Here is a 57,271-nt window from a genome sequence, read left to right as displayed (position 1 = left end):
GGCCATCGCGGTCGCGCTGTCGACACTGCTCGGGCGCAGCGAGCGCGCGTCGTCGGGCACCTACAACCCGCAGGCGCTGTCGGTGATCGGCAGCGCCCTGCTGTCCTCGTTCATCCTGGTGACCGCGTTCCTGATCGCCGGGACCTGGTCCACCTACAACACCGACCGCCAGCACACCTACGACGAGGCGCGCGCCGCCACCACCGCGTACTGGCTGGCCGGGAAGCTGCCGCCGACCGACCGGGACCGGGTGCGCGGCGAGCTGACCACGTACGTGCACCAGGTGATCAGCAAGGACTGGCCGGCGATGGGCGACCATCAGACTTCTGATCAGGCCTACGCCACCCTGGACGGCCTGCGCGCCGACGTCGCGGCCATACACTCCGCCGACGCGACCGCGGAGAAGAAGCGCTCGGACCTGGCCGCGTCGCTGGACGACATCTACTCCAAACGACTGATCCGCGCCGCCGACGTCAACTACGACATGCCCAAACTGCTGTATGTCGCGCTCATCATCGCCGCGCTCCTGCTGATCGCCTACCCGCCGCTGGTCGGGCTGACCGCCAACGGCCGCAATGTAGTGCTGCTGTCCGGTCTCGGCGCGATGGTGGGGCTGGGGATCTTCATCGTCGTCGCGCTCTCCCATCCCTACAGCGAGCCGCTGACCATTCAGCCGAGCGCTTTTCGACACGCCCTGGAGCGCTTCGGACAGATCGATGGATGAGCCGCGTACCATCCGTTACCGAGTCGTTGTTAATTAACCCGTGATCGGAAACGTCCCTGGCGACTAGATTGCGCCGCAGTTTCCATACGTAAACGGGAGGAGTCTCGTCTCATGTCAGAGCACGAGCACAGTACTAGGGCGCCGGTGGTGACACCGGCCCGGGTCATCGCGGCGGTCTGCGTCATCGCACCCTTCGTCGCGACGCTCTACGTCCCGATATACGACAAGGACAAGCCGGAGGTCGCGGGGTTCCCCTTCTTCTTCTGGTGGCAACTGCTGTGGGTGGCGGTCACGGCCGGGCTCATGGGCCTGGCGTATTTCGTCATACGGCGCGAGGAGCTGGCGCGCAAGGCGGCGGCGGCCCAGCCGCAGAGCGCTGATGGTGGCGGAGATGCCGAAAACGTTGCCGACTCGGGCGCGGACACCGCCGCCGACTCGGCCGATTCCGACGACGCTGATGGCTCTGGCGGCTCCGCCGATTCCGCTGATTCCGCTGATTCCGCCGAGGAAGGGGACGCCAAGTGAGCACCATCCTCGCGGACGCCGCACCGGGCGCGCCGACCGACATCCCCACCCCGACGGTCGGCGCGCACGGCATCAACCAGACCGAGCTGGCCATCGTCATCTTCTTCTTCCTGCTGGTCTCGGTCCTGGGCTTCCTGGCCGCGCGGTGGCGCCAGGCCCGGCAGGCCAACCACTTGGAGGAATGGGGCCTGGGCGGCCGCAGTTTCGGCGGCTGGATCACCTGGTTCCTGCTCGGCGGCGACCTGTACACCGCCTACACCTTCATCGCGGTCCCGGCGGCGATGGTCAGCGGGGCCTTCGGCTTCTTCGCCGTGCCCTACACCATCATCGTGTGGCCGCTGGTCTTCCTGTTCCTGCCCCGGCTGTGGTCGGTGTCCCGCAAGCACGGCTACGTCACACCCTCGGACTTCGTCCGCGGCCGGTACGGCTCCAAGAGCCTGGGGCTGGCGGTGGCCGTCGTCGGCGTGGTGGCGACCATGCCCTACATCGCGTTGCAGCTCGTCGGCATCCAGGCCTGCCTGGACGTGATCGGCATCGGCGGCAAGGGCACCTCGACGTTCGCCAAGGACCTGCCGCTGTTCATCGCGTTCGCGGTGCTGGCGGCCTTCACCTACACCTCGGGCCTGCGCGCCCCGGCGGTGATCGCATTCGTCAAGGACTTCCTGATCTACCTGGTCATCATCGTCGCGGTGATCTACATCCCGACCCGCTTCGTCGGCGGCTGGCACAGCATCTTCCACTTGGCCAGCACCGGCGGTAAGCCGAACGGCACAGTGCGACCGGGCTTCCTGTCGCTCAATGACGCGTCAGGCAAGACCAACGCCTTCCCCTACGCGACCCTTGCACTGGGCTCGGCGTTGGCGCTGTTCATGTACCCGCACGCGCAGATCGGCGTGCTGTCGACGAAGTCGCGGAACACGGTGCGCAAGAACCTGGCGGGGCTGTCGATCTACTCCATGGTGCTGGGCCTGATCGCGCTGCTCGGCTACATGGCGGTGGCGGCCGGCTTCGGCATCCGCAACAAGGACGGCTCCCTCGGCGGCAACCTGGCGGGCAACCCCCAGCACGCCGTCCCGGCCTTGTTCGACGCGGTGTTCCCGTCCTGGTTCGCCGGCGTGGCCTTCGCCGCGGTGGCGGTCGGCGCGCTGGTCCCGGCGGCCATCATGTCGATCGCGGCGGCGAACCTGTTCACCCGCAACATCTACGTGGACTTCATCAAGCCGGACGCCACGCCGCATCAGCAGGCGAAGATGTCCAAGATGGTGTCGCTGCTGGTGAAGTTCGGCGCGCTGGTGTTTGTGCTGGGGCTCGACGCGACGAGCGCGATCAACTTCCAGCTATTGGGTGGCGTGCTGATCGTGCAGACGTTGCCGGCGATAGTGTTCGGGCTGTTCAAACGCTGGTTCCACCGGTGGGCGCTGCTCATCGGGCTGGTGGTCGGCGTGGGCTACGGACTGCTGACGGCGTACCAGCAGGACAAGATCGACCCGGTGACGCACAAGGTCACGCAGGACCACTTCGGCAACCAGATCGCGCATGTGCCGGGTACGCATCTGTCGGCGTACATCGGGATGACGGCGTTGGTGCTGAACCTGGTCGTGGCTGTGGTGCTGACGTTCGTGTTCCGGGCGTTGAAGGTCGCCGACGGTGTCGACGAGACACAGCCGCACGATTACACGGCTGATGAGGGTGACAAGGATCTGCCGGAGTTGGTTCAGGCGGAGCCGGCGCTGGCTGAGATTTAGCCGTCGTTTTGGTGGGATGGTGCGTGGCCCCGGGTCTTGTGTCTTCGACCCGGGGCCTTTTGGCGCTTCAGGCAGCTCTTATTCCGACGGCTTCGGCGTAGCGTCGGCGGTGCCAGGACGGAGTGCCGAAGAGGTGCGCGGTGGAGTGTGCGCGTTTGAAGTAGAGGTGGATGGGGTGTTCCCAGGTGATGCCGATGCCGCCGTGGAGCTGGATGGCTTCGCCGGTGATGGTGGTGAAGGCTTCGGAGCAGCAGGCCTTGGCTCGGGAGGCGGCTGTGTGGAGCTCTGTGTCTGTGTCTGTGTCTGTGTCTGCGGTTGCGGTTGCGGTCGCGGCAGTAGCGGTAGCAGCGGCGAAGGCTGCTGCGTAGGAGGCCGAGCGGGCTGATTCGAGCAGCGTGTACAGGTCGGCCAGCCGGTGCTTCACGGCTTGGAACGAGCCGATCGGACGCCCGAACTGGACGCGTTGTTTGGCGTAGGCGAGGGTCAGGTCGAAGGCCCGCTGCGCGCCGCCGAGTTGTTCTGCTGAGATGGCGACGGCGGCCAGGTCCAGGATCCGTTCCAGGGCGTCGGCTGCGTCTTCGCTCAGCACCTGCGCGGGGGAGCGGTCGAAGCGGACAGTTGCCTGAGGGCGGTTCGGATCCACTGTTTCGAGTGATGTGACCTTGGCTGCGGATGCGTTTACCGCCAACAGGCCCAGCCGCCGCCCGCTACTGCCGTCATTTGTGGCCGTCCGCGCCGGTACAACGAACAGGTCCGCTTCGGCGCCATCCGTGACGTGCTCCTTGGTCCCGCTCAGAACCCAGCTGTCGCCAACTTGTTCCGCAGAGGCCTGAATCATCCCTGCGTCCCAGGACCCGGATTCGCTCCATGCCAGCGTCGCGTGCGTCCGCCCCTCCGCGATGCCTGGCAGCAACGCGCTTTTGGCCTCCGTCGAATCAGTGGCCAGAATCGCCTGCGCCGCCAGCGCCGTACTCAGAAACCCGGACGCCGCTAGCGCCGCGCCGAGTTCTTCCAGCACCACATGGGTCTCCAGCACCGAGAAGCCCGCGCCGCCGTACTCCTCCGGAATCGCGAGTGAGTGCGCTCCGACCTGGTCAGCAAGCAGCCGCCAGACGTCGTCGCCGACGGCTCGCTCCAGCAGCGTCCGCACCGTCCGCCGAAGCTCTTGCTGTTCCGGGTCGAAGCGCATGCGGCGGACCGTAGCGGGCCCGGCGTCAACTCGCCAGAGCGATCTACCTCGCGGCAGAGTTCGCGCCGGAGTTCGCGCCGGCGTCCGCACCGCGCAGCGTCTCCGCGGGCACCGCCGGCAACCCGTCGATGCTGATCGCGTTCTTGCGCGCCACGTAGTCGACGTGGAACTCCTCATCCCGCCGCCCGAAGTACTCGGCCAACAACCGCCGCTCGCCCTTGTACTCCATGAACGGCACTGCGTACCCGCACGAATCACTCACCCGCGAAGCCGTCACCAGCACAATCGCCCGCGGCGCCCCCGGATCCTCCGCCGCCGGGAACAACCCGATGTACTCGCCCCACCGCGGATCGTCCTTGAACAACACCTCACCGCGCCCATGCACCCGCACAATATTCGGCGGCCCATGAAAAGCGGCCCACATCAACGTGATCCGCCCATTCTCCCGCAGATGCGCCAAACTCTCAGCCCCACTACCGGTCAGATCCAGATACGCCACCCGATCCGGCCCCAACACCACCAACGACCCAACCGTCCCCTTCGGCGAGAGATTCACGTGCCCCTCCGCCGCCAACGGCGCGGTCGCCACAAAGAACAAAGGCTGCGCCTCGATGAACTTCCGCAGCTTGTCATCGATGACTTCGTGCACATTCACCATACCCCGAGTGTGGAACAGTGACCGCATAGTGAGCAACCACGTTTTGAATAGCGAGATGTCCCTACCTCAAACGAAGCCCCTGGAGCCTTGTTGACCTTCCGGGCTGTAGCTAGGTTGTAGGCGCTCGATTACCGTTGGCGATGCGAGCTTCGGGGGGCTGCATCTTGTCTGGATCGCGCTGGGCCGATGGTGACGCGAACACGGTGAACACAGTGGGCCCGCTCGGCGGCCTCAACCCGATCGTCGGCAACCCCGACCACGTCGCGGCGTTGGGGGCGTGGTGCTACGAACTGGCGGCCGAGCTGGACGGTTTGAGTGCCGCGTTGGCGAACATCTTGGTCGACGAGTTCTGGAGTTCCGACGCCGGCGTGGAGTTCGGGACGCTGGTGACGTCCATATCGAGCCGCGCGCGTCAGGCCTCGTATCGCTTCCAGCACGCCGCTGACGTCTACGGCCGCGACGTCTACCACGGCTACGCGTCGGACCTCGACACCGCTCAGCGCGAAGCCAAGACCCAGGTGTCCGCCCTCACCGACCCGGCCTTGATGTTCAACAATCCGCCGGGCTGGACCGCGGAGCCCGCGTCGGATGCCGGCAAACAGCTGAACCTGATCGTCGAGCGGCTTGAGGCCCAAGGCGCCGCAGCCGCCGCCAAACTGACCTGGTTCGCCACCAACGACGGACTCGCCGACGGCAGCACGCCGCTACCGCTCGGGGAGAGCGAGGACGAGCACTTCGCGGCCACGACCGACGCCGCACTGTTGCGGGTGCTGCTGAACGGCGGCGACCCGACCTCGATCCCCGGCGCGCCCGACCTCAGCGGCGCACCCGACCTCAACGCCAAGCTGGCGATCATCGCCAAGGAACTGGCGAACCGGCAGAAGGATCCTGCGTTCCTCCAGGACTTCATGGACCAGGCAGCTGACAGCCTGCCCGGCATAGCGCGAGCGCTGTCGACCTCGGACCACGGGACGCTCGTCCCATTCGACCCGAACGCCCAGTCCACCCTGCGCTTGTTCGCGTCAGCTCTGGCCGCTGCCGCCACCGGCACGAACCTGACCCCCTCCGCACTGGCGAAGCTCGAAGCCCCGGCCGACCCCTGGTCGATGGCGATGCTCCTCAAGTACGGACCCTCAGGAGCCGCCTACGGCACAGGCCAAGGCGCCCTGCTGCTGGCCAAGCTCACGCAGAACGCGGAACACCAACTCCAACCAACAGGCCTGACACCGAGCCCCGAATGGCCCCCGGAACTGGAACCACTCAACGCGATACTGCGCCGAGCGGCCGAGAACGGCGAAGCAGCACGCATCGCCCTCGGCGACGGCACACCCCTGGCCGCCGAACTCGCACGCCACCTCCTGATCACCCAGTCCCTCGTCCACGTCACCGAGAGCAGAACCCTCGTCGACCAAGAGAAATGGGTCCGCTCCGACCACGGCACCACAGACGGCAACGCCGAAGCCGCCTTCCTCCTCGCCGCCGGAATCCCCCCGAGCCGCGACGGCAGCGACCCATACGCCATCGCCGCAGTCCTCAACGTCTTCAGCACGGCATCGGACCTGCACATCGAACACCAGTCGAGCACGCTGATCGGCCCGGTGAAGACTGCGCTGCAGGCTTATACCGCGGTGTATGTGGATGACCTGGCGATGTCGACGTCGAACTACGGGCGCCGGCAACTGGGCCACGGGCCCCCACCCTGGGTGGCGACTAATGGCGGGGATGTTACAAATATTCTCGAGCTTGCCTACGGTAGTGACAGCCATGAATGGCAACAGTTTCGATCGGGTATCCTGAACCAGGCTGTTGACAGTATTGCGGCCGGCAGTGATAAGCACATGGCGGATGCGCCGTTTTCCGACTACATCCGCCTCGGTAAACTCAACGGAATCGCCAACGATATTGAGAGTGGTTGGAGTCGGGCAGGTGCTATGTCGGCGGATCAGGCGGCGAGTACTCGCTTGATGCTGGCGAACGCCGCGCTCGGGGCATTTGGGAACCTCTCGCTCGACTCAGTCTCGCACCCGTCTTCACTCTACTCACAGCCGATTGCGGGCGGAGGTGCGCCTCTGCTCGAGAAGCTCGTTCCTTCCTGGTTCGGTACCCACCACCTCGATACGGTGAACGATCAGATCAATGCTGATAACAAGGGATCTGATACCAACCTTCAGGTTCTCGTGGCCCGCGCCCTGTTGAAGTCGGGGACCATGGATCCTGCGGCTGCCAATGAGTTGAGATCGGCTATGCCCGAGACAAATGGTGGCGATGTCGTACCGTTCATCGGCTGGAGCAGTAAGCATTTCACCGACTCTGCCTACAGTCTCTATGGCGACAAGCTGTCGACCATCTACACCAACCTCCAAACGCAGTTTGACCGTGAGCAGGACTGAGCTTGTGAGAGGGAAAGTGACCGAGAGATCGCTGTGTCGCGGCGTGAGCCAGGTGCTGGTGCTGCTGGTAGCAGTCCTGACAGCGGCCGTCGGCTGTGGCGCGGACAGCTCGAAGCCGCAGGCGATTGCAGGCTGTGACGCGGGGCCTGCTAGCCCGGACGTCGGTCTGCGCTTTATCACCCGGGAGCTGCGAGCCCTGAACCTGGTGACTGGTGAGCCGCGCCTGGCTCAGTTTCATGCGTTGTTCGATGGTGAAAAGGTCATAGCTGAGAGCGTCCCGATGATTGAGTGGTACAGCAAGTACGGCACTGACCACGATATTTCCATCTATGGAATGGTGCCGGAGGCGTGGGACACAGTCCTCGACCGACACTTCGCGAACCCCATGGACGAGTACCGCGCCTACTGCACCGGCTGGTCCTTCGACGCTTTCGCTCGCGCGCACGCGGTCAATCCCAATGGGTGACAACCTCCGCGCCGACCTCGGCCGCATCCATGACCTCGTCCATCAGCTCAGCCAGCTTCGCTCGAACCTGGTCGATGCGCCGTCGCGGTTTGACGAATCCGCTGCGGACATGGGCAACAAGGCGATGAGTGCTGCGACGACGGTCTTTGGCGATGACTGGGGTGTTTTCCGTACTCAACTCGTCGATGACATCACCAAGCTCGGTGTCTTCGCGGATACCGCTGCCAAGACTTACGCCGGGCTGGACGCCGATCTGGCCCGTCAGATTCACGGGGTTCTCGATGCGCCCCCGCCCAGTCACAGAATGCTGCCGACTACTGACTAGCCCTGCCCGCGAGCAACTACCCCTCCCCCCGCCCCCGATGCGCGCGCGGCGCCCCCGTAGGCGCCCCCGCCGGCAGCGGCTCCGGCGACGTGGCCCGCCCCGACCCCTCCAAATCGTCCAGGTCGCGCAGCATCTGTTCTGCCAGGTCGCGTTCGGCGGCGTGGTAGCGTTCGGCCCATTTCAGGGCGATTTCGGGGTAGGCCCAGGCGGTTTCGTTGTGGGCGGCTTGGGCGTCGACGGCGGCTTCGGTGCGGCGGCGTTCGGAGTTGTCGCGGTGTTCGGTGACGATTTCGCGGAGGCGGGTGGGGTCGGTGAGGTGGCCGAGCCAGACGCGGAGGAGGACGCCGTGTTTGAGGACCGGGACTTCCACCGGGGCGGTGCGGGCCCAGGTGCGGACGGCTTCGCGGCCGGTGGGGGTGATGGCGTAGACGCGTTTGCCGCGGACCTCGTCCTGCATCACGGTGCGGGAGGTGACGTAGCCGTGGCGTTCCAGGCGTTTGAGTTCGCCGTAGATCTGGCTGAAGGACGGCGACCAGTAGAACGCCTTCAGTGACCAGTCGGCCCACTTCTTGATGTCGTAGCCGGACAGCTCCTGCTCGAACGACAGCATGCCGAGCACCGCCCAGCTGGTCGCCGGCAGGCGCGGGTCGTCGTCCTCGGTGCTGGGGTCCGCCGCTTCGTCACGTGATTGAGGGGCCACGGTAGTAAGCGTAACGGCTTTGGTTGCTCACTCCGTGTGGCGTTGGAGGGCCTTGGTGGGTATGGATGGGCCGCAGGCCCGATCCTGGTCCGGTATGGAAACCATCGAATCCGCTGTCTGATACGACCCTCGAGGGACCCTCATGACGCTGGACCCGCAGGCCCGCCTGATCGTCGACACCCTCACCGCCATCTTCCCTGACCTCGGCGGTAGAGTCACCGACGCTGCCGAAGCGCGCGCGATCCTCGCCCGGGCGCCCCAGCTGCCGGTGCTCGTGGACCTGCCCTCGGTCGTCGACCGCGCCATCCCCAATGCGGAAACGGCCCCCGATGCCCCCGACATCCCCGTCCGCATCTACCGCCCCACTCCGGATCAGAACACTGTCACCCCCGTCATCATCTTCTTCCACGGCGGCGGCTTCTCCATCGGCAACATCGCCATGTACGACAACCTCTGCCGCGACCTGGCCCGCTCCACCGAAGCGACCGTCATCTCCGTCGAATACCGCCTGGCCCCGGAAACCCCCTACCCGGGCGGCCTCCACGACGCCTACGCCGCCACCGCCTGGGTCGCCGACCACGCCTCCGAACTGTGCGTCGACCCCGACCGCCTCGCCGTCGCCGGCGACAGCGCGGGCGGCAACCTCGCCGCCGTCGTGTCGCTGATGGCCCGCGACCGGGCCGAGCGCGGGGAGAAGGGCCCGAGGATCGCCTTCCAGCTGCTCATCTACCCCTCGGTCGACTTCGCCGACGCCATCGAGTCCGTCACCGCGTTCCCGTCCCGGGCCGCGAACGCCGACGGCTTCTTCCTCACCGCGCAGCACATGCGATGGTTCGACGCGCAGTACCTCCAAGGCGCCGACCGCCGCGATCCCCACATCTCGCCCCTGCGTGCCGCCGACCACAGCGGCCTGCCGCCGGCCTGCGTCATCACCGCCGAACACGACCCGCTCCGCGACGAGGGCGACGCCTACGCCGCCAAACTCGCCGCCGCCGGCGTCCCGGTGCGGCATCTGCCGGTCGAGGGCATGTTCCACGGCTTCCTGAGCATGCCGCACCCGATCGCCGACCGCGTCCGCGCCGAGGTCTTCGAGGCCGTGAAGCGCGCCCTCAGCTGATTCCCACGTCAGCTGAAGCGCGCCCTCACCTGATCTCCACGTCCTCGTTCGAGGTGAAGACGCGGATGGTGTTGGACGTGTAGCGGTCTATGACGTTCTCCAAGTCCGGCTGCCCGTTCGAGGTGTGCACCTCGTCGTAATACGGCGTCCGGCCGTCCGTGACCACCTTGACGTGCGCGTTGGACGTCTCGATCAGGATCGTCTTCGGCGCCCCGGCGAACCTCGCGTCGACCCCGCCGTTCGAGGTGTGCAGGTCCACGTCGCCGTTCCCCAGGTCCTTGACGTCGATCCCGGCGTTCGACGTGACCACCTTCACGCCGCCGTTCACCCCGGTCACGCTGACGCCCGAGTTCGACGTCGTCGCGTCGACCGCGACGCTCGGCGGCACCCGCACCGTGATGGTCGCGCCGCCGCAGTCGGCCTTCAGGCAGCTCCTGCTCAGCATCAGCACACCGTTCTCGAACTTCTGGTCCAGCCGCAGCGGCGCCTGGGTGAAGCTGTGCCACTGCAGGTCGGCCTGCCCGCTCACGCCGGACATCGTCGGGTCGCCGATGACCGTCACCGACCCGTCCGCGGTGTCGATCACGACCTTGGAGACCGGTCCGGTCTGCTGGATCGGCACGGTCTGCTGTTTGGCGTCGAGGCTGCCGCTGAGCGCCACCGTCGCGGCGGCGGCCGGGATCGTGACCGCGGCGACGAGGCCCAGCAGCGCGACGGTGCTGATGCGCACCATCGGGATCGGGCGCCGGGCCGGCGCGGGTTCGGGGGTCTTGGCGGGGACGGTCACTTGACGCTCACATTGCCTTCGGTGGTGGACACGACGATCACGGCGGTGGCGCGGGGATCCGACAGGTTCTCGATGTCTCGCGTGCCGTCGGTGGTGTCGGCCGTCGTCCGGTAGGGGGTACGGCCGTCGGTGGCCAGATCCACGTCGCCGTTCGTGGTCTTGACGGAGATCCGGGCCGGCGCCCCGGTGAAGGAGGCGCGCACCGCGCCGTCGCGGGTGTCGAACGAGGCGTCGCCGGATCCCAGGCCGTAGCCCTCGACGTCACTGTTCGTGGAGGTCAGGTCGACGCCGCCGTCGACGTTCATCACTTGGATCCGGCCGTCGGAGGTGACCGCCCGCACCGAGACGCCCTTCGGCACCCGCAGTGTGATGTCGACCGGGCCGCAGGCGCCGTCCGAGCAGTCCTTGGACAGCGTGAGCACGCCGTTCGCCAGGCTCTGCCGCAGCCGCGGGCGCGGGCCGTTCTTGCCCTTCCACTGCACTTCGGCGCTGCCGACGACGGTCGTGGCGGCGGCCTCGCCGGTGATGGTGACATCGCTCCCGGAGTCCTCCACCACGACCCGGGTGACCGGTCCGCCGGAGTCGATCGCGATCGTCGCGTGCTCGTCGCTCACTCGCCCGGAGACCGCGAGAGCGGCGGCCACGGTCGGCACGCTCACCGCCACGACCACGCCGAGCAGGGCGACAGTGCTGATCCGCACGGCGCCGATCGGCCGGCGGGGCGGAGGGACGTCGTAGGTCATGCCTTCATGGTGGCTCGGCGGCGGCGGTCGGGGCGATGGGGCTACCCCCACTCTTGCCCTGGTCCGCGTCAGCCTACCGTCGCGGCGATCACGGTCACAGCATCGCGGCGATCACGGTCACAGCGCCGCGAGCAGCCGTCCCCGATGGAACGCCGGCGCGCCCCACGCCGAATACAGCGCGCGGATCTTTTTGAAGTGGACGGACAGGTCGTACTCGTCGGTGTAACCGATGGCGCCGTGGATCTGGAGCGCGGTACGGGCGGCCTGGTAGGCGGCCTCGCTCGCCGCGGCCTTGGCGGCCGAGATGTCCGACGAAGCGAAACTCAGCGCCGCGGCGAAGACCAGCGGCCGGGCGAACTCCAGGCCGGTGTGCGCGTCGGCGAGCCGGTGCTTGACCGCTTGGTACTCGCCGATCGGCCGCCCGAACTGCACGCGCTGCTTGGCATAGGCGACGGTCAGGTCCAGCGCGGCGCGGCCGAGACCGAGGAGTTGGGCGGCGGTGTAGAGCGCGGCGGCGTCGAAGATCGCAGCCGGGTGCGGCGGTTCGCCGGTGACGGGGGAAAGAGGCCGAGTCGGATCGAGAGAGGCGACCGAGGAGCTACCCGGACAACCAACCGGAGAGTCATCCGCCGCCGGGAGACAGAGCTCTGCGACATCGACATTGGGAGCATAAGGAGCTTCCGGCGGCACCGCGACGGTCGCGACCGCGCCGGCCGCCAGACGCGGCAACCATTCGGCAGCGAGTGAGTCAGCATCCTCAGAACCGCCGTTGGCAGCGCCGGCAAAAGCAGTCGCGACAGCCAACGACTCCGCATACGGCCCCGGCGCGCCGTGAAACCCGATCCGCTCCATCGCGGCACACAGCTCGACCGGATACTCGCCCGCCAGCGAGTGCACCCCGATCGCCGCCAACCCCCGCCAGATCTCCAACCCGGGCTTGGTGTCGCCACCGGCCCAAGCCCGCGCCGCCGCGATCCCGCCCGCGTCGCGGAGCAACGCGTCGACCGCGTCCCGGAACTCGCGCTGCTCCGCCGTCAATGCGAACCTCACCGCGCCCCCCTCGGCAGCCCGAGCACCCGCTCAGCGACCACGTTCCGCTGGATCTCGTTTGTCCCCGCGTAAATCGGCCCGGCGAGCGCGAACAAGTAGCCGTCCATCCAGTCCGAGTCCAGGCGTTCGGCGTCCGGGCCGAGCAGATCCAAGGCCGTCTCGTGCATCGCCAGGTCCAACTCGGACCAGAACAGCTTGTTCACGCTGGTCTCCACGCCGAGCGTGCCGCCGTCGGCGATGCGCGCCGCCGTCTCGAACGTCGCCAGCTGGTAGGCCCGCGCGCCGATCCAGGCGTCGGCGACCCGGTCGCGGAACCCGGCCGGGCGCCCCGCGGCGTCCCACAGCGCCACCAGCCGTCGCGCCGTCGCCAGAAAGCGCCCCGGCGAGCGCAGATACAGTCCGCGTTCCTTGCCTGCGGTGGCCATGGTGACTTTCCAGCCGTCGCCGACCGCGCCCAGGATGTCGCTGTCCGGTACGCGCACCGCGTCGAAGAACAGCTCCGCGAAGCCCGGTTCGCCGTCGAACTGCGGGATCGGGCGGACGGTCACGCCCGGCGCCGTCAGCGGGAACAGGAAGTACGTCAGGCCCCTGTGGCGTTCGGCGGCCGGGTCGGTGCGGAACAAGCCGAAGCCCCAGTCGGCGAAGGACGCGCGGGAGGACCAGGTCTTCTGCCCGGACAGCAGCCAGCCGTCGTCGGACGGTGCGCGCACCGCCGTCGAGCGCAGCGACGCCAGGTCGGATCCCGCTTCGGGTTCGGACCAGGCCTGCGCCCAGATCTGCTCGCCGGACGCCATCGCCGGCAGGAACCGCTCCTTCTGTTCGGCGGTCCCGTGGTCCAGGATCGAGGGTGCCAGCAGGTTGATACCGTTCTGCGACACACGTCCGGGCGCGCCCGCGGCCCAGTACTCCTCTTCGAAGACGAGCCATTCGGTGATCGACGCGCCGCGTCCGCCGTACTCGGGCGGCCACGACACCACCGAGTACCGCTGCTCGAACAGCGTCCGCTCCCACCGCCGGTGGGCCTCGAAGCCCTCGGTGGTGTCCATCGACGGCAGCGGTCCGGCCGGAACGTGCGCGGCCAGCCAGCGCCGCACCTCGGCGCGGAAGTCCTGCTCGGGCGCACTGAAGCTCAGGTCCACGCGGCCTATCGTACCAAGCAAACGATTGGTAGGGTAGGCCGCGTGGAGCTCACCTACACCGCCGCGGACGAGGCCTTCCGGGCCGAGGTCCGCGACTGGCTGCGGGACCACCTCACCGGCGAGTTCGCCGCGGCGAAGGGCCTGGGCGGGCCCGGGCGCGAACACGAGGCCTTCGACGTCCGCGTGGCCTGGGACCGGCATCTCGCCGCCCACGGCTGGACCTGCCTGGACTGGCCGGAGGAGTACGGCGGCCGGGCCGCGTCCGTCGTGCGGCAGGTCGTCTTCCACGAGGAGTACGCCCGCGCCGAGGCGCCGATCCGTGTCAGCCACGTCGGCGAGCAGCTCCTCGGCCCCACTCTGATCGCGCACGGCACCGAGGAACAGCGCCAGCGTTTCCTGCCCGGGATCCGCGACGTCACCGAGCTGTGGTGCCAGGGCTATTCGGAGCCCGACGCCGGCTCGGACCTGGCCAACGTCAAGACCACCGCGGTGCTGTCCGACGACGGCACCGAGTGGATCCTCAACGGCCAGAAGGTCTGGACCTCGCTGGCCCACCTCGCCGATTGGTGCTTCGTCGTCGCGCGCACCAGCCCCGACAAGCCCAGGCACCACGGCCTGTCCTACCTGCTGGTGCCGATGGACCAGCCCGGCGTCGAGGTCCGGCCGATCCTCCAGCTCACCAGGACCTCCGAGTTCAACGAGGTCTGGTTCACCGACGCCCGGACCGCCGCGGGCAACGTCGTCGGCGGCGTCGACGAGGGCTGGCGCGTCGCCATGGCGACCCTCGGCTTCGAGCGCGGCGTCTCCACGCTCGGCCAGCAGATCGGCTTCCGCCGCGAGCTCGACGCGCTCGTCGCATTGGCCAAGGCCAACGGAAGCGCGGCCGATCCGCTGGTCCTGGACCGCCTCACCCGCGCCGCCATCGGGCTGGACGTGCTGCGTCTCAATGCCCTGCGGTCGATGACCGGCCTGGCCGACGGGGCGCCGGGCCCGGAGGCCTCGATCGCCAAACTGGCGTGGGCGCGCTGGCACCGGGACCTCGGCGAGCTGGCGATGGATGTGCTCGGCGCCGGCGGCACGGTCACCGGTTCCGGCTACGACCTCGACGAGTGGCAGCGGCTGTGGCTGTTCAGCCGCGCCGACACCATCTACGGCGGATCCGACGAGATCCAGCGGAACGTCATCGCCGAGCGCGTCCTCGGCCTCCCGAAGGAGCCACGCGCGTGACTGTGCCGCTGGAGCCGACAGTGCCGCTGGAGCCGACAGTGCCGCCCGAGCCAACAGCGCCGCCCGAGCCGACAGTGCTGCCAGAGCCGACAGCGCCGTCCGAGCCGATAGTGCCGCCGGAGCCGACTGCGCCGCCCGAGCCGGTCGTGTCGCGAGGCCCGACCGCGCCCCACTACGTCCCGCCCCACAACCTCCTCACCGCCAAAACCGTCGCCGTCACCGCGGCCGCCGGCACCGGCATCGGCGCCGCCGTCGCGCGCCGCTGTCTCGAAGAGGGCGCGCGCGTCGTCGTCAGCGACCACCACGAACGCCGCCTGGAGGAGACCCGCGCCGCGCTCGCCGCCGAGTTCGGCGCCGACGCCGTCCACGCGATCGTCTGCGACGTCACCCGCGAGGACCAGGTCCAGGCCCTGATCGAGGGCGCCGCCGACCGCCTCGGCCGCCTCGACGTCCTGATCAACAACGCCGGCCTCGGCGGCACCGCCTCCGTCCTGGACATGACCGACGAGCAGTGGCTGCGCGTCCTGGACGTCACCCTCACCGGCACCTTCCGCTGCACCCGCGCCGCCCTGCGCCGGATGCGCGACCAGGGCACCGGCGGCGCGATCGTCAACAACGCCTCCGTCATCGGCTGGCGCGCCCAGGAAGGCCAGGCGCACTACGCCGCCGCGAAGGCCGGCGTGATGGCGCTGACCCGCTGCTCGGCGCTCGACGCCGCCCCGTACGGTGTGCGGGTGAACGCCGTCGCGCCGTCCCTGGCCATGCACCCCTTCCTCGCCAAAGTCACCACCGACGAGCTGCTCGCCGAGCTGACCGCCCGCGAGGCGTTCGGGCGCGCCGCCGAGCCGTGGGAGGTCGCGAATGCCATGGTGTTCCTGGCAAGCGACTATGCCTCCTACCTGACCGGTGAAGTCCTCTCCGTTTCGAGCCAACATGCCTAAACCACCGCCCACCTCCGACCGCCGCGCCGAACTCCTGCTGCTGGCCGCCGCGCTGTTCGCCGAGCGCGGCTACAAGAACACGACCGTGCGCGACATCGCCGACGCCGCCGGCATCCTCTCCGGGAGTCTCTACCACCACTTCGACTCCAAGGAGACGATGGCGGACGAGATCCTCCGGACCTTCCTGGCCGATCTGTTCCGCGAATACCGGGCGATCGTCGAGCGGGAAGGTGACCCCCGGCGCGCCTTCGAACAGCTGGTGCACGCCTCGTTCCAAGCGATCGACAACAACCACTCGGCGATCGCGCTCTACCAGAACGAGGCCAAGCAACTGCGGCAGTCCGCACGCTTCGCCTATCTGGACGACACCGACCGCGAGTTCCGCGAGATCTGGCTCGGCACCCTGGAGAAAGGCATCGCCTCGGGGGCGTTCCGCGCCGATCTCGACGCCACCATGGCCTACCGCTTCGTGCGCGACACCGTCTGGGTCGCGGTGCGCTGGTACGTGCCCGGCGGGAAGCTCACCGCCGAAGCCGTCTCCGCGCAGTACCTCTCCATGATCCTCGAAGGGTTCCAGAGCAGGGAGGAGTGAGGCAGCGATGTCGGAGCGCGGGAGGGCGCGGGCGAACACAGCCGAGGCCTACATAGTCGGGGCGGCGCGCACGGCTGTCGGGCGCAAGAAGGGCGCGCTGGCGTCCGCGCACCCGGCGGATCTGGGCGCCCACGTCATCAAAGCCGTCGTGGACGCCGCCGGCGTCGACCCGGCCGCCGTCGACGACGTCGTGTTCGGCTGCGTCGACACCATCGGCCACCAGGCCGGCGACATCGCGCGCACCGCGTGGCTGGCCGCCGGGCTGCCCGAAGAAGTGCCCGGTGTCACCGTCGACCGGCAGTGCGGATCCTCGCAGCAGGCAGTGCACTTCGCGGCGCAGGCCGTTATGTCCGGGACCGCCGACCTGGTCGTGGCCGGCGGGGTGCAGAACATGTCGCAGATCCCGATCGCCGCCGCCATGACCGTCGCCGGCCAGTTCGGCATCACCGATCCGTTCTCCGGATCCGCGGGCTGGCGCGCGCGATACGGCGACCAGCCGGTGTCGCAGTTCCACGCCGCCGAGCTCATCGCCGAGAAGTGGGACGTCTCTCGCGACGCCATGGAGGACTTCGCGCTGGAGTCGCACCGGCGCGCGCTGGCCGCGATCGACGCCGGGCGGTTCGAGCGGGAGATCGTGCCGTACAACGGTTTCGCGGTGGACGAGGGGCCGCGGCGCGACACCTCGAAAGAAGCGATGGCCGGCCTGCGGACCCTGGTCGAGGGCGGACGCCTCACCGCGGCCGTCTCGTCGCAGATCTCTGATGCGGCCGCCGCGCTGCTGGTCGCCTCCGAGGAAGCTGTGCGCACGCACGGGCTTACACCCCGGGCCCGCATCCACCACCTGTCGGTACGCGGCGCGGACCCGATTTTCATGCTCACCGCGCCGATCCCCGCCACCGCGCACGCTTTGCGCAAGGCCGGGATGAGCCTGGACGACATCGACCTGGTCGAGATCAACGAGGCCTTCGCGCCGGTGGTGCTGGCGTGGGCGAAGGCGACCGGCGCGGACCTGGCGAAGGTGAACGTCAACGGTGGCGCGATCGCGCTCGGGCACCCCCTGGGCGCCACCGGGGCGCGTCTGATGACGAGCCTGCTGCACGAGCTCGAACGCACCGGCGGCCGCTACGGGCTGCAGACGATGTGCGAGGGCGGCGGACAGGCGAACGTCACGATCATCGAGCGGCTGTAGGGGCTTGAGGCGGCCCCTGGGAAACCCCGGCGGAACCTGGGAAACCCCTGAGGCGTGTGATTCGTATCAGCCGACGAATCCCGTGACCCCGCAGCGCAGCGGCAGTACCCTGAATGGTGATGAGCCAGAATACGAAGGCCGGTGCGGCGGTGGCAGCCATTGTGCTGCTGCTGTTCCTCGTCGTGCGACCGTCCAGTTCCGGACACCACTTCAAGGTGACCGCCACCGAGTACGACTGCAACGTGAAGGTCGTCGACGATCCGCGGCCGCTGAACCGGCAGATCCTGGCCACGGTGGGCATCAAATGCGCCACCACGCCCAAGGAGACCGACTTCGTGATGCAGCTCCAGTACCGCAAGGACAGCGGAGCGCAGTGGGCGAACGTCGGCGACGCCCGCAAGTACACCGGGCCGCCGACCAAGGACTACACCGACATCAACATCACCCAGCCCTGCAAGGCCGGCAGCTGGCGGATCGCCTACCAGCTGATGGGCGTCGCCGCCTCGATAGGCAGCAACTTCCAGGAGCCGCAGCAGTTCGGCTCGGGGAAGGACATCAGCCAGTCGCAGTGCGACAACTCCTGATCGGGCGCGCGCTACTCGGCATCGTCCCGCACCGCCCCTGCGCGTCCATGTCGCGCCACCCTTCCGTGGCCACCACGGATCCCGGCGGATCCGTGTCCGCCACGGAGGTCCGCGGGCACCGGACAGCGAAGACTCTCTGAGCACGGGGACGTTCCCCGTCCACGACAAGGAGAGTCCTCATGTCCACCACCATCGACCACGTGAGGCTGGAGCAGTTCGTCGGCCAAGCCGTGGACGACATGGCCGCGGCCATCTCGGGCCTGCTCGTGCACCTCGGCGACGGCCTGGGGCTGTACCGGGCGATGGCCGGAGCCGGTCCGCTGACCGTCGAGGCGCTGGCCGCCCGGACCGCTACCACGCCCCGGTTCGTCCGCGAATGGCTCTGCAATCAGGCGGCCGGCGGCTACGTCACCCACGACCCGGAGGACGACACCTTCGAGCTGCCCGCCGAGCACGCCGCGGTGCTGGCGCACGAGGACAGCCCGGTGTTCCTCGGCGGCGCCTACGAGGCCATCGCTTCCTGCTACTCCGACTACGCCCACCTCGCCGAGGCGTTCCGCGGCGGCGCCGGGTTCGGCTGGGAGCAGCACGACGAGCGCCTCTTCTCCGGCGTCCGGCGCCTGTTCCAGCCCAGCTATGCCGCTCATCTCACGAGCGCGTGGATCCCCGCGCTCGACGGCGTCGAGGCCAAACTCAAGGCCGGGGCCAGCGTCGCCGACGTCGGCTGCGGGCTCGGCGGCTCCACGGTGCTGATGGCCCAGGCCTACGCGCACTCGACTTTCGCAGGGTTCGACATCCACGGCCCGTCGATCGAGGCGGCGCGCGAGGCGGCGACGCGGAACTCTGTGAACTACCGCGTCCGCTTCGACACCGCCTCCGCCGACGCCTTCCCCGGCACCGGTTTCGACCTGATCTGCCTGTTCGACTGCCTGCACGACATGGGCGACCCGCTCGGCGCGGCCCGGCACATCCGCGGCGCCCTGGCCGATGACGGGACGCTGATGCTGGTCGAGCCGAATGCCGGCGACGTTCTGGAGGAGAACCTCAACCCGGTGAGCCGCGCCTTCTACGGCTTCTCGACCGCCATCTGCACTCCGGCGTCCTTGGCGCAGCCGGTCGGCCTGGGTCTGGGTGCGCAGGCCGGACCGTCGCGGCTGACCGAAATCCTGCGGGAAGCCGGGTTCACCAGGGTCCGCGAGGCCGCGCGGACGCCCTTCCACCTGATCATCGAGGCCCGTCCCTGACTGCGTGCGGCGACCACCCTGCCCGGCGGCGAACCCGCCGGGCAGAGCTCCGACCGCCAGCATTCTGATACGCGACAATGACGTGGTGAACGCCCAGCCCGCCGCGCGGACGGCCGACATATCCGATCGCGAGGCCGAGGTACTGGCCGGGGTCGGGGAGCACCTGACCAATGCCGAGATAGCGGGGCGGCTGTACATCTCGGTGCGGACCGTGGAGAGCCACATCTCCTCCATGCTGCGCAAGTTCGGGGTGAACGACCGGCGCGCGCTGGTCCGGCTGGCAGCCGCTGACCGGCGCCCGGCTGCCGGTCTGGAGGTTCGGAAGCCCGGCGGTACGTTGCCGGCGCCGCTGACGCCGTTTGTGGGCAGGACCGCCGAGGTCCGTGCGCTCTTGGCCACGTTGGCTGAACACCGCCTGGTCACCGCTGTCGGCCCCGGCGGCATCGGCAAGACCCGCCTGGCGCTGGCGACGGCCGGGCAGACCGAGGGACGCTTCGGCGATCTGTGGTACGTGGACCTGGTCCCGATCTCCGACGACGCGATGGTCGCTCCCGCCGTGACCGACGCGCTCGGCCTGGGAGAGCAACAGGGACGTTCGCCGCAGGAGGCAGCGCTCGCCTGGCTGGCCGACCGCGAAGGACTGCTCCTGCTCGACAACTGCGAGCATCTCGCCGACGGCGTGGTCATGCTGGTCGAGCGGATCCTCACCGTCTGTCCTCGGGTCCGGGTCCTGGCGACCAGCCGTGCGCGGCTCCTGGTGCCGCACGAGCAGGTGTTCCCGGTGCCGGGGATGGCGATCGACGACAGTGGCGCCGACGGCGACGGTGACGCGGTCGACCTCTTCGAAGCCCGGGCCCTCGCGGCGGGCACAACGCTCGGCCTCGGCGATCGTCGAAGGGTGGCGGCGATCTGCCGCGCACTCGACGGCGTGGCGCTGGCGATCGAACTGGCGGCGGCACGTCTTCCGGCCCTCGGGCTCGACGGCCTGCAAGCCGCGCTGGCGGACCGCCTCGATCTGCTGACCGGCGGCCGCCGGCTGGACGATCGGCACCGGTCGCTGCGCTCGGCACTGGACTGGAGCCACGCGCTGCTCAGCACGCCCGAACAGGCGGTGCTGCGACGAGTCTCGGTTTTCGCCGCGCCGTTCACGGCCGAAGCCGCCGCGGCACTGCTCTCCGACTGGCCGCCCGCCGGAAGCGTGCCGACCGTGCTGGCCGGACTCGCCGACCACAGCCTGCTGACCACCGTCCCGGCGGCGGACGGCACGCGCTATCGCATGCTGGAGACCATCCGCCAATATGGTGCCGAGCGACTGCTCCGCGCCGACGAGCACTTCGAGGCCGGTATCAGACATCTGCGCTGGTGCCTGGCCCAGGCGGAGGAGTGGTCCGACCGCATCCTCGAAGAGATCCCGTCAGCGTTGGACTGGGCCGCCACCGAACCGGAAGCCCGGGCCGAAGGTCACCGGCTGGCCCTGGTCATGGCAGAACTCTGCTTCCTCCACGGCCGTCCCGGCGAAGCTCAGCGGCGTTACGAGCAGGCCGCCGTCCTCGCCGCCGACGACACCGCCGCGGCTGACGCCCTCGCGAAGGCGGCGACAGCGGCGGAGATCCGGCACTTCGGTGGTGAAGCGATCCGCCTTCACCGCGCCTGCGCCGACGCAGCCCGGCGTACGGGCGCCCGTGCGTCGGCGGCCTACCACCTTGCGCAGGCCGCGGAGCTGATCAAGCGCGGGCCGGGCCTGGTCCAGGGCACTGATCTGCCCGATCCGGCTGCCCTGCTCGCCGAGGCGGCCCTGCTCGCGGACGGCGACCCCAGCGCCTTGGCCCGGATCGCGGTTGTCGAGGCGTATCTGTACAGCGACCTCGACCCGCACGATCTCGGGCCCGCCGAGCGCGCCGTCGCCCTGTCCCGCCAGGCCGGCGATCCCTTGGCCGAGAGTGCCGGGCTGGATCAGCTGACCAGTGTCCAGCTCGCGCGCGGAGAGATCAGGGCGGCCGCCGACAGTGCTCTGCGACGCGCCGAACTCGTGGCGCCTTACCGGCAGCGGCCTTTGGATGCCGGCATGGAACTCTTCGACGCCTACCAAATGGCCGCCGAGTGCGCGACCGCGGCGGGCGACCTGGCCGGGGCCCGCCGGCTCGCCGAGCAGGTGCACGATCTGCCCTTCTACCAGGAGGAGGGCCATCTGGCCACGTCCCGGCTGCTGGTGGTGACCGCGCTGACCGGCGACTGGGACGACCACGCGGTGTTCGCCGAGCGCTTCCGCCAGGGATGGGAACATGCCGGCCGTCCCAGAGCGGGCAACCTCAGCCGCGCGCCCTACGCTGCCGCCGCCGTATGCGGACTGCGCGGTGATGATGCCGGCCGGCAGTGGTGGCTCTCGGTCGTCGAAGCGATCGCCACCCCCGGGCTGCCGATCGCGCGGATCCGCCACGGCGCCTTCTTCGACGCCCTCGTGCTGCTCCATCACGGCCGCGCCGACGAGGCACTGGCCCTGCTGACGACGCCCCCGGAGGATCTTCGCGCCTGGTACAGCGGAATGTGGCGGACCTGGTACGCCGCGGTGTGGGCCGAGTCCGCCGTGCTGGCCGGCGACGCGTCGGCCGAGGACCGGCTGCGCCGAGCCCGACCCGAGACCGCCGACAACCCGGTCGCGGCGGCGATCGTCGAACGCTGCGTCGCTCTCGCTGCCGGCGACCGGAAGACGATGCTCGCCGCAGCAGATCGGCTCCTCGTTGCGGGCTGCCGCTATCAGTGGGCCCGCACCCTCGTCCTGGCGGACGGTCCGGAGCGTGAGCAGGGCGTGGAGGCGCTGGCCGCGATCGGCGCGGCTCCGATGAAGTAGTCCGGCGTCCGCGTGAGGGAGGCGAGGGCGACCCGCCTCAGCCGAGGCTGCCCGCCGCTGATCCGTCCGACGAACGCTGCGCGGCTTCCCGCTTCTCCTTCTCCGACGGATCGCCGTGCCACTCCATCGACAGCCCGATGAAGAACGTCAGCAGCACGCCGACCACGACGTAGTTCCAGCCTCCGAGCGCGCTCTGCCCGGGCAGCGGAGCCAGCGTGTAGGTGAGGATCCACCCGGTGGCCAGAGTCAGGCATCCCAGGATCAACCCACCGAACCAGGGCGGCGATGGCTTGTCATTCATGGCGCTCCTGTCAACTTGGACCCTTGTGGAGCAGTGTGATGCGTGCCACTCTCATTGTGCAAGGGATCCAATAAGAGATCCCCCGAAAGCGTTGGGGACGAACCAGGAGGCTGCGACATGTCGGCGTCGACCCTCGGCTCCACCGGTCTGCGATCCGAGGCGCAAACCTGGCAGGACGGCAAACGGTACCTGTGGCCGCTGGCCCTGGTGGTGCCGATCCTCCCGTATGTCGCCTACGGGCTGTGGCACCGCTTCGACAACGCCCTCGCGTGGTATCTGACGCCGTTCCTGGTGTACGTGATCGTGCCGCTCGGCGACTGGCTCATCGGCGAGGACGCCGGCAATCCGCCGGCCGAGCGCGAGGCGCAGCTGCAATCCGCCTGGTACTACCGGGTCTTGACGTTCCTCTACCTGCCCCTCCAGTTCGGATCCCTGGTGCTGGGCGCGTGGGCGTGGAGCCAGCCACACGTCAACCTGCCCTCCCGGATCGGGATGATCATCAGCGTCGGCATCGTGACCGGCATCGCCATCAACACGGCGCACGAGTTGGGCCACAAGCGCGAGGAACTGGAGCGCTGGTTCTCGAAGATCGCGCTGGCGCCGTCCGGATACGGACACTTCTACGTGGAGCACAACCGGGGACACCATGTGCGGGTCGCGACGCCGGAGGACCCGGCGTCGGCGCGGATGGGGGAGTCGTTCTACCGCTTCTGGCCCCGGACGGTGTGGGGGTCGCTGAGGTCGGCGTGGGAGCTGGAGACGAAGAAGCACCGGCTGCGCAAGCGCTCGCCGTGGACGCTGCGGAACGACGTCCTGAACGCCTGGCTGATGACGGTCGTGGTGTTCGCCGCCCTGACGCTCTGGTTCGGACTCGGCGTGCTGCCGTTCCTGCTCGTGCAGATGGTGTTCGGGTTCTCGCTGCTGGAGATCGTGAACTACCTCGAACACTACGGGCTGCTGCGGCAGCGGACGGCCGCCGGCCGGTACGAGAAGGTCGAGCCGGTGCACAGCTGGAACAGCGACCGGCTGTCCACCAACGTGTTCCTGTACCAGCTTCAGCGGCACAGCGACCATCACGCGTACCCGAACCGCCGCTACCAGGTGTTGCGCTCGTTCGACGAGGCGCCGCAGCTGCCGGCCGGGTACGCGACGATGATCGTGGTCGCCCTGTTCCCGCCGTTGTGGCGCCGGGTGATGGATCCGCGAGTGCTCGCGCACTACGAGGGCGACGTGTCGCGGGCGAACCTGACGCCGAAGCTGCGAGCGAAGCATGAGCCCAAGAAGACCGGCTGAGCCCGGGAAAGCCGGGTAAGGCCGAGGGGACCGGAGCCGGTCGCACCCGGCCCCGGTTCTTGAGAGACGAGTCGATCAGCGTGCTGCGTTGCGATTGATCAGCTATTGCCCGGCTTTACGCCGGGCCCGGTAAGCGGCCGCCGCTGCCCGGTCGTTGCACCAGTCGCTGCAAAACCGGCGGCTCCCGGACCGCGACCGGTCCACGAAAGCGCACTCGCACGGCGATCCCGCGCACGTCCCCAGCCGCCGCAGCTCCGAGTCGGCGATCAGCTCCGCGGCCGCGGCGGGGAGCCGGGCGGACAGCGCCTCCATGCCCGTGGCCCGGGGCGCCACCTGGAGGATCGGCCGGCCGTCGTCGTCCATGACGAGCTGCGGCACCGCCCCGCCGCGCACCAGCATCGGATTGACGATCTCCGCGGCCTCTTCCAGCGTCGTGGCGCTGAACACCAGCCGCAGCAGCGCCCGCAGCTCTTTCAGGCTGCTGAGATCGCCCTCGTGGAGCCCTTCGGCGATCTCGCCGTGCCCGGCGGCGCGCAGCGCGTCGCGGTACCACTGCACGGAGGTCAGCCGGTCCGGCGGGTCCTCCAGCATGTCCATCGAGTTCACCAGCAGCACGGCGAGGTCCAGGTCGTCGGCCGGGAGCCGGTGGATCCACCCGGGCGGCATGGTGAAGTCGGCTTTCGGGGGACTTCCGATATCGGCCGTCATTCGCTTGATCCCTCCCCGGTGTGCGCGGCGCATCCGTCAGCATCATCCATGTTCATACTACTGACGATTCGCCGGTTGCCTTCGACGACACCACGGTTCCACCGGACGGAGAGTTCAATTCCGTACATGCCGCCGACCGCGCGCGCCGGGATCTGTCCCCGGTCGCGCGGTCGGACTGCTGGGATCTGCATGCGGGACCGCCGTCCACTCGACTAGGGACAGCATCGCGGGCGGCCCGTATTGGCGCCGTAAACTCCGCGGGGTTCGCGTGACCGGGTCTCAGCCGGACGCCGAAACCGCCTGGGTGCCGGTGTAGATCCGCGCCAGTCCGGCGGCGGTCTCCGCGATCCGCTCCCGCAGCGCCGTCGGCGCCAGCACCTCGACCCCGGCGCCCAGCTTCAGGAACTCGCCCTCGGCGTGCGTCAGGGACTCGATCGGGACGGTCGCCTTCACCCAGCCCTCGCGCTCGCAGTCGTCCTCGGCCGTGCTGTTGACCGCGTTGACGACGTCGGAGGCCATGATCTCCTCCAGGCGCCGCCGGCCGGTGGGGGACAGCCGGATCAGGGCCTCGCCCTGCACCAGGCGGGTGCGGAACTCGGCGATCTGGCGGGACCAGTAGTCGGGGAGGTCGAAGTCCCCGGGCCGGTCGAAGCGGCCGGCGTCGCCGTCGAGCGGGGTGAGCTCCAGGATCTGGTTCACCCGGTAGGTGTTGACCCGGCCCGCCGATTCGGCGACCGCGTACCACTTGCCGGTCTTGAGCACGATCCCGTACGGCGCCAGGGTGCGCTCCACCTCGGTGGGCGCCGTCCAGCGGCGGTAGAGCACCCGGATGCGGCGCTGGTTCCAGACCGCGTCGGCCACCGCCGGCAGGTACGGGCTGGTGTCGCCGTCGTCGTACCAGCCCGGCGCGTCGAGCAGGAACCGCTGCTGGATGCGGCCGCTGCGGTCGGCCAGCTCGGCGGGCATCGAGGCCTTCACCTTGAGCTGCGCGGCCGCCATCACCGAACCCAGGCCCAGCTCGGCTGCCGGGCCCGGCAGCGCCGCCAGGAACATCGCCTCGGCCTCGTCCGCCGACAGGCCGGTCAGCCGCGTCCGGTAGCCGTCCAGCAACTGGTAGCCGCCGGCCGGCCCGGCATCCCCGTAGAGCGGGATGCCGGCCTCGTGGAGGGACTCCACGTCGCGGTAGATGGTCCGGACCGACACCTCCAACTCGTCCGCGAGCTGGCGGGCGGTCATCCGGCCCCGGGTCTGGAGCAGCAGGAGCACTGACACGAGACGGCTGGCGCGCATGCCTGGATTATGCGCTGCGGCGGGGACAGTCGGCGCGGGCCGGGCGGCGAGGAGGCATCGCGGAGACAGACCGTGGGTCCGTCAGCGCGAGGCGGTGAAGCCGGTGCTGACCTTGGTCCCGGAGCGCGCCGCGCGGGCCGCCTCGAAGTCGGCGCGGGTGACGGCGTACAGCACCATGTCGTTGTACTTGCCCTCGCGGAAGTGGCAGCCGCGCATGATGCCCTCCCGGAGCATGCCCGCCTTCTCCAGGGACCGCTGCTCGGCGATGTTCTCCACATCGGTCCCCGCCTCGATGCGGTAGACCGTGGTGCAGTTGAACAGGTAGTCCACCAGGAGCCGCTGGGCCTCGGTGCCGTAGCCCTTGCCCCGGCCGGCGGGAATGAGACCGATACCGATGTTGATAGCCGGCGCGTTGATCGGCCCGTAGTTCTCCGGATGCCAGCTGACGCCGCCGACGAACTCCCCCTGGGCCTCCACCGCGAGGCGGCCGGTGAGGTCCCCGTACTTCGGGAACGCCTCGCCGGAATCCACCAGACGCCGCAGGCGGTTCGGCACAGGCACCCCGAAGTAGCTGAAGCGGTCACTCTCCAGGGTCTCCGGGTTGTCGTCGAGGATGGCGCAGTCGTCAAGGGTGTAATTGCGCAGGCGGACGAGGCCGTCGGTGGTGTTGATGGTCATAGCCGACAAGCTAGCCCACGACCGAGGCGGACGCTCTGGCCATCGCCGCCAGAGCTTCCAGAACGGTCCTCTCCACCAGTTCCTCGCAGCTTGGCAAATCCTCGATCAAGCCGGTCACCTGGCCTGCGGACAGGACACCGGCCAAAGGATTCCCCTCCACCAGACCGGCGCGCAGCAGCATCGGGGTGTTCGCGGCCATGACGACCTGGTTGAGACCCAGCCCGTAGTGCTTGCGCATGGACAGGCCGTCGCGCAGCATCCCGCGCAGCGACATGCCGGTCATCTTCTTGAAGGCCAGGCCGTTGCGCACAGAGCGCAGTAGCCCACTCAGTGCGCCGGACCGCTCGATCTGCTCCACGAGCCCGGTCCTCAGCACCCGGTGCGGAACACCGTCGATCTTCGGGGTGGCGATCGTCCCGTTCACGTCCGCCGCCAGATACAGGGCCTTGACCGCGTCCGGAACCCGCGAGTCCGCTGTGAGCAGGAACCGTGTCCCCATCGCGATTCCCTCGGCGCCGTAGGCCAGCGCCGCCGCCAGCCCCCGGCCGTCGAAGAAGCCGCCCGCGGCCAGGACCGGGATGTCCACGGCGGCCGTGATCTGCGGCAGAAGCAGGCTGGTCGCCACCCCGCCGGTGTGGCCGCCGCCCTCGCCGCCCTGCACCACCACCGCGTCCACGCCCCACGCCGCCACCTTCTCGGCGTGCCGCCGCGCGCCGATCGACGGCACGACCACCGTCCCGGCGTCCTTCAGCTTCGCGATCAGCTCCCGTTTCGGGGCCAGCGCGAACGACGCGACCCGCACGCCCTCCTTGATCAGCAGGTCCACCCGCTCGGCGGCGTCGGCGGCGTCGGCCCGCAGGTTCACGCCGAACGGCGCGTCGGTGCGTTCCTTGACCTCGCGGATCGCGGCCGCCAGCTCGGCGTGGGACATCGTCGCCGACGCCAGGATGCCCAGCGCCCCGGCGCGCGCCGTCGCGGTCACCAGACGCGGGCCGGCGACCCAGCCCATCCCGGTCTGCACGATCGGGTGCCGGACGCCCACCAGCTCCGTCCACCGGGTCCGGATCCGCTGCTCCAGCATGCGCCGCTCAGCCCTTTCCTGGTCCTGGGGACGGGACCTCGCGCTCGCGGGTGTCTCTCGGGTCCAGCACCTCGCGGATCAGCCGGAGCGCTTCGGCGTCCGGCTCCGGCGTGGCTTCCGGGTTGTCGGTGCCGGCCAGGACGAAACCGGTCGCCGCGACGACCTCGTCGACCGTCACGCCGGGATGGATCGAGCGGATCCGCATCCGGTGGTCCGGGGTCGCGAAGTCGAACACCGCCAGGTTGGTGACGACCCGCCGCAGCCCGTGGAAGCGCGCGGCCCCGCCGACCGCGCTGGCCCGGTCGAATCCGACCCCTGAGACGACGTCCACCCGCTCCACGAACACCTTCGGCGAGTGGTTGGCGATCCAGTAGCTGGTCGGATGGTTGATGGTGTTGCCCGGCGCGCCGCGCACGCCGATCAGCTGCGCCTTGGGCCGGGCGAAGTCCGCGCCGATCGCGGAGATGTTCTGGTTGCCGAACTTGTCCAGCTGGCTGGCGCCCATAATGACGTGCCGCGCGCCGTGCCAGACCAGGTCGAACAGCTGCCGGTACGGGATGTACGCCTCGACGTGGGAATCGGCGCCGGTGGGATCGGTCAGGTAGTTCGCGTCGCCGTCGGACAGCAGCAGCCCCGGCGCGAACGTCAGCTTGGCCAGCCGGGCGCCGAGCGCCGGGACCAGGCCCATCGGCGAGGCGATCACCTCGCCGTCGCCGCGCCACGCCTCGGCGCACGCCGCCACACAGACCTCGGCGCGGGTCACGTCGCTCATCGGCTCGCCTCCACGAACAGGTCTCCGCCGGCATAAGCCTTCTGCGCCACCTCGTCGCGGCCGTAGTCCGGGACGCAGCTGGTGAAGCCCGCGCCGCCGGGCGCCTCGACGACCCCGTCCACCAGCATCCGGTTGATCCGCAAGGACTGCGGCGGTCCGCCCGCGGCCAGTTCGGCGGTGTCGACGACGCGCTCGCAGGAGACGTAGCGCTTCTCGGCGGCCATGCAGTACAGGTCGTCAAAGTAGATGTCAGGACCCAGATATTGGGTGTTGCCGAAGCGGTCGGCGCGGTTCATGTGGACCAGGGCGACGTCCAGGTGGATCGCGGGCATCGCCACCAGTTCCTCGCCGTCTTCATAGGGCGAGGTCACGGTTTTCAGGCCCGGGTTGACGGTCATGACGTCCGACCCGAGGCCGGCTCGCGTGGGGAGGAACGGCAGGCGGAGCGCGGCGGCGTACAGGCCCCACTGGAGCGCGCCCTCGTCGTACTCCGCGACCTCGATCTCGCCGTTCTGGCGGGCCTTGCGGAAGTACGGGTCCAGCGGGATCGAGTCCAGCGACACGAAGCCGTAGACGGCTTTGCGCACCTTCCCGGTCGCGCACAGCAGCCCGACGTCCGGGCCGCCGTAGGAGACCACTGTCAGATCCCTGAGGCTCGACTTGGCGATCGCGGTCACCAGCGTCATCGGCTTGCGCCGCGACCCCCAGCCGCCGATCCCGATCGTCATCCCGTCCCGCAGCCCGCCGACGACCTCGTCGGCGCTCATTCGCTTATCGCGCACGGTGCCCTGCCATTTCACGCCTTCCCCTCGACGAACTTGTCGCGTTCCTCGTCGGCGACCCCGGCCAGGTTGATCTCGAAGGTGTAGCCCTGTTCGTACCGGTAGGAGCGCTTGACGTCGACCGGGTCGATGCCGTTCAGCGCGGCCTTGGCGGCGCGGATCACCGCCGGGTGCTTGGCGGCGATCTCCGCGGCCAGCTCCAGGGCGCGGTCGTGCAGCTTCTCGCGCGGGACGACGTCCCACACCGAGCCGAACTCCAGCAGCCGTTGCGCGGGGACGGTGCGCGCCGTGTAGTACATGGTCCGCAGATAGTGCTGGGGAACCAGACGACTGAGATGGGTCGCGGCCCCCAGCGCGCCGCGGTCCACCTCCGGCAGCCCGAAGTAGGCGTCGTCGCTGGCGATGATGCTGTCGGCGTTGCCCACCAAGCCGATTCCGCCGCCGACGCAGAACCCCGCGACCTCGGCGATCACCGGCACCGGGCACTCGTAGACGGCCGCGAACGCCGCCGCGCAGCCGGCGTTGGCGCCGAGCAGGGCCTCGAAGCCGGGGGTGTTCTGCATCTCCTTGATGTCCACTCCGGCGTTGAACCCGCGGCCCTCCGCGCGCAGGATCACGACGCGGGTCTCAGGGTCCTGTCCCGCGGCCCGGACCGCGTCGGCGAGCGCGAACCATCCGGCCACCGGCAGCGCGTTCACCGGCGGATGGTCGACGGTGATCGTGACCACGCCGCGGTGTTCGGGCCGGGCCTCCCTGGTACTGGAGACGGGGTTGGTACCAGAGGCAGGGCTGGTACTGGAGACGGCGCTGCTGCTGGAGACGGTCACGACGGCCTCCTGACCGATGAGCAACCTAGCATTTGCTTGGGATCCTAGCGGTCGCCCGGAGGGGTGACCAGAGCGGCGGCCCGCTCGGCCCCGGCGGACAGTGGCCCGTGTAGGGGTGGTCCCCGATCCGATCGGAGCCGGTGCAGATGTCCGAGGAGCAGCGCGACCAGCCGCGCAACGAGTCCGAAGCCGAAACGGGGTCCGGTGCCGGGGCCGGAACCAAGGCGGCCGCCGGCGCGGTGGCCGCGGGGCGCGTCGAGCACCGTGAGGCCCGCGTCGAGCACCATGAGGCCCGCGTCTACGACCTGCACGACGGCGTCGGCGACGGCTCGCCGCGCTACGGCGAGGCCGTCGCCGAGATCCCGGAGAGCGGCTCGGAGGAGTCCTGGAGCGCCGCCCCGCACCCCGGCTACGAGCGCGACCCGAAGTCCGGCTTCACCAGCAAGCGGCTGGCGGCCGGCACCCTGATCGGCTGCCTGATCCTGGCGCTGGGGGTCTTCTATGGCACCCGGATCCTTACCGGCCGCTCCTCCAACGGCTTCGGCGCCCAGCCGTGGACCGCGGCGGTCAAGCAGGACGGCGCCGTGGTCGGCGGCATCAACGCGCAGAACAGCGACGTGGCCCCGCCGGTCGAGCTGCCGCCCGACCAGACCTTCGGCACCAGCGGCGGGAAGTAGCCCGCCGATGCGTTGACCTGCGCGAAAGGCCCGTCCTGACAGCCGCTGACACCCCCGGTGCCGGCGGCTGTCAGGCGCTGTCAGGTGCTGTCAGCGCCGTGTGCGCGCCTTATCAGCGGCGTCCCCGATGCTCGTCCCATACCGACGACGAGAAGAGGGGAACGGGTCGATGACCACCTACGCGATCGAGGCCGAGGGCCTGGCGAAGTCCTTCGGCGAGACCAAGGCGCTCCAGGGCGTGGACCTGTTCGCCAAGCCCGGCACCGTGCACGCCGTGCTCGGGCCGAACGGCGCCGGCAAGACCACCAGCGTCCGGATCCTGGCCACGCTGATCCGCGCCGACGCCGGCTCGGCCCGGATCGGCGGCTACGACGTCGTGAAGCAGGCCGAGAAGGTCCGGGCCACGATCGGCCTGACCGGACAGTACGCCTCGGTCGACGAGGACCTCACCGGCATCGAGAACCTGGAGCTGATCGGCCGGCTGCTCGACCTGTCCAAGCGCGACGCCCGGTCCCGGGCCGCCGAGCTGCTGGAGTGGTTCGACCTCGCCGAGGCCGCCAAGCGCCCGGCCAAGACCTACTCCGGCGGCATGCGCCGGCGCCTGGACCTGGCCGCCTCGCTGGTCGGCCGGCCCTCGGTGATCTTCCTGGACGAGCCCACCACCGGCCTGGACCCGGCCAAGCGCGACGACATGTGGGGCGTGGTGCGGCAGCTCGTCGGCGAGGGCTCGACCGTGCTGCTCACCACCCAGTACCTGGAGGAGGCCGACGCGCTGGCCGACGAGGTGACGGTGATCGACCGCGGCCGGGTGATCGCCCACGACACCCCGCTGGGCCTCAAGCGCGTGGTCGGCGGCCAGAAGCTGACCGTCCAGCCCTCCGACCCGGCCCGGCTGGCCGACGCCGCCGCGCTGCTCCAGCAGGTCTCCGGCGGCAAGGCCGAGTCGCCGCGCCAAGGCGTCGTGGCCGTCCCCGTCGACGACGACAGCGCACTGACCGAGGCCGTGGCCCGGCTGCACACCGCGGGCATCGGCGTGACCGAGCTGTCCCTGCACCTGCCGAGCCTGGACGAGGTGTTCTTCACCCTGGTGGGCCGCCGCGCCGGCGACGACAAGCCCGCGCTCACCACGCTGCCGCAGCGCGGGCAGCGGCCGGTGCCGGCGGAGGGGGCCGGGGAGCTTGCGTCGACCGAGGAGTCCGGGGAGTCCGACCAGGACGCGGCCCCGTCCGCACCGATCGCGGTCTGACCGCGCCCGGCCACGCCGCCACTGCCGCTCAGAGCCGCAGCAGTCGCAAGCCCTCACCGCATATCAAAGATCTTTCAAAGGGGAACCGCCATGACCACCGCCACTGTCACCGCCGGCCCGACCGCCGCCACCGCTCCCGCCTCCCGGCCGTTCAAGACCATCCGCCACAGCGCCGCCCTGGCCAAGCGCAGCCTGCTCAAGACCATGCGCACGCCCGAGGCGCTGCTGGACGTCACGCTCCAGCCGGTGATCTTCCTGTTGCTGTTCACGTACGTCTTCGGCGGCGCGATCGCCGGGTCGCAGAGCGTCTATCTCCAGTACCTGCTACCGGGCATCCTCGCGCAGACCATCGCGATGAGCGCCACGGCGATCGGCGTGAACCTGAACACTGACATCTCCAAGGGAGTGTTCGACCGGTTCCGCTCATTGCCCATCGCCAGGTCGGCACCGCTGGTCGGGGCCGTGCTCGCGGACTTCGTCCGCTACGCGCTGGTCGCCGTCATCACCCTGAGCGTCGGCTACGCCATGGGCTTCCGGATCCACACCGACCCGTTCCAGGCCGGCGCCGCGCTGCTGCTGGCCGCCACGTTCGCGCTCGCCCTGAGCTGGGTCTCGGTCTGGCTCGGCATGGTGGCCCGCACGCCGGGCTCGGTGCAGGGCTTCATGATCCTGCTGGTGCTGCCGCTGAGCTTCGGCTCCAACACCTTCGTGCAGACCAACACCCTGCCGGGCTGGATGCAGGGCTTCGTGAACGTCAACCCGATCACCCACCTGGCCGGGGTGTCCCGCAGCCTGTTCCTGGGCGGGCCGGTCACCAGCCACCTGTTGTGGACCATCGGCTGGATCATCGGTGTGACCGCCGTGTTCATGCCGCTGGCGCTGCGTGCCTACGGCCGCAAGGTCTGATCCGGCAGCTTGCCGAGGTCGTCCGCGGCCAACCCCAACGTGTGCGCCAAGAGGACCTGGTTCTCTTGGCGCACACCGTTTTTACCCTCGGCGTACCAGGCCTCGTATCCGGGCTCGCCGCCGATCTCGGCGATCAGCGCCAGCCGTTCCTGGTCGCTGCGGTCGACGGCGCCGAGCATCTCCTCGGAGGCGCCGAGCAGCCGCGCGGCCAGCGCGGTGTCCCCGCTCACCCGGGCGTAGCGGGCCGTGCCGGTCGCCACTCGGGACTGGACCGGCATGTCGCGGGCGACCGCGGAGAACTGCAAAGCGTTGGCCAGGGCTCGGCGGGCGGTGTCGGTGTTGCCGATGTCGAGGGCCAGCATCGCCCGCAGCCCTTCGCGGATCGACAGCATCTGCGGCGGGCCCTCCCAGCCGGAGGCGTACTCGGCGTCGGTCTCGCGCATGTAGTGCTCGGCCAGCTCCCGCTCGCCGAGCCGGCGGTGGTGCTCGACCAGGCCGAGCAGCGCCACCAGGGCTGTCATGCCCGATCCGGAGCGGCGTCCGGCGTCGAGCACCTCCTCCAGCAGCTGCCGCGCCTGCTCATGCTGTCCTATGCGGCCGAGCAGATGCGCCCGGCCGATCTGGATCTGCGCGGCGTCGGTGAAGGCGTTGATCTCGCTGATCAGCTCCAGCGCCTCGTTCTGGAGCTCCAGCGCCGTGGCGTCGTCGCCGTCGGTGATGGCCAGCGCGGCCAGCGAGTTCAGGCACGCCGACAGGCCCCAGCGGTCGCCGAGCTCGCCGAACACCCGCCGGGCCTGCTCCAGGTCCGACCGCACCACGCTGCGCCGGCCGGCGTTCTCCTCCGACATGCCCTGCATCATGTGCAGCATCGCGCCCACCCACGGATCGGGGTGGTCGGCGTTCGCGGCCACCGCCTCCGCCAGCCGCGGGGCGTCGTCGGCCAGCATCGGTCCGATCACGGCCGCCAGCGCCAGCAGCGGATGGTTCCGGGTCGGCACCGCGGCGATCACCGCGGCCACCTTCCGCTCCATCGCCGGCACCTCGGTCCAGCGGTTCTCCTCGAACATCGTCGTGACCATCTCCAGCACCGTCACGATGGCGTGCTGCTCCGGCGGCGAGTCGCCCGGCACGTCCAGCGCCACCCGCAGCCAGACCTTGCCCTCCTGGTTCTGGTCGCCCATGGCCCAGTACCAGGTCATCCCGGCGGCGATGCGCACGGCGGTGTCGGCGTCCTCGTCGGCGGCGGCGAACCGCAGCGCGGCCAGGATGTTGTCGCGCTCGGCGTTCAGGCGCTTGAGCCAGACCATCTGCTCACTCCGGCGCAGATGCGGCTCGGCGGTCTCCACCAGGTCCCGGAAGAAGCGCGCGTGCGCCCGCCGGACCTCGGCCAGCCGGCCGGTCTCGTTCAGCCGGTCCGCGCCGTACTCGCGCAGCGTCTCCAGCATGCGGAACCGCGGCTCCTGGCCGGGCTCGGTGAGCACGGTCTGGAGCAGCGACTTGTCCACGAGCGCTGAGAGCAGGTCGAACGCCGTGTCCGGGTCCAGGCCCGGGGACACGGCGGCCGCCGCCTCGGCGGTGACGCCGCCGGGGAAGACGGCCAGGCGCTCGGCGAGGTCGCGCTCGTCGGGGGAGAGCAGCTCCCAGCTCCAGGCCACGACCGCGCGCAGGGTCTGGTGGCGCGGCATCGCGGTGCGGCTGCCGCCGGTGAGCAGCCGGAAGCGGTCGCCGAGACGGCCCGCGATCTGGTGCAGCGGCAGCGTGCGCAGCCGTGCCGCGGCCAGCTCGATCGCCAGCGGAAGCCCGTCCAGGCTGCGGCAGATGCGGATGACGTCGGGAAGGGTGTCGGCGTCGACCGTGAAGTCCGGATCGACGGCGGCGGCGCGGTCGGCGAACAGGCGGACGGCCGGATAGGCGAGCAGGGTGTCGGCGACCGACAGCGGAGTCGGCGCCGGGCCGGAGTGCAGCGCGGCGATGGGACTCGGCCGGGAGGACGACGGCGCCGCGGCCTCGCCGGGCGCGGGAGCCGCACCGTTCCGGCCCGGAACACTCGCAGAGCCCTGATAGCTGTCGCCGCGTCGCGGGTCGGTGGGGGCGCCGTCGGACGCTCCCGCGTCGTGCTCGCCGACCGCGGCCAGGTAACCGGCCTCGGCCTTCCGCTGCTGGAACCGGTCCTGGTCGGCCGCCTCCGGCAGTGCCAGCGGTGGCACCGCGAAGATGGTCTCGCCGTCGATGACCAACGGCTCCCGGCTGGTGGCCAGCACCCGCAGCCCGGGGGCGTGGCCGAGCAGCGTCTCGGCGAGATCGGCCGCGGCTCCGACCAGGTGCTCGCAGTTGTCGAGGATCACCAGGATCCGCTTCTCCGCCAGGCCCTCGATCAGGTGGCCCATCGCGCCGCCGCGCATGATGGCCGCGGCGGCCGTCGGCGAGGAGTTGTTGGTGATGACCCGGGTCTCCCGCAGACCGAGCGCGGACAGCACGGCCTGCGGCACCTCGTTGGGATCGGTGACCGGCGCGAGCTCGACCAGCCAGGCCCCGTCCGGGAACCGCTCCACAGCCCGCTGCGCGGTCTCGCTCGCCAGGCGCGTCTTGCCCGCGCCCCCGGGACCGACGAGCGTCACCAGCCGCGAGGTCTCCAGCAGCTTGCCGATCCGCTTCACCTCCTCGTCCCGGCCGACGAAACTGGTCAGGCGGGACTTGAGATTGGTCTTCGGCGCCGCCTCCGACGGGGCCGGCGCCAGCGCGGGATCGTTGCGCAGCACCGCGAGATGGACCTCGGCGAGCTCCTTGGAGGGATCGATCCCCAACTGGTCGGCGAGGGCCCGCCGGACGTGCTCGTAGACCGCCAGCGCCTCGGCCTGGCGGCCGACCGCGTACAGGGCTTTGACATGGAGCGCGGCGATGTTCTCGCGCAGCGGGTGCTCGGCGGTGAGCGCTTCGAGCTCGGCCAGCGCCTCGGCCGCCTGCCCGAGCCGGAGCTCGGCGTCGAGCCGGTCGACGAGCGCGGCCAGCCGCAGCTCGTCCAGCCGCGCGGCCGGGGCGGTCGCGAACGGCGCGTCCGCGACATCGGCCAGTGCCGGGCCGCGCCACAGCGTCAGGGCCTCGCGCAGGGTCTGGCGCGCGGCGGACGGGTCGTCGGCGCGCAGCGCCTCGCGGCCGGAGCGGAACAGGCTCTCGAAGCGGACCGCGTCGACCGACTCCGGCGCGATGGCCAGGCGGTAGCCGCCACCGGGCGTGGATGCGAGCAGCGCCGGGTCGCCGAGCGACTTACGGACGCGCGAGATGAGGGACTGGAGCGCGTTGGCGGCGCCCTCCGGCGGCTCGTCGTTCCACAGCGCGTCGATCAGCGAGGTCGCGGTGACCACTCGTCCCGGATCCAGCGCGAGCCGGGAGATCAGGGTCCGCAGACGCGCGCCGCCCAGGGTGACCGGGGCGCCGTCGACGCGGACTTCGAGGGGGCCCAGGAGGGAGACGGTCAACGGCACGGTTCCAGTCTGGCACGGGCCCCGCGAAGGGGTCGGGCCCGCGACTTGACCTAGCGTTTGCTTGGTGCACTTGGTACCGTGCGGGCGTGGCGGTCAACGTGGATCTGGCGGGCCGGGTGGCCCTGGTCACCGGCGGCGGACGCGGCGTGGGGCTGGGCATCACCCGGCGGCTGGCGGCCGCCGGGATGGCCGTGGTCAGCTGCGGACGGCGCGCGCCCGCGACGGACCTGCCGGCGGGCGCGGAGCACCGGGGCGCCGACGTCCGGGACGCCGAGCAGGTGCAGGCGCTCGTGGCGGGCGTCGTCGGCGACTTCGGGCGGCTCGACGTCGTCGTCAACAACGCCGGCGGCGCCCCCTACGTGCCGGCCGCCGACGCGAGCCCGCGGTTCGGCAGCGCCATCGTCGCGCTGAACCTGCTGGCGCCGCTGACCGTCGCGCAGGCCGCGAACCGGGTGATGCAGCCGCAGCTCGACGGCGGCCTGATCATCAACATCTCCAGCGAGAGCGCCCGCCGGGCCAGCCCCGGGACCGCCGTCTACGGAGCGGCGAAGGCCGGTCTGGAGAACCTGACCCGCACGCTGGCCGTGGAATGGGCGCCGAAGGTGCGGGTGAACGCCATCACGGTCGGACCGGTCCGCACCGAGCAGTCCCACCTGCACTACGGGGACGAGGCCGGCGTCGCGGCCGTGGCCCGGACCATCGCCCTGGGCCGCCTGGCCGAACCCGACGACGTCGGGAACCTGTGCGTGCTGCTGGCCTCGCCGTTGGCGGCGTACGTCAACGGAGCCGCGATACTCCTGGACGGAGGAGGAACGCGTCCGGCGTTCCTCGACGCCGCCAACGCCGAACATCCATGACCATGAGGAGTGCGCGATGACAGGGATCTGCGACGGCCGGGTCGCCGTGATCACCGGGGCCGGCCGGGGCCTGGGGCGCGCGCACGCGCTGGAGTTCGCTCGGCAGGGGGCGAAGGTCGTCGTCAACGATCTCGGCGTGGGCCTGGACGGCCGGGCTGTCCTGGCCGGCGTCGTCCCCGACGAGGACGGCACCGCCGGCCAGGACAGCCCGGCCGAGCAGGTCGTCGCCGAGATCCGGGCGGCGGGCGGCGAAGCGGTCGCGGACCACCACGACATCGCCGCCTGGGACGGCGCCGCCGCGCTCGTCCAGACCGCGCTCGAAGCCTTCGGCAAGCTCGACGTCCTGGTCAACAACGCCGGCTTCCTCCGGGACCGGATGCTCGTCAACCTTTCCGAGCAGGACTGGGACGACGTCATCCGGGTCCACTTGAAGGGCCACTTCCTCACCCTGCGGCACGCCGGCGCGCACTGGCGCGACCAGTACAAGATGGGGAACCTCAACGACGCCCGGGTCATCAACACCAGCTCCGGCGCGGGCCTGCTGGGCTCGGTCGGGCAGGGCAACTACGCGGCGGCCAAGGCGGGTATCGCGGCCCTGACCATCCAGGCCGCGGCGGAGCTCGGCCGCTACGGCGTCACGGTCAACGCGATCGCCCCCGCCGCCCGCACCAGGATGACCGAGGGCACGTTCAGCGAGCTGATGGCCCGCCCCGACGACGGGTTCGACGCGATGGCCCCGGAGAACGTGTCGCCGCTGGTGGCCTGGCTCGGCTCGGACCGCTCCCGGGCGGTGTCCGGCCGCCTGTTCGAGGTCGAGGGCGGCCGGATCGGCGTCGCCGACGGCTGGCAGCACGGCCCGACGGTCGACAAGGGCGGGCGGTGGGCCGCGCAGGATCTGGACGCGGTGGTCGCGGACCTGATCGGACGGGCGCCGGTGCCCGGGCCGGTCTATGGGGCCTGAGGCGCCGGTGGGATAACCTCGCCTGTCGGACGCAGCAACGGCACGTACTCGGACAGGAGCGGCGAGGATGCTACAGGCAGTGCGGCATGGTCGGTGGGCGGTGCTGGTGGCGGCCGGTGCGTTGACGGTGGGGGGTTGCGCCTCCTCGGGGTCGATCGGGGCCGCGGGCGCCGGCGGCGCCTCGTCGACGTCCGCGACTTCGAGGTCCGGGGCGCCCTCGGCGTCGACGTCGTCCTCGGCGGCTTCGGCGTCGTCCTCCTCCTCGTCCTCGGCGGCGGGCGGGTCCACGGCGACCACGACCGCTTCGTCGGGCGCCAAGAGCTGGGCCCAGGAGCCGGCGATGACCATCGACAAGACGAAGAAGTACACGATGACGATCCACACCGACCAGGGCGACATCGTCATCGCGATGGACGCGGCCAAGACGCCGCACACCGTGAACTCGATGAACTTCCTGGCCGGCCAGCACTTCTACGACGGCAGCTTCTGCCACCGCCTGTCGACGTCGGCGGGGCTGCAGATGCTGCAGTGCGGCGACCCGGCGGTCGGCGCCGATCCCAAGTCGACGGACGGCACCGGCGGTCCCGGCTACACCTTCCAGGACGAGAACCTCACCGGGGCGACGTACCCGGACGGGACGGTCGCGATGGCCAACGCCGGACCGGGGACCAACGGCTCGCAGTTCTTCCTGGTGTTCGGCGACAGCCAGCTCCAGCCGGACTACACGCCGTTCGGCACCATCACCGCCGGGCACGAGATCCTGGTGCACGTGGCGTCCGGCGGGATCAGCAGCCCCGGGTCGGACGGGACCGGGCGGCCGACGATCCCGGTGCAGATCAAGTCGGTGACGGTCAGCCCGAGCTGAGCGGTCCGCGATTCCTGTCGACAGGTTCCGCGATCGATGGGTTCCGCGATCGACAGGTTCCGCGATCGACGGGTTCCGGGAACGTGTAACCCGCTGCCCTGCCGGTCGGTGTCTGTGGTGGTGACAAGACACCGACCGACAGGGGCGGGAATGGAAGTGACAGTCGCCGACCGGCGACGGCGGGCTTCAGGCGGGGGATCGGCGGTGAAGGCCGCGCAGGAGGACTCGTTCCGCGAGTTCGTCGAGGGGTCGTGGCACCGGCTGCTCCGCACCGCCTACTTGCTCACCGGGGACCACGGCGCCGCCGAGGACCTGGTGCAGACCGCGTTGATGCGGACGTACAAGCGCTGGGGCGCCATCGAGCGGGGTGACGCGCCGGAGGTCTACGTCCGCCGCGTCATGGTCAATCTGAACATCAGCGCGTGGCGGCGGCGCCGGGTCGTCGAACACGTCGTGGCGGAGCCGCCGGAGCGGCCGGAGCCCGGCGGCCGGGGCGACTATCAGGAAGCGCACGCGGTGCGCGACGAGTTGTGGCGCACGGTGCTCACGATGCCGCCGCGCATGCGGACGGTGTTCGTGCTGCGGTATTTCGAGGACCTGTCCGAGGCCGAGGTGGCCGCGGTGATGGGGTGCGCGGTGGGGTCGGTGAAGAGTCAGGTCGCGCGGGGTTTGGCCCGGCTCAGGGCGGAGCTTCGGGTCGAGGGGAGCGCGCGGTGAGCGAGAGGGACTTCGAGAGGCCTGAGGAGTGGGAAGCGGAGTTCCGCGCGATGTTCGCTGAGCGGTCGCGGGATGTGCGGGCGACGACCTCGCCGTACCGCGCGATGCGACAGCGGATCCTGGAGGCCCGGCGCAAGCGGCGGCAGCGGATCGGCGGAGCCGGTGCGGCGCTGGCGGTGGCGGCCGTGGGGCTGGGGGTGTGGGCAACGATGTCCGGCGGGTCGCAGGGGGCACCGCCGGCGGTGCCGGTGAGCACGTCGGCGAGTGCGCCGGCGACGCCTGCGAAGTACGTTTACAACGATGGCCGGACAGAGCTGCCCGCAGGGCCGCTGCTCGACGCCGCGCAGCAGTACCTGAAGACGAACTACCATGGCGACCTCGGGGGAGCCACCGTGGTCACGACCTTCGACCAGGCCATGCAGCAGGCGGCCGAGGCCTCCAAGTCCTCGCCGAACGACCTCGGGCTGGCGGCGCTCGACCCCCGGACCGGGTATGTCAAGGCGCTGAGCGGCCCCTGGGACCGGCCGGCGCAGATCGCGGACCTGATGAAGCCGATCACGGCGGCGGCGGCGTTCGAGACCGGCCGCTACTCGCCGGACTCGAACGAGCCGACGAACCCTGACAAGCATCCGCTCAGCTGGCCGGACGGCTCCGGGGCGGCCTTGCAGTACTCCGATTCCCGGACCGGGCAGCAGCACGCCTGGCCGCCGGAGAGCGGGGGACCGGTGCGCGGGGACGCTTTCGTCAACCTGCGCGAGGCGATGGTGAAGGCGCTGAACACGCCGTTCGCGCAGGTCGAGCTGGCCTCGGACGTGGGCCTGGCCAAGGTCTACGCGACGGCGCTCGCGGTGGGGATGCCGAACGGCAGCCCGGACCTGCTCCAGGTGGCGTCGTTGACGTTGGGGACGGCCCAGGAGTCGCCGTTGACGATGGCGTCGGTGTACGGCGTCTTCGCCGACGGCGGGATCCGCCACGATCCGGCGTTCGTGTTCATGGTGAAGGACGCGCGGGACAAGATGGTCTGGCAGCCGGACACGACGGGGACGAGGGTCTTGTCCGCGCACACCGCCGATGAGGTCGGTGACATGCTGCGGAGTGTGCTCGGGACCGAGTCGGTGACGGGTGCTCCGTCCGCGCCGGCGTTGAGCGCCAAGGGTTTCGCCGCGATGGCCGGAACGGCGGACTCCGACCACGCGGCCTGGTTCGACGGGTACGGCGCGGACCTGGTGACCGCTGTCGCCTTGTCGCGCGTGGATTCCAACGGGAACGCGGCGAAGATCACCGGCGGGGCCGAAGGGGGGACGGTGCGGGGCGGGCCGGTGCTGGGGCCGATGTGGGTGGAGTTCATGGAGAAGTTCGGCCATTGATTCGGTCGGCCCGCTGACTCGGGCCGCTGGTCCGGTCGGTGCGTGCGGACCGGGGCGGCCGGACGGTGTGAGCACCGTCCGGCCGCTCGCTCGGCTTGGCTCGGTTCGGCTCGCGAAGCTCAGCGAGCAAGTTCCCTGCGCCGACGATCAGCGCAACGCCACCCGCCGCGCCAGCCCGAGCGGCAGCCCGCCCGACCCGGCGATGGTGTCGTGGAACTGCTTCAGCGTCCCCTTGCCCTGGGCCAGGTAGTCGGCGCGGATCGCCTCGATCTCCAGGCAGCCGGTGAGGTACGACGGCGCCTGCGTCGGCCACGAGCAGTACCGGTTCACCTCGCCCTTGGCGGTCTCCGGCGTCAGCGACGCCTTCGTCGCCATGAACGCCTCCGCCTCCTCGATGCTCATCTCGCCGGTGTGCAGCGCGGTGTCGACCACGATGCGGGCCGCGCGGAAGATGCGGGCGTCCAGATGGCCGAGTTCGTGCCGGGGGTCGGCGAAGTAGCCCTGCTCCCGCATCGCGGTCTCGATGTACAGGGCCCAGCCCTCGATGAAGTAGGGCGTGGTGAACATGCTGCGGACGGTGCGGCCCTGCTCGGCCAGCCACGACAGGTGCCAGTGGTGGCCCGGGTAGGCCTCGTGCACGGCGATGGTCGGCATCGAGACGCGGGCGTTCGTCTTCAGCCGGCCCAGGACCGCCTCGGGGGAGGACCCGGTGGGGGTGAAGGGCACGTTGAAGACGCCGGTGCGGGACGGCGTCAGCGCCGGCGGGCGGCTGTAGGAGGCCACGGACAGGATCGCGCGCACGAACTCCGGGCCGGGCTGGACCCGGCACTCCTCGCCGGCGGCGAAGGAGACCAGGTCGACCTCGCGAGTGAAGCGGCGGGCCCGCTCGGTCTCGGCGACGTACTCGGCGAGCATCGCCTCCTCGGTCGGCGGGATGTCCTCGCACAGGGCCGCCATCGTGGCGCGCCAGTCCGGCGCGCCGTCGGGGGTGCGGGGCACGGCGCCGCCGGGCAGGCCGGTGATGCGGGGAGCCAGTTCGCGCAGCTCCGCGTCCAGGCCGTCCCAGGCGGCCCGGCCGCGGCGGTGCAGCTCGGCGGTGTCGTAGCCGAGCATCTCCACGTCCTGGAGCAGCCGGGAGTAGGTCTGCTCGCCGAGCCGCCAGTCACCCTCGCAGCGCTCGGCGAAGTCCTCCAGGAAGACCGTCAGCTCCTCGAAGGCGGCGGCGGCCGGCTCGCCGGCTTCCGCGAGGCGGGTCCGCAGGCCCTCGTCGTGGACCATCGACGGGAGCGTTTCCGTGAAGAACGAGCGGCCGGTGCGGACCTGGCCCAGGGCGCGGTCCACGAGCAGGCGGGGGGACAGGGCCGGGTCGAGGTTGGCGCGGCAGGCGGCCACCACCTCGGGGACCAGCTTCAGCTTCGCCAGGGACTCCTCGACCAGGCGCTCCTCGGACCGGGTCCGCTGCTGGAACGGAAGGTAGAACGCGTACAGCGCGGTGCCGACGTAGTCCGCCGGGTCGCGGACCCAGACGTGGCGCCCGGCGTGGATGCCGATCCGGCGCAGCTGGGCGCGGATCAGGTCGCGGTCGACGCCGTCCTCGAACCCGCAGTCGACGTCGGCCAGCGCGTCCAGGGCGGCCAGATGTCCGGCGGCCTGACCGGCCCGGCGCTCGTAGCCGTCGAGAGTGAGGTCGCCCAGGCTCGTGGTGTGCTCCGGGTTCTCGGAGCCCATGACGGTCGCGGATACCGGGTTCGCGTCGAGGTACCAGGCGACCGCCTCGGCGACCGCGTCGGCGACCGGATTCGGGGAGGTCGGGGAGGTCTGGGAGGAGTCAGCAGACGTCATGGGCCGACGTTAGCGCTCGGGGCGGGCCTCCGGGAGGCGAAGATCGCCCTGGCGCTACCCTCGCTCGACCCTGGTAGGCGGTGTAGACCTGTGCCGGAGGGCTCCGGGCGGCCGGCGTGTCCGGAACCGGACCTGCGGCGATGGGACCCCGGCGGACGCGCCGCCGGGGCCGGCGGATCAGAACGACGCGTTCACGACCCAGTGGTCCAGCAGCGTGTGATCGCCGAGGACCTCGATCTCCTTGGCCTGCGGGGTGCGGCGGCCCCAGACGAACAGGTACAGCTCGCCGACCGGGCCGCGGACCGCCGCGGCGCCCTTGGCGTGGGTGTGGCTCCAGCGGAAGCCGCTGGGCTCCAGGGTGATCAGCCATTCGGCCTCCGGGCCGGCGGCGTCGACGGCGTCGGTGGCGTGCAGGTGCACCGTCTCGCCGTCGCCGGTCAGGGCCCGGATCCGGGGGGAGAACGCGGCGGCGGCCGGCAGGACGGTCAGGAACTCGTCGACGCCGTCGGCCGCCAGCCGGGGGTCGTACTCCGGCGTGCGGCCCAGGGCCAGCTCCATGTCGCCGCGGTGGACCGCGGTCTCGTGGAGCATGCGGCGGGCCCAGGCGCCGGCGGTGGGCTGCGGGCCCCAGTTCCAGACCGGCTTGTCGGCGCCGGCGGCGGCGACCTCGCGGGCCAGGGCGGCGGCGCCGGCGCGGATCCAGTCCGGGTAGCCGTCGTAGCCGGGCGGGAAGCCCAGGTCGAGCTTGCGGGGATCCTCGCGCAGGCCGGAGCGGACCATGGCGGTGGCCCAGCGGTGGGCCGTGCCGATGTGCCGCGCGACCTTGCGCACGGTCCAGCCCGGGCAGGTCGGGACCTCCAGGTCCCAGTCGTCGGCGCTCAGGCCGGTGAGCAGCGCCGCCGCGCGCTCGGCCTCGGCGGTGAGGAGTTCCGTGTGGACGAGGTGCGGGTTGGCCGTCTCGCTCATCATCGGCAGTTGCCTTCCATCGGTGGTCTCGGGCACCGCCGGTGCGTGCTTCGCGGGCGCGCGGTGAGGGTCGGCGGTGTGAGGGGGCGAGTCATCGGTGGTGAACGGATATGGAATTGGTCGTGGACGCGGGGGCGCCCAGGAGGAACACTGGCTCACCGCGCGGCGGGCCGCCACCCCCGGACGTGTGATCATCGTCTCGCCGCCGCCGCGGTTCCCGACCACCTTCCCCGCGGCGCGGTGGTTTATACCTGCTGAGCCCTGCAACCTGCGGGGGAACGGACGGTTTCCGCCCGGCGGCGACGGTGCGTAACAATCGGGCAAAGCCCCGGGCCGCCGGCCTCGGGTACTCCGGCTCGGAAGGGCGCGCGCGTGGGACTGGCTTGGGGCTTGGTGGGGGCGTTCGTCAGCGCGCTCGCGTACGGGACGGCGACGGTGCTCCAGTCGATCGGCGCCGCCCGGACGAAGGACACCGGCGGGGCCGGGGTGGACCCGCGCCTGCTGATCAGGGTGTTGTCCCAGCTGCCGTTCGTGGCGGGCCTCGGGCTGGACGCCATCGGGCTGGTGGCGAACCTGGTGGCGCTGGAGAAGCTGCCGCTGTTCGCGGTGCAGGCCATCGTGAACTGCTCGCTGGCGGTCACCGCGCTGCTGGCGGTGCCGCTGCTGAAGGCCCGGCTCGGCCGCACGGACTGGATCGCGGTCGGCGCCGTGGTGGCCGGGCTGGTGCTGGTCGGGATCTCCGCGGGCAAGGAGGAGCCGGTGCACACCGGGCGGGCGCTGCACTGGGTGGTGCTGGTCGCGGTGGTGGCGCTGATCGCGGCCTCGCTGGCGGTGATCTGGAAGTTCGGCGGGAACCCGGTGGTGCTCGGCGCGTTCGCCGGCTCGCTGTTCGGCGCGTTCGCGATCTGCGTGCGGATCCTGCCGGACCTGCACCCGTCGGCGCTGGTCGGCGATCCGGCGCTCTACGCGCTGCTGGCCGCCTCGATCACCGGGTTCCTGTTCTTCACCACGGCGCTCCAGCGGGGCTCGGTGACGCTGGCCACGGCGATGCTGGTGGTGGGGGAGACCGCGCTGCCGGCGGTGCTGGGGATCACGGTGTTCCACGACCACACCCGGCCCGGGTTCGCGCCGGTGGCGGTGGTCGGGTTCGTGTGCGCGGTCGGGGGCGCGGTGGCGCTGTCGCGGTTCGGCGAGGCCGAGGCCCCGGGGTCGGGGTCGGGGTCGGGGTCGGGTCCGGATCAGGGGCCGGACGCGGACCGGAGTCCGGGTCCGGGGCCGGATCAGGACGCGGCGGCCTCGGCGGAGTCGTCGGCCGCCAGCTGACCGCGCACCCGGTCCACCTCGTGGGCGACCTTGCCCTCGAAGTTCTCCACAGCGTGCCTGACCTCGTCGACGACGTTCTCGTCGGTGGGGTCGGTCACCGTGCCCTTCTTGCGCTTCTTGACCAGAAACAAGGCACCGCCCCCGACCACGGCCAGGCCCAGCAGCACCCAGCTGACCAGCGAGGCGTAGTGCTCGATCTTGTGCCAGGCGTTGCCGGCGGCATAGCCGAGCAGGGTGAAGCCGGAGGCCCAGACGATCCCGCCGAGCGCATTCCAGAACAGGAACTTCTTGTACGGGACCCGGGACACGCCGCACAGGCCGGGCACCAGGGCGCGCAGGGCCGCGGCGAAGCGGCCGGTGAACACCGCCTTGCCGCCGAGCTTGTTGATCAGCTCCTTGCCCTGCGTGATGTGCTCGGGCTTGACGAAGCGGGCCGGCAGCTTGGTCAGCAGCTTGTCGCCCCACTTCTTGCCGACCTCGTAGCCGACGCTGTCGCCGATGACCGCGCCGGCGATCGCCGCGGCCATCGCCACGGCCAGGTTGACCTTGCCGTTGAAGGCCAGGAAGCCGCCGATCACCACGGCGATCTCGCCGGGGATCAGGAAGCCCAGGAAGACCGAGGCCTCCAGGGCGGGCAGGAGAAACACCATGACCAGGGCGGCCGGGCCGGGCAGTTTCTGCAGCGTGTCGGCGATCCAGGTCAGAAGCGTTCCCATGGCAAGAGAGCTTAGGCGGTCCGACGATCGGACGGGGCGCCCGAAGGTCGCGGATCGGGGTCATACCTGGGTATGACCCCCGGCCGGTCAGGCCGCCGACGGCACCCGGGCCCAGGCCCGGACGATGTCCCGGACCGAGATCATGCCGACCACCTCGTCGGCGTCCAGCACGATCAGGTGCCGGAACCCGCCCCGGGTCATGGCCTCGGCGGCCTGCTCCAGGGTCCAGCGCGGGGTGGCGAACACCACGTCGTGGGTGAGGTGGGTCTCCACCGGCTCGGTGTCGGCGTCCAGGCCGCCGCCCACCGCGTGCAGGATGTCCCGTTCGGTGATGATGCCGATCCCGAAGGTCTCGGGGTTGTGCACCACGGCGCTGCCGACGCCGCGCTGCGTCATCAGGCGCGCGGCCTGCCGCAGCGTGTGCCGGGGACCGATGAGGAGGATCTCGGTCGACATGGCTTCGTGGACGTAGTGCGTGGGGGCGGGAATGGGGGTGATGGAGCTGGCGGACATGGTCGCTCCCTGATGTCTGCGCCGGGGGCCTTCATTTCACAAGTTCACATGAAGGGAAGGCGTTGGCAAGCGGCAAGCGGGGAGATCTTTTGGCCGGTCGGCGGGGTGGGGCCGGGTGGGGCGCGGCCGGGCGCGTCATCCAGCGGACCACGGGGTGGTGCGGCTGTCCACTCGGGGTGCGGGGGTGGGGGGAGGTGGTGGGGTGCGGGGGTGGGGTGCGGGGTGCCGAGCCGGGCGGGCTCAGCCGTCGAGCTGCTGGCCGCCGACGTAGAACAGCAGTTCCTCGTGCAGCAGCCGGTTCGACACCGCCGCCGAGCCGCCGAGCACGCCCGGGACGCCGTCCACCGAGGTGAACGACCCGCCGGCCTCGGTGACGATGACCTCCAGCGCCGCCATGTCCCACAGCGACAGCTCCGGTTCGGCCGCCATGTCCACCGCGCCCTCGGCCACGAGCATGTGCGACCAGAAGTCGCCGTAGGCGCGGGTCCGCCAGCAGGCGCGGGACAGGTCCAGGAAGGACTCCAGCTTCCCGTACTCCTCCCAGGACAGCACCGAGGAGTAGGCCAGCGACGCGTCCGCGATCGAGGCCACCTTCGAGACGTGGCACCGCTGCGCCGAGGCCAGGGACCGCCCGGTGAACGCGCCGCCGCCCTTGGCCGCCCACCAGCGCCGGCCCAGCGCGGGCGCCGAGACCACGCCGGCCACCACTTCCTCGCCCTCCATCAGGCCAATGAGCGTGGCCCAGACCGGCACGCCGCGCACGTAGTTCTTGGTGCCGTCGATCGGGTCGATGATCCACTTGCGGCCGGTGGCCCCGGCCGCGGTCTCCCCGAGCTCCTCGCCGAGCATCGCGTCCCGGGGCCGGGCTCGCGACAGCGCCGAACGGATCGCCTCCTCCGCCGCCTTGTCGGCGTCGGAGACCGGCGTCATGTCGGGCTTGGACTCCACCTTCAGGTCCCGGGCCTTGAACCGGCCCATGGTGATGGCGTCGGCGGAGTCCGCGAGGACGTGCGCCAGCCGGAGATCGTCGTCGAAGGCGGTCATGGGTCACACGATAGGGCGAATCCGCGACCTGGTGTCGTGGTGCTCCCGCGATATCCGCGCCGCCCTCACTAGGCTGGCCGTATCTTCCGACGAACACCCCCAATCCGCCCCACGCCGCCGCGACGCCTGCCTGTTCCGTCGCCACGGCGGGTTCGCGCATGGCTGGGATTCGGCGGCGTGGAGGAGGTTGGTGGCTCGACGTCCGGGGTACGCGAGCCCGGCGGCTCCGTGCCCGGCGTCCGCGAGCCCGGTCGGCTGCCCGCGGAGCTGCTGGAGCCGATCGTCGAACCCAGATTCGGGATCGACGGTTGGAGCTACGCCGGGACTGTCCTGGAGGAGCGCTTCGAGCCCCGGATCGAGGCCGAGCTGGCGCAGGCTGTGCACATGATCTGCGGGGGACTGGCCACGGCGTGGAACTACCGCCGCGCGGCCCAGCTGCTGGAGAGTCAGCAGGCTTACGCACAGGCCTACGCGGTGCTGGAGTCCTGGGCCACCGAGGGGCCCGACCCGGATCCCGGGCTGGCGAAGTGGCGGGCCCGGTTGGCGGCGGCGGTGCTGGCGCGGGGTGGGGGACGGCTGGGGTAGGGCGTAGGGCGGCGGACGGCAGGCGTAGGGCTGGGTCCGTCCACTGTCCATCGTCCCCTGTCCACCGTCCACCCAGGTCCGCGGCGCCGGTTCGAACACGAGAGCTTGACACTCTCTCCCGCCGTGTCAAGCTGACCTCATGGGTTCCGCACGCGAAGCACTCCTTGACGCCGCCTACGAAGCCATCGTCTCCGGGGACTGGGCCGGTGCCCGCATGGCCGACCTGGCGGCCCGGGCCGGTGTCTCGCGGCAGACCCTCTACAACGAGTTCGGCAACCGCGACCAGCTCGCCGCCGCCCTGGCCCTGCGCGAGGCGGAGCGCTTCCGGGCCCTGACCGGGCAGGCCGCGCGCGAGGCGGAGGGCGACGCGGGCGCCGCCACCGCCGCCGCGGTCACCGCGGCCCTCACCGCGGCCCTGGACAACCCGCTGATCAAGGCCACCCTCACCGACGACACCTCCGGCCTGCTGCCCTACCTGACCACCCGCTCCGCGGCGATCATGGACGTCTTCCGCGAGGACAGCGTCGCCATCTTCGTCGAGCGCTGGCCGGACCTGGCCCTCCGCCCGGACGTGACGGCCGAGGTGGGTTGGATCTGCGAGACCGCGTTCCGCCTGGTGATCAGCCACCTGATCGTGGCCACCGAACCGGTCGAGACCACCTCCCGGCACATCGCCGAAGTGGTGCGCCGCCTGATGCGGGATCTGACGACGACCTAGGAACGGAAGGTGCTGCCCCGTGTCCACCCACGACCTCTACACCCTGCCGGCCGAGCACGAGACCTGGGACGTGGCCGACACCGGCTACGCCCGCTTCACCTGGGAGTACGACGACGGCCGCGACCGCCTCCTGAACCTGTACCAGAAGGGCAAGAGCAAGCAGTGGGACCAAGCGACCCGCATCGACTGGTCGCTACCCGTCGACCGCGACGACATCCTCGGCTTCCCCCACGAGCTGTCGCCACTGTTCGGCACCGACATCTGGGACCGCATGACCCCCGCCGAGCACGATGAGCTGGGCCGACACCAGATCGCCTGGCAGTTCTCCAACTTCCTGCACGGTGAGCAGGGCGCGATGATCTGCTCAGCGCGAATCGTGGAGTCGGTGCCGGATCTGGATGCCAAGTTCTACGCCGCCACCCAGACCATGGACGAGGCTCGGCACGCGGAGGTCTACTCCCGCTTCCTCACCGAGAAGGTCGGGCTGTTCTACCCGATCAACGACCAGCTCAAGGCACTGCTCGACGACACGCTGTCCGACTCCCGCTGGGACATGCCGTACCTGGGGATGCAGGTGCTGATCGAGGGACTGGCGCTCGCCGCCTTCGGAGTAATGCGCGACCTGACCACAATGCCCCTACCCAAACAGATCCTGGCCTACGTAATGCAGGACGAGGCCCGGCATGTCGCATTCGGCCGTTTGGCCCTACGCGACTACTACAAAGAACTCACCCAGGCCGAACGCGACGAACGCGAGGAGTTCGTGGTCGAGGGCTGCTACTTGATGCGGGACCGCATCAACGGACGCGAGGTCTACGAGCGCCTGGGACTGCCGGTGGAACGGTGCTTGGAGCTCAACGAGCATTCGGAGTACTACACCACCTTCCGCAATCTACTGTTCACGCGCATTGTGCCCACAGTGAAGGACATCGGCCTTTGGGGCCCGCGAGTGCGCAAGGCCTACGCGGACATGGGAGTACTCGACCACGCGGCGGTCGATGTCGAGGACCTGATGAAGGCTGATGAGGACTTGGCTGAGCGGTTGGACAAGGAGAAGCGGTTCGCGGCGGAGGAGGCTGCGCGAGCTGCGGATGTGGTGGCGGTTATTGAGGGTATTGAGGGTGTTGAGGGCGATTGAGGGCTGCTGAGGGCTGTTAAAGGCTATTGAGGGTTATTGAGTCGGGGTGTGGTGCTTGAGGGGGTTGCGAGGGAGGGTAATAGTTATGAAGATGGTTAAAAGCTGTGAAAAGCTAAAATCAGGCGCCTCCGGCGAGGGCCTCGGATCCCTCGGAGAACTGGCGCCAGCTCCATAGGGTGGTCTGGTCAGTCTCTGCGCTGGCGGTTTGTGGGGTGGGGGTTTGTTCCCCTCGCTCACGTCGGCAGCCCTACGGGTACAGCACCGCCGCCCAGGTATCAAGTCCATGCCGCTGCGGTGAGAGTCTTAGTGCTGCGGTTGGGCTTGCATGAACTTGACACCTGGTCGGCGGTGCTGTAGGCAAAGCCCTGCCGACGTGACCGAGGAGAACAAACCAAAACCCCAGGGAGAGGACTGAAGGATCCGGGGGGCGGTGGGCGGCCACTTCAGCCATCCGGCCGCCGGTCGAGCAAACCTTCGGCCGCTGGAGAGTGAGTCTTCGACCGCCCGGCGAGGCAGGTCTTTGGCTTCCCGTGCGACAGAGTCTTCGGGCAGCCAGTGCGGCAGATGTCTTTGACCGCTGGCGAGGCACTCCTCCGGCTGCCGGTGAGGCAAGTATTTGGGGGGGTGCTGGTGCCGGGGAGTCCTTCAGGTGTCCGCCGTTTTTGCCTTGAACCTTCCCGGCGGCCGTAGTCAGCGAGGCGCCCAGCCCCCTACCCAGTGATTGTCAGCTCTCTCCCTGGGTTTTTGGTTTGTTCTCCTCGGTCACGTCGGCAGGGCTTTGCCTACAGTGCCGCCGACCAGGTGTCAAGTTCATGCAAGCCCAACCGCAGCCTAATAAGCATTACCGCAGCGGCATGGACTTGATACCTGGGCGGCGGTGCTGTACCCGTAGGGCTGCCGACGTGAGCGAGGGGAACAAACCCCACCTCACAAACCGCCAGCGCAGGGACTGACCAGACCCCCCTATGGAGCCGGCGCCAGTTCTCCGAGGGATCCGAGGCCCTCGCCGGAGGCGCCTGCCTTTTGCTTTTCACAGCTCTTGACTTTGACTGGCTCTTGACCCCCCACCTCCCCCCCCCACCCGGAAAACCGCCTTCCGTTTGAACGCATAGCCCAGTGCCGTACGTTTAGGTGTCCCCACAGGCATCTAACGGAGGCATCGGTGGATTACAAGATCTTCGGCCTGCCCACCCACATCCTGGTGATCCACCTGGTGGTAGTGGGCATCCCGGTGGCGGCGCTGGCAACCGTCGCCATGGCGGTACGCCCCCAGTGGCGCTCCGGCAAGGTCGGACTGATCATCGTCGGCGTAGACGTGATCGCGGTCATCGGCACCTGGATCGCACGCATCACCGGCATCCAGTTCTTCAACCACAGCCCCGGCCTGAAGACCCTGCACGCCGTCGTCGACCACAAGAACCTCGGCATGACGCTGATCTGGTACATGCTCGGCCTGCTGGCCGCCGCGATCCTGCTGGTGCTCGCCGAGAAGTACGAGCGCCCGCCCCTGACGACCATCTTCGCGATCATCGCTGTCGCCGCCGCAGTGGCCGCGACAGTCCAGACCGTCCGAGTCGGCGACGCGGGCGCGCGGGCGACGTGGGGATCATCGGTCAACTAAGCACGCGCAGAGCAAGGCGGCGCGGGGCAGGCGGCGCGGAGCAAGGCGGCGCGGAGCGACGTTGAGGCTAATGCCCCAACCGCCGAGCCCAGAACTCAGCCTGCGCATCCGCAGTGTCGTTGAAGAACTCCAATATTGCCTGCGACGAAAACGGCCCCGGCCGCGCCGCCTCCCGCTCCGGCAGCACCGCCACACCCTCGACCCGCTCCGCTCCCGTCGCTCCCGCCGTCCCCGCTGCTCCCGCCAGCCCAGCCGGCTCCAGCACCTCCACGCCGCGCCCCAGCAACCGCATGTCGGCGACGAAGCAGGTCACCTCACCACCCGCATCGCGCCCGATCCACACCGGATACGACCCATCGCCCTTGCCGCTGGGGTAGGTCAGCAGCTCCGCAGCAGCGCCCCCGGTGGGGATCGTCGCCTCCGCCTGCTCGGCGTCCTCCGCGTCCTGATACGCCGCCAGCGCCTCAGTAGCTGCCGCGTCCAAGAACGCGCCGGTCCCGGAGTCCACCGTGAAGCCGTAGTACTCCGACGCCCCAAGCATTCGCGGATCCTGCCCCGGCCGCAGCGCCAACTCCCAGCTGACGACCGGCTCCGCGCTGAGCAGCAACCGCGCCGCCGCCACCGTCTCCCGATCCCGCCCCACCGCGCGGATCGCGCTGACCTGCACCGGATACACCCCCGGCGCCACCGAAACCGTGTAGGGCTCGGTCGCCAGATCGCCCTCCAACTCCACCGTCGCCGGGTCCGCGACCACCACCCGCCCGGTGCTCAGCCGCAGCTGTCCGACCGTGCGCGGCGCGCTGACCCGGAACACATCACCCTGCCCATTGCGGATCCGCGCATCCGGTATGAACAACGCCTCCAACGCGATCGGCCTGGCCGCCTCCGGGGCGCTCCACAACGGCCGGAACCACCCCGTCGCCTCCTGCTCCGGATCCGGAGCGGTGACGAACTCCAGCGGCTCGAAGGCACCCAGCAGCCAGCCGTCCACCGGCCACGCCTCGAACGCCCCGAACTCCAGTGACGGGATCCGGTGCAGCGGCGCGGGCAGGTTCGCGTAGGCGGTGAAATGGCCGCGCCGCGCGTCGTCCAAGGCCGTGCGGACCGGCTCCTCCGGCCAGAACCGGAACGTGATGCGCAGATCCGCCCCGAACTCCGGCTCGTCGTCGTCGGCATGCCGCCAGGCCTTCAGCTCCCGCAGCATCAGATGGTCGCCCAGATCCCGGTAGGAGAACTTGAGCGCGCGCCGCCCCGCAAGATCGAACCCGAACACGCCGACATAGCCGGCCCCGGTATCCACCTGCGCCAGCGCCCGCGGCTCGTCATCCACGCTGAACAACACCGCATACCGCTCCCCGGCAGCGTGCCGCTCCCGCGCGGTGCCCTCGCGCAGCACCCGGAACGCGGCATGCGCCCCGGCGTCCCAACCTTCGCAATACGCGACCTCGACGCGCGTCGGTTCCATCGTCCCGTCCCGTTCGTCCCGTCCCGTTCGTCCCGTCCCGTCGTCCCGACTAGTCAGCAGCCTTACGCAGAGCCCCCACCAGCAGCGACAGATCCGTCGGCCCGCTGTCCGCCGCCTCCTTGCGCGCCCGCGCCGCCCGCACCGGCTCGCCGAGCTCGTGCCAGTCCTGGACGCGCACGGTGGGCCGGCTCGACGGCGTCGCCGAGGACGCCATCGGCACCCCGATCCCGGCCGCCTGGAACGGCACCACGGCCCCGCCCGGCAGCTTGGCCTGCGCCCGCCCCGGCAGGTCCGGCCCGCCGGGCGCCGAGGTCGCCGCCGCCCCGGAGCCCAGGATCAGCCGCACCGCCTCCGGATTCGCCGACCGCATCGCCACCCGCAGGTCCGCCACCAGGCACACCGGCGAGTTCAGCGCCGCCAGGAACGCCCGGTCGCCGGTGGCGTTGCCGGGCGCGCCGTAGCCGGCCGTCTCGATCCGCGAGGCGCCCACCACGATCCGCAGCCCGAACCGCCGCCCGCGCTCGGCCAGCCCGACCAGCGCCTCGACGAACGCCGGCCGCTCGGCGGCCAGCGCGGTCAGGTTGTCCACGGCCAGCAGCAGGCGCGGCGGAGCCTTGCGAGCCCCGGAACCGACCAGCGTCACCGCACCGCTGACCCCGGCCCCGGGGCCGACGCCGCCGACGCCACCGACTCCCGAGCCGACACCCCCAACGCCGCCGCTGACGTTGCCGACCCCGCCGACACCAACGCCGCCGACTCCCGCACCAACGCCGCCAGCACCACCGACTCCCGCGCCAACGCCGCCAACGCCACCAACTCCCGATCCAACATCCCCAACACCCCCCACCCCACTCCCACTCCCGCCATCCGCCTCCGGCGGCCACTCCCGCTGGTCCAGCTCGTACTCCAACCGCCGCACCAACCGCTCCAGCGCGTCGTCACCGACCGCCGAGGCATCCACGTACTCGAACACATGCGGCAGCTCCTCACAAGCCGCCAACGGCTTGCCCGGCCCCGCCGACACCAGCGCGATGTCCAGCGTGTCCGGGTGGTTGGTCGCCGCCTGCCCGGCCACCACCGACCGCACCAGCTCCGACACCCCGGACCCGGAGTCCCCGGCGATCAGCAGATGCGCCGGCTCCACCGCCAGCGGCCCGTCCGCGGCCCGCCCCAGCGCCACCCGCGGCGTCGACGGCTGCGCCTCCCACCGCGCCGCCAGCTTGGCCGGCGTCAGCAGCTCCAGGCCCAGCAGCTCCAGCAGCCGCACCTGGTCCGGCAGCACCGAGGCCGGCGACACCCGCTGGATCCGGGTCTGCTCCTCCGGCGAGGTCGGCGTGTCCCGGCTGTCCCGCAGCGGCGCCAGCGCCCGCGCGAACCGGTCCGCCCACGCGATCGACACCATGTCCGCCACCGCGCCCTCGATCGGCGCATCGTGCGGCGTGTCCACCCGCAGCCGCGAGTTGACCTCGCCGCCCAGCGTCACCATGGCCCGGGTCTGCTCCGGCAGCTCCGAGGCCCGGTCGGCCAGGCACAGCGTGAACACCCCGGCGGCCGGCCCGTCGGCCAGCACCTCGGCCAGGTCCGGCCACCCGGCCAGCGGCGCGATCGGGTCCAGGACCACCACCACCGCGCGCCCGGAGTCCGGCGTCGGCGTCACCCCGCGCACCGGCGGCGGCGCCTGCCCGCGGCGGGTCCGGATCCGGGTCACCAGCTCGGCCAGCCGGGCCTGCGCCTGGTCCGGACCCAGCCCCAGCAGCCGCGTGCAGTCCTGGCCGTCCTCCGGCATCAAGTGCGGCAGCCACCGCGTCCAGCGCCAGTGCTCCTCGCCGCTGTGCGCCGCGGTACCGGCCATCACATCCGGCGCCAGCAGCACGATCTCCACGTACTTCGGGCTGTGCTGCCCCGCCACCTGCGCCACCGCATAGCGCGCCAGCCGCGCCAGCTCCGGGCGCGGACCCACCAGCCCCACCACCCCGCACGAGGCCAGGTCCACCGTCACCGGCACCGTCGGCACCCGCGGCTGCACCGCCTTCCCGCCGACCACCGTGACGCTCGACGGCAGCGCCGCCGTCCCCAGCCGCAGCCGCAGGAAGTCCGGCTCCCCGGGCCGCCGCTCCCACAGCCGGGCGTCCGGCCGCACCGCGGACACCAGCAGCGTCGCCGGGTCCGGCGCCGCCTCCCGCCGGATCCGCGCCTCGGTCGTCAGCGCCCCGGCGATCCGCCGGTCCGCCTCGGCCCGCTCCCGTTCGTACTGCTCCATCGCGGTCCGGCGCATCGCCGGCCGCCCCTTCTCCGCCGGCCGCGGCGGCAGATCGATCCGCACCTGCGGCGGATCCACCTGGCCCCGGCCCCAGCCGACCCGCCCGACCGAGACATGGCCCGCGCCGTCCGGATGCACCGGCAGATCCGGAATCCCCCCGGCCTCCACCGACAGCGCTATGGACGATTCCCCCACCCGCAGCAGCGAGCCCGGCCGCATCTCCACCGGCGCCCCGCCGACCTGCGCGCCGTCCAGCGTCATCCCGTTCGTCGACCCCAGGTCGCGCACGAACACCCGCATCTGCTCGCGCTCGTACCGCACCAGCAGCTCGCCGTGGATCCGCGAGATGTCCGGATCGTCCACCCGGATGTCCGCGTCCGCGCCCCGCCCGATCCGGATCGGTAGTTCCCCTCCGTAGCCGTCATCCTTCGGAGTGAGAAGATGCACACCACCGGCATCCGGACCGGACACCACATAAAGGGCCAGACTCCCGATCAGCGTCGCGGGCGTCCCGGGCACGTCCAGCCACAGGCGCGCACCGTCCACCAGCAGCGGCCGCCCCAGCGGAGCGTCGTCCTCCAGCGGGTCCAGCCCGGCGAACAACCGCCCCGGCGCGCTGACCCCGGCGGCCGTGCGCAGCTGTTGCGCGACGGAGGACAAAGTGGCGCCCGGCTCGGCGGTCACGAGAACGTCAGCGGAAGTCTGACGGGATCCTTGTGTACGAGTGACGGTGAGCCGGATCTGCATGGGGTGCATCCTCGCATGAGGGACAGCCAGGCGACACGGATGGGCTCTCAAGCCCTAGTCTTTGCCCTGGAGGGTTCTTCTTCAGCGGCCCCGGCACGTCCTCGGGGAGGGTTTCCGACGGCGCGTCAGGCGGTTCGGCAGAGCGCGGGGGACCCGGGCGAGCACAATTGAGCACAATGCAGTGGTCCTTAGTACTTGGGGGGATGAGGAGCAGCGTGGGCAGGGCGATCGGAAGCAGGTACGAGCTCGACGACGAGATCGGCCGCGGCGCGTTCGGCGCCGTCTGGCGCGGTCGCGTCCGCGCCACCGGCGAGGCCGTCGCGATCAAGGTGCTCCTGGAGGAGTTCGCGGCCGACGCCGACGTGGTGACGCGCTTCCTGCGCGAGCGCGCGGCCCTGGTCGGTCTGAACCACCGCTCCCTGGTGCGGCTCCGCGACCTGGTGGTCGAGGGCGACATCCTGGCGCTGGTGATGCAGCTGGTCGAGGGCCCGGACCTGAAGAAGTACCTGGCCGGCCGCGGCCGCCTGGAGCCGGACGAGGCCGGCCTGCTGGTCGCCGAGGTCGCCGAGGGCATGGCGGTGGCGCACTCGGCCGGCATCGTGCACCGCGACATCAAGCCCGCGAACGTGCTGCTGGAGCAGGCCGACGGCGGCCTGCGGCCGCTGCTCACCGACTTCGGCATCGCGCGGATCGCCGACGCCCCCTCGGTCACCCGGACCCACCAGGTCGTCGGCACCCCCTACTACCTGGCGCCGGAGGTGGTGGCCGGCAAGAAGGCCACGCCCGCCGCCGACGTCTACGCCGCCGGCATCATGCTCTACGAGCTGATCACCGGCCACCCGGTCTTCCGCGGCCCGGACGCGGTCAGCGTCTTCCGGCAGCACATGAACACCATCCCGGAGCGGCCCGCCGAGATCCCGCAGCGGCTGTGGCCGGTCATCGCCGCGGCGCTGGTGAAGGAGCCGGAGGCACGGCCGTCGGCGACGGTCCTCGCGGCCCAGCTGCGGGCCGCCGTGGGCCGGTCGGTCGACGGCGCCGACGGCGAGCCCACGCACCACCTGCCGATCGAGGCCCGGTACGGAACCCTGCGCCTGCCGCCGATCACCGGCGGCGGGTACCCGGGGAGCCGGGGCGGCTCCGGGTCGGGCGCCGGCTCGGGCGCCTCCGTCGGCTCGGCGGGCACCGACGGCCCGCTGGGCGACGTCTCGATGCCCACCCCGGCCGGCGCGGCCACCCCGGCCACCCCGGCCGGCTCCGGCGCGGCGGGCGGCCTCCCGGCCTCCGCCGGCGCCCCCACCACCGCGCTGCCCGCGGTCTCCCCTGCCACCGCTGCCGCGGCT

At 70.7% G+C, this 57,271-nt stretch carries 51 protein-coding genes and 1 pseudogene (1 of these 52 cut by a window edge); 28 read left to right on the top strand and 24 right to left on the bottom strand.

The annotated features are described in order from the left end of the window. The 3 genes from ABD481_RS29265 to mctP form a co-directional block, all read left to right on the top strand. Window positions 1-724 carry the 3' portion of a bestrophin-like domain gene (locus ABD481_RS29265; protein WP_344669012.1) on the top strand. The gene continues 41 nt to the left of window position 1, outside the view, so only the last 724 of its 765 coding nucleotides appear in the window; its start codon lies beyond the left edge, outside the window; its stop codon occupies window positions 722-724. A 111-nt stretch (window positions 725-835) separates the two neighbouring features. Next, entirely contained in the window at window positions 836-1,249 is a 414-nt protein-coding gene (locus ABD481_RS29260) for a DUF3311 domain-containing protein (RefSeq protein WP_344669011.1), read from the top strand. A gap of 71 nt (window positions 1,250-1,320) precedes the next feature. Then, on the top strand, window positions 1,321-2,994 hold the full coding sequence (mctP, locus tag ABD481_RS29255) for a monocarboxylate uptake permease MctP (RefSeq protein WP_344669063.1): 1,674 nt from the start codon (window positions 1,321-1,323) through the stop codon (window positions 2,992-2,994). A 67-nt stretch (window positions 2,995-3,061) separates the two neighbouring features. Here the strand turns inward: mctP and ABD481_RS29250 are convergent, their stop codons facing one another. Both ABD481_RS29250 and ABD481_RS29245 read right to left on the bottom strand, forming a co-directional pair. Beyond that, window positions 3,062-4,183, bottom strand: a complete 1,122-nt coding sequence (locus ABD481_RS29250) for an acyl-CoA dehydrogenase family protein (RefSeq protein WP_344669010.1) — start codon at window positions 4,181-4,183, stop codon at window positions 3,062-3,064. Between the two features lie 43 nt (window positions 4,184-4,226). Further along, on the bottom strand, window positions 4,227-4,841 hold the full coding sequence (locus ABD481_RS29245; RefSeq protein WP_344669009.1) for a pyridoxamine 5'-phosphate oxidase family protein: 615 nt from the start codon (window positions 4,839-4,841) through the stop codon (window positions 4,227-4,229). Window positions 4,842-5,053: 212 nt separating this feature from the next. Between ABD481_RS29245 and ABD481_RS29240 the strand changes: the two genes are divergently transcribed. Further along, entirely contained in the window at window positions 5,054-7,231 is a 2,178-nt protein-coding gene (locus ABD481_RS29240) for a hypothetical protein (protein WP_344669008.1), read from the top strand. A 43-nt stretch (window positions 7,232-7,274) separates the two neighbouring features. Then, window positions 7,275-7,697, top strand: coding sequence for a hypothetical protein (locus ABD481_RS29235; RefSeq protein ID WP_344669007.1), 423 nt, complete (start codon window positions 7,275-7,277; stop codon window positions 7,695-7,697). On the opposite strand, the gene ABD481_RS29230 is transcribed toward ABD481_RS29235, so the two are convergent. Continuing rightward, complete coding sequence (locus ABD481_RS29230; RefSeq protein WP_344669006.1) at window positions 7,681-7,968, bottom strand: hypothetical protein; 288 nt, start codon at window positions 7,966-7,968, stop codon at window positions 7,681-7,683. The two genes, ABD481_RS29235 and ABD481_RS29230, sit on opposite strands and share 17 nt — an antisense overlap. A gap of 70 nt (window positions 7,969-8,038) precedes the next feature. Beyond that, on the bottom strand, window positions 8,039-8,722 hold the full coding sequence (locus ABD481_RS29225) for a PadR family transcriptional regulator (protein WP_344669005.1): 684 nt from the start codon (window positions 8,720-8,722) through the stop codon (window positions 8,039-8,041). 142 nt (window positions 8,723-8,864) lie between these two features. Between ABD481_RS29225 and ABD481_RS29220 the strand changes: the two genes are divergently transcribed. Continuing rightward, complete coding sequence (locus ABD481_RS29220) at window positions 8,865-9,839, top strand: alpha/beta hydrolase (RefSeq protein WP_344669004.1); 975 nt, start codon at window positions 8,865-8,867, stop codon at window positions 9,837-9,839. A gap of 25 nt (window positions 9,840-9,864) precedes the next feature. On the opposite strand, the gene ABD481_RS29215 is transcribed toward ABD481_RS29220, so the two are convergent. The 4 genes from ABD481_RS29215 to ABD481_RS29200 all read right to left on the bottom strand — a co-directional run bounded on the left by ABD481_RS29215 (window position 9,865) and on the right by ABD481_RS29200 (window position 13,558). After that, on the bottom strand, window positions 9,865-10,626 hold the full coding sequence (locus ABD481_RS29215; protein ID WP_344669003.1) for a DUF4097 family beta strand repeat-containing protein: 762 nt from the start codon (window positions 10,624-10,626) through the stop codon (window positions 9,865-9,867). Next, entirely contained in the window at window positions 10,623-11,369 is a 747-nt protein-coding gene (locus tag ABD481_RS29210) for a DUF4097 family beta strand repeat-containing protein (RefSeq protein ID WP_344669002.1), read from the bottom strand. Before ABD481_RS29210 ends, ABD481_RS29215 begins: the two co-directional genes overlap by 4 nt. A 117-nt stretch (window positions 11,370-11,486) precedes the next feature. After that, complete coding sequence (locus ABD481_RS29205; RefSeq protein WP_344669001.1) at window positions 11,487-12,419, bottom strand: acyl-CoA dehydrogenase family protein; 933 nt, start codon at window positions 12,417-12,419, stop codon at window positions 11,487-11,489. Then, the gene (locus ABD481_RS29200; protein ID WP_344669000.1) at window positions 12,416-13,558 is read right to left on the bottom strand and encodes an acyl-CoA dehydrogenase family protein; all 1,143 of its coding nucleotides are present in this window, start codon (window positions 13,556-13,558) and stop codon (window positions 12,416-12,418) included. The genes ABD481_RS29205 and ABD481_RS29200 overlap by 4 nt, the downstream gene beginning before the upstream one ends. A gap of 42 nt (window positions 13,559-13,600) precedes the next feature. On the opposite strand from ABD481_RS29200, the gene ABD481_RS29195 reads away from it, so the two are divergent. From ABD481_RS29195 to ABD481_RS29165, 7 genes are all read left to right on the top strand, one after another. Further along, entirely contained in the window at window positions 13,601-14,785 is a 1,185-nt protein-coding gene (locus ABD481_RS29195) for an acyl-CoA dehydrogenase family protein (RefSeq protein WP_344668999.1), read from the top strand. Between the two features lie 146 nt (window positions 14,786-14,931). Further along, a complete protein-coding gene (locus tag ABD481_RS29190; protein ID WP_344669062.1) occupies window positions 14,932-15,726 on the top strand; it encodes an SDR family oxidoreductase in 795 nt (264 codons plus the stop codon). After that, window positions 15,719-16,318, top strand: a complete 600-nt coding sequence (locus ABD481_RS29185; protein WP_344668998.1) for a TetR/AcrR family transcriptional regulator — start codon at window positions 15,719-15,721, stop codon at window positions 16,316-16,318. Before ABD481_RS29190 ends, ABD481_RS29185 begins: the two co-directional genes overlap by 8 nt. 7 nt (window positions 16,319-16,325) lie before the next feature. Further along, the gene (locus tag ABD481_RS29180; protein ID WP_344668997.1) at window positions 16,326-17,507 is read left to right on the top strand and encodes an acetyl-CoA C-acetyltransferase; all 1,182 of its coding nucleotides are present in this window, start codon (window positions 16,326-16,328) and stop codon (window positions 17,505-17,507) included. Between the two features lie 119 nt (window positions 17,508-17,626). Then, entirely contained in the window at window positions 17,627-18,091 is a 465-nt protein-coding gene (locus tag ABD481_RS29175; protein WP_344668996.1) for a hypothetical protein, read from the top strand. A gap of 179 nt (window positions 18,092-18,270) precedes the next feature. Next, window positions 18,271-19,335, top strand: a complete 1,065-nt coding sequence (locus ABD481_RS29170) for a class I SAM-dependent methyltransferase (protein ID WP_344668995.1) — start codon at window positions 18,271-18,273, stop codon at window positions 19,333-19,335. An 85-nt stretch (window positions 19,336-19,420) separates the two neighbouring features. Beyond that, a complete protein-coding gene (locus ABD481_RS29165; RefSeq protein ID WP_344668994.1) occupies window positions 19,421-22,183 on the top strand; it encodes a LuxR C-terminal-related transcriptional regulator in 2,763 nt (920 codons plus the stop codon). A gap of 37 nt (window positions 22,184-22,220) precedes the next feature. Here ABD481_RS29165 and ABD481_RS29160 read toward each other — a convergent pair. Further along, window positions 22,221-22,490 (bottom strand): annotated as a pseudogene (locus tag ABD481_RS29160) (cell division protein CrgA); the annotation flags it as partial. Between the two features lie 111 nt (window positions 22,491-22,601). Between ABD481_RS29160 and ABD481_RS29155 the strand changes: the two are divergent. Next, window positions 22,602-23,777: an alkane 1-monooxygenase gene (locus ABD481_RS29155; protein ID WP_344668993.1), complete on the top strand. Its 1,176-nt coding sequence runs from the start codon at window positions 22,602-22,604 to the stop codon at window positions 23,775-23,777. 102 nt (window positions 23,778-23,879) lie between these two features. Here ABD481_RS29155 and ABD481_RS29150 read toward each other — a convergent pair whose 3' ends face one another. The 7 genes from ABD481_RS29150 to ABD481_RS29120 all read right to left on the bottom strand — a co-directional run bounded on the left by ABD481_RS29150 (window position 23,880) and on the right by ABD481_RS29120 (window position 29,816). Beyond that, entirely contained in the window at window positions 23,880-24,485 is a 606-nt protein-coding gene (locus tag ABD481_RS29150; RefSeq protein WP_344668992.1) for a CGNR zinc finger domain-containing protein, read from the bottom strand. Window positions 24,486-24,764: 279 nt separating this feature from the next. Then, entirely contained in the window at window positions 24,765-25,775 is a 1,011-nt protein-coding gene (locus ABD481_RS29145; RefSeq protein ID WP_344668991.1) for a helix-turn-helix transcriptional regulator, read from the bottom strand. Window positions 25,776-25,856: 81 nt separating this feature from the next. Continuing rightward, window positions 25,857-26,453 (bottom strand): GNAT family N-acetyltransferase, encoded by a 597-nt coding sequence (locus tag ABD481_RS29140; protein WP_344668990.1) that lies wholly within the window; start codon window positions 26,451-26,453, stop codon window positions 25,857-25,859. Window positions 26,454-26,463: 10 nt separating this feature from the next. After that, entirely contained in the window at window positions 26,464-27,534 is a 1,071-nt protein-coding gene (locus tag ABD481_RS29135) for an NAD(P)H-dependent flavin oxidoreductase (protein ID WP_344668989.1), read from the bottom strand. A gap of 7 nt (window positions 27,535-27,541) precedes the next feature. After that, window positions 27,542-28,306 (bottom strand): CoA-transferase subunit beta, encoded by a 765-nt coding sequence (locus ABD481_RS29130; RefSeq protein WP_344668988.1) that lies wholly within the window; start codon window positions 28,304-28,306, stop codon window positions 27,542-27,544. Beyond that, window positions 28,303-29,088: a CoA transferase subunit A gene (locus ABD481_RS29125; RefSeq protein ID WP_344668987.1), complete on the bottom strand. Its 786-nt coding sequence runs from the start codon at window positions 29,086-29,088 to the stop codon at window positions 28,303-28,305. Before ABD481_RS29125 ends, ABD481_RS29130 begins: the two co-directional genes overlap by 4 nt. A gap of 14 nt (window positions 29,089-29,102) precedes the next feature. After that, window positions 29,103-29,816 carry an enoyl-CoA hydratase family protein gene (locus ABD481_RS29120; RefSeq protein WP_344669061.1) on the bottom strand — a complete coding sequence of 238 codons (714 nt, stop codon included), beginning with the start codon at window positions 29,814-29,816 and terminating at the stop codon, window positions 29,103-29,105. A gap of 245 nt (window positions 29,817-30,061) precedes the next feature. Here ABD481_RS29120 and ABD481_RS29115 point away from each other — a divergent pair, with 245 nt between their 5' ends. From ABD481_RS29115 to ABD481_RS29105, 3 genes are all read left to right on the top strand, one after another. Continuing rightward, entirely contained in the window at window positions 30,062-30,592 is a 531-nt protein-coding gene (locus ABD481_RS29115) for a hypothetical protein (RefSeq protein ID WP_344668986.1), read from the top strand. Window positions 30,593-30,761: 169 nt separating this feature from the next. Beyond that, a complete protein-coding gene (locus ABD481_RS29110) occupies window positions 30,762-31,838 on the top strand; it encodes an ATP-binding cassette domain-containing protein (protein ID WP_344668985.1) in 1,077 nt (358 codons plus the stop codon). A gap of 90 nt (window positions 31,839-31,928) precedes the next feature. Further along, window positions 31,929-32,744 (top strand): ABC transporter permease, encoded by an 816-nt coding sequence (locus ABD481_RS29105; RefSeq protein WP_344668984.1) that lies wholly within the window; start codon window positions 31,929-31,931, stop codon window positions 32,742-32,744. Here ABD481_RS29105 and ABD481_RS29100 read toward each other — a convergent pair. Beyond that, window positions 32,726-36,226, bottom strand: a complete 3,501-nt coding sequence (locus ABD481_RS29100) for an AfsR/SARP family transcriptional regulator (protein ID WP_344668983.1) — start codon at window positions 36,224-36,226, stop codon at window positions 32,726-32,728. The genes ABD481_RS29105 and ABD481_RS29100 overlap by 19 nt on opposite strands. A gap of 86 nt (window positions 36,227-36,312) precedes the next feature. Between ABD481_RS29100 and ABD481_RS29095 the strand changes: the two genes are divergently transcribed. The 5 genes from ABD481_RS29095 (at window position 36,313) to ABD481_RS29075 (ending at window position 40,993) form a co-directional block, all read left to right on the top strand. Then, window positions 36,313-37,083 carry an SDR family oxidoreductase gene (locus ABD481_RS29095; RefSeq protein ID WP_344668982.1) on the top strand — a complete coding sequence of 257 codons (771 nt, stop codon included), beginning with the start codon at window positions 36,313-36,315 and terminating at the stop codon, window positions 37,081-37,083. Between the two features lie 16 nt (window positions 37,084-37,099). Continuing rightward, entirely contained in the window at window positions 37,100-38,044 is a 945-nt protein-coding gene (locus tag ABD481_RS29090) for an SDR family oxidoreductase (protein WP_344668981.1), read from the top strand. 67 nt (window positions 38,045-38,111) lie between these two features. Next, window positions 38,112-38,909: a peptidylprolyl isomerase gene (locus ABD481_RS29085; protein WP_344668980.1), complete on the top strand. Its 798-nt coding sequence runs from the start codon at window positions 38,112-38,114 to the stop codon at window positions 38,907-38,909. 150 nt (window positions 38,910-39,059) lie between these two features. Further along, window positions 39,060-39,626, top strand: coding sequence for a SigE family RNA polymerase sigma factor (locus ABD481_RS29080; protein WP_344668979.1), 567 nt, complete (start codon window positions 39,060-39,062; stop codon window positions 39,624-39,626). Then, a complete protein-coding gene (locus ABD481_RS29075) occupies window positions 39,623-40,993 on the top strand; it encodes a penicillin-binding transpeptidase domain-containing protein (RefSeq protein WP_344668978.1) in 1,371 nt (456 codons plus the stop codon). Before ABD481_RS29080 ends, ABD481_RS29075 begins: the two co-directional genes overlap by 4 nt. A 147-nt stretch (window positions 40,994-41,140) precedes the next feature. Here ABD481_RS29075 and ABD481_RS29070 read toward each other — a convergent pair whose 3' ends face one another. Together ABD481_RS29070 and ABD481_RS29065 are read right to left on the bottom strand one after the other, a co-directional pair. Continuing rightward, window positions 41,141-42,835, bottom strand: coding sequence for a DUF885 domain-containing protein (locus ABD481_RS29070; RefSeq protein ID WP_344668977.1), 1,695 nt, complete (start codon window positions 42,833-42,835; stop codon window positions 41,141-41,143). A 177-nt stretch (window positions 42,836-43,012) separates the two neighbouring features. Further along, a complete protein-coding gene (locus tag ABD481_RS29065; protein ID WP_344668976.1) occupies window positions 43,013-43,804 on the bottom strand; it encodes a maleylpyruvate isomerase family mycothiol-dependent enzyme in 792 nt (263 codons plus the stop codon). A gap of 369 nt (window positions 43,805-44,173) precedes the next feature. Here ABD481_RS29065 and ABD481_RS29060 point away from each other — a divergent pair, with 369 nt between their 5' ends. Continuing rightward, entirely contained in the window at window positions 44,174-45,124 is a 951-nt protein-coding gene (locus ABD481_RS29060; RefSeq protein WP_344668975.1) for a DMT family protein, read from the top strand. Here the strand turns inward: ABD481_RS29060 and ABD481_RS29055 are convergent. The 3 genes from ABD481_RS29055 to hisN all read right to left on the bottom strand — a co-directional run bounded on the left by ABD481_RS29055 (window position 45,082) and on the right by hisN (window position 47,397). Further along, complete coding sequence (locus ABD481_RS29055; protein WP_344668974.1) at window positions 45,082-45,840, bottom strand: DedA family protein; 759 nt, start codon at window positions 45,838-45,840, stop codon at window positions 45,082-45,084. The genes ABD481_RS29060 and ABD481_RS29055 overlap by 43 nt on opposite strands. 87 nt (window positions 45,841-45,927) lie before the next feature. Beyond that, window positions 45,928-46,353, bottom strand: a complete 426-nt coding sequence (locus tag ABD481_RS29050) for a CBS domain-containing protein (RefSeq protein ID WP_344668973.1) — start codon at window positions 46,351-46,353, stop codon at window positions 45,928-45,930. A 240-nt stretch (window positions 46,354-46,593) separates the two neighbouring features. Continuing rightward, on the bottom strand, window positions 46,594-47,397 hold the full coding sequence (gene hisN / locus ABD481_RS29045; protein WP_344668972.1) for a histidinol-phosphatase: 804 nt from the start codon (window positions 47,395-47,397) through the stop codon (window positions 46,594-46,596). A 177-nt stretch (window positions 47,398-47,574) separates the two neighbouring features. On the opposite strand from hisN, the gene ABD481_RS29040 reads away from it, so the two are divergent. The 4 genes from ABD481_RS29040 (at window position 47,575) to ABD481_RS29025 (ending at window position 51,459) form a co-directional block, all read left to right on the top strand. Beyond that, window positions 47,575-47,982 (top strand): hypothetical protein, encoded by a 408-nt coding sequence (locus tag ABD481_RS29040; RefSeq protein ID WP_344668971.1) that lies wholly within the window; start codon window positions 47,575-47,577, stop codon window positions 47,980-47,982. A 139-nt stretch (window positions 47,983-48,121) separates the two neighbouring features. Continuing rightward, on the top strand, window positions 48,122-48,700 hold the full coding sequence (locus ABD481_RS29035) for a TetR/AcrR family transcriptional regulator (protein WP_344668970.1): 579 nt from the start codon (window positions 48,122-48,124) through the stop codon (window positions 48,698-48,700). A 19-nt stretch (window positions 48,701-48,719) separates the two neighbouring features. Further along, window positions 48,720-49,838, top strand: coding sequence for a ferritin-like domain-containing protein (locus ABD481_RS29030; protein WP_344668969.1), 1,119 nt, complete (start codon window positions 48,720-48,722; stop codon window positions 49,836-49,838). A 1,162-nt stretch (window positions 49,839-51,000) separates the two neighbouring features. After that, window positions 51,001-51,459, top strand: a complete 459-nt coding sequence (locus tag ABD481_RS29025; protein WP_344668968.1) for a DUF2231 domain-containing protein — start codon at window positions 51,001-51,003, stop codon at window positions 51,457-51,459. Window positions 51,460-51,526: 67 nt separating this feature from the next. Here the strand turns inward: ABD481_RS29025 and ABD481_RS29020 are convergent, their stop codons facing one another. Both ABD481_RS29020 and ABD481_RS29015 read right to left on the bottom strand, forming a co-directional pair. After that, complete coding sequence (locus ABD481_RS29020; protein WP_344668967.1) at window positions 51,527-52,924, bottom strand: DUF4241 domain-containing protein; 1,398 nt, start codon at window positions 52,922-52,924, stop codon at window positions 51,527-51,529. A 49-nt stretch (window positions 52,925-52,973) separates the two neighbouring features. Next, entirely contained in the window at window positions 52,974-55,868 is a 2,895-nt protein-coding gene (locus ABD481_RS29015; RefSeq protein ID WP_344668966.1) for an FHA domain-containing protein, read from the bottom strand. A gap of 278 nt (window positions 55,869-56,146) precedes the next feature. Between ABD481_RS29015 and ABD481_RS29010 the strand changes: the two genes are divergently transcribed. Further along, window positions 56,147-57,271: serine/threonine-protein kinase (locus ABD481_RS29010; RefSeq protein ID WP_344668965.1), on the top strand; the 1,125-nt coding region annotated here is incomplete at its 3' end.

The sequence above is a fragment of the Catenulispora yoronensis genome (assembly GCF_039531695.1).
GTDB classification, from domain to species: domain Bacteria; phylum Actinomycetota; class Actinomycetes; order Streptomycetales; family Catenulisporaceae; genus Catenulispora; species Catenulispora yoronensis.
Note: the sequence above shows the minus strand (reverse complement) of the source record. Positions and strands in the feature narration are given on the sequence as shown.

What these genes read in the sequence shown, in the direction of transcription:
- ABD481_RS29260 (WP_344669011.1), top strand. Translation starts at nt 836, where the DNA reads ATGTCAGAGCACGAGCACAGTACTAGGGCGCCGGTGGTGACACCGGCC.
- ABD481_RS29250 (WP_344669010.1), bottom strand. Translation starts at nt 4,183, where the DNA reads ATGCGCTTCGACCCGGAACAGCAAGAGCTTCGGCGGACGGTGCGGACG.
- ABD481_RS29245 (WP_344669009.1), bottom strand. Translation starts at nt 4,841, where the DNA reads ATGGTGAATGTGCACGAAGTCATCGATGACAAGCTGCGGAAGTTCATC.
- ABD481_RS29220 (WP_344669004.1), top strand. Translation starts at nt 8,865, where the DNA reads ATGACGCTGGACCCGCAGGCCCGCCTGATCGTCGACACCCTCACCGCC.
- ABD481_RS29210 (WP_344669002.1), bottom strand. Translation starts at nt 11,369, where the DNA reads ATGACCTACGACGTCCCTCCGCCCCGCCGGCCGATCGGCGCCGTGCGG.
- ABD481_RS29185 (WP_344668998.1), top strand. Translation starts at nt 15,719, where the DNA reads ATGCCTAAACCACCGCCCACCTCCGACCGCCGCGCCGAACTCCTGCTG.
- ABD481_RS29180 (WP_344668997.1), top strand. Translation starts at nt 16,326, where the DNA reads ATGTCGGAGCGCGGGAGGGCGCGGGCGAACACAGCCGAGGCCTACATA.
- ABD481_RS29175 (WP_344668996.1), top strand. Translation starts at nt 17,627, where the DNA reads ATGAGCCAGAATACGAAGGCCGGTGCGGCGGTGGCAGCCATTGTGCTG.
- ABD481_RS29170 (WP_344668995.1), top strand. Translation starts at nt 18,271, where the DNA reads ATGTCCACCACCATCGACCACGTGAGGCTGGAGCAGTTCGTCGGCCAA.
- ABD481_RS29155 (WP_344668993.1), top strand. Translation starts at nt 22,602, where the DNA reads ATGTCGGCGTCGACCCTCGGCTCCACCGGTCTGCGATCCGAGGCGCAA.
- ABD481_RS29150 (WP_344668992.1), bottom strand. Translation starts at nt 24,485, where the DNA reads ATGACGGCCGATATCGGAAGTCCCCCGAAAGCCGACTTCACCATGCCG.
- ABD481_RS29145 (WP_344668991.1), bottom strand. Translation starts at nt 25,775, where the DNA reads ATGCGCGCCAGCCGTCTCGTGTCAGTGCTCCTGCTGCTCCAGACCCGG.
- ABD481_RS29140 (WP_344668990.1), bottom strand. Translation starts at nt 26,453, where the DNA reads ATGACCATCAACACCACCGACGGCCTCGTCCGCCTGCGCAATTACACC.
- ABD481_RS29135 (WP_344668989.1), bottom strand. Translation starts at nt 27,534, where the DNA reads ATGCTGGAGCAGCGGATCCGGACCCGGTGGACGGAGCTGGTGGGCGTC.
- ABD481_RS29130 (WP_344668988.1), bottom strand. Translation starts at nt 28,306, where the DNA reads ATGAGCGACGTGACCCGCGCCGAGGTCTGTGTGGCGGCGTGCGCCGAG.
- ABD481_RS29115 (WP_344668986.1), top strand. Translation starts at nt 30,062, where the DNA reads ATGTCCGAGGAGCAGCGCGACCAGCCGCGCAACGAGTCCGAAGCCGAA.
- ABD481_RS29110 (WP_344668985.1), top strand. Translation starts at nt 30,762, where the DNA reads ATGACCACCTACGCGATCGAGGCCGAGGGCCTGGCGAAGTCCTTCGGC.
- ABD481_RS29105 (WP_344668984.1), top strand. Translation starts at nt 31,929, where the DNA reads ATGACCACCGCCACTGTCACCGCCGGCCCGACCGCCGCCACCGCTCCC.
- ABD481_RS29090 (WP_344668981.1), top strand. Translation starts at nt 37,100, where the DNA reads ATGACAGGGATCTGCGACGGCCGGGTCGCCGTGATCACCGGGGCCGGC.
- ABD481_RS29085 (WP_344668980.1), top strand. Translation starts at nt 38,112, where the DNA reads ATGCTACAGGCAGTGCGGCATGGTCGGTGGGCGGTGCTGGTGGCGGCC.
- ABD481_RS29080 (WP_344668979.1), top strand. Translation starts at nt 39,060, where the DNA reads ATGGAAGTGACAGTCGCCGACCGGCGACGGCGGGCTTCAGGCGGGGGA.
- ABD481_RS29070 (WP_344668977.1), bottom strand. Translation starts at nt 42,835, where the DNA reads ATGACGTCTGCTGACTCCTCCCAGACCTCCCCGACCTCCCCGAATCCG.
- ABD481_RS29065 (WP_344668976.1), bottom strand. Translation starts at nt 43,804, where the DNA reads ATGATGAGCGAGACGGCCAACCCGCACCTCGTCCACACGGAACTCCTC.
- ABD481_RS29055 (WP_344668974.1), bottom strand. Translation starts at nt 45,840, where the DNA reads ATGGGAACGCTTCTGACCTGGATCGCCGACACGCTGCAGAAACTGCCC.
- ABD481_RS29050 (WP_344668973.1), bottom strand. Translation starts at nt 46,353, where the DNA reads ATGTCCGCCAGCTCCATCACCCCCATTCCCGCCCCCACGCACTACGTC.
- hisN (WP_344668972.1), bottom strand. Translation starts at nt 47,397, where the DNA reads ATGACCGCCTTCGACGACGATCTCCGGCTGGCGCACGTCCTCGCGGAC.
- ABD481_RS29035 (WP_344668970.1), top strand. Translation starts at nt 48,122, where the DNA reads ATGGGTTCCGCACGCGAAGCACTCCTTGACGCCGCCTACGAAGCCATC.
- ABD481_RS29020 (WP_344668967.1), bottom strand. Translation starts at nt 52,924, where the DNA reads ATGGAACCGACGCGCGTCGAGGTCGCGTATTGCGAAGGTTGGGACGCC.